The following is a 57671-nucleotide window of genomic DNA, read 5'->3' on the forward strand; positions in this document are numbered from 1 at the left end:
CCATTGACCGCTACAAAGAGGCCCTTCTCTTGAACAACCCTTTTGACCTGGTGATTCTGGACCTTACGGTACGCCATGGTATGGGCGGGCAGTTGGCCATGGAAGAGCTGCTGAAGGAAGATCCATCCGTCAGGGTCATCATTGCCTCGGGCTACGTAGATAAACCGGTGATAGAACACTACAAAGACTACGGCTTCCGGGGGGCACTGAAGAAACCTTTTAGTTTTGATGAATTTGAGGAAATGGTAAAGAAGGTTATAGGTACAGAAGCATAATATATTCCCATTACCGGGGAGAGCGTTTCAAGTGGTAATCTTCGATAACTGATCTATTTTAAATCGTTCAGTAGCAGGTGTTGTCAATTTTCCCTATACACAAAGTCAATTTGCAATTCATAACCGTATGTTTCTGCATGCTAGCCCCCCCATATACAGCATTGCAGAAGGCAATTATCTTACATATTAGTTTTCACCAACTGCATCTCGACTGTTATGAACTTTACAACCTGATTCGGAAGAAAAGAAAGACAACTGAAAAAGGTATGCAGGATAAATAAGGCAGTTGTTGCTTAACGGCAATCCCCCTTATTTTTTGCCCATTCGTATGACTTGCAATTTCCCATGCTGCATGCTTTCTGAAGGTCATTGCATCCACTGGTGGTATTTCCCATACGCAAATATGCTAACCCCCGGTTGTTGTATACATCGGCATCATCCGGTTTGAGCCGGATGGCCTCGCTCAAATATTCAATTATCTTTATTCTATCAGGGAATTTTCGGTTCTGCCAGCCTGCTAAGGTTTTATAAAACCAATCTATGGCGGTAAGGCCTTGTGATGTGTCCTTGAACTGGCTTTCCAGCTGTTTTGAGGTTTTATTCTCAGCCATGAACCGTTTATTTTCCTCTTCAAGCTTAGCATTCTTATCGAGTAATTCTTTTTCCTTTTTGCGTGCCTGATTGAGCTGCTCAAGAAGTGTCCTGTCTGCAAGGAACTTCTTCACCCGGTCTTCAAGGACAGAGGTATCTACATTTATTCTGACAACTACCTCAACGCCGAATGCATCATCTGTATGGTAGTTTTTCTGCGAAACTACCTCTGCTGCCAGTACCGCTGCGGTAAGAGCAAGGATTTCGTCCTTATCTATACGTGAATCTTTCACTATGGTGAAACTTTCCACGTAGACCCCTGCCATTTCCAAGGCTTCCTTTCTTGCTCGTGCTACTGCAGCAATACGTGCATTATCAGGGGATTGGCTTCCCCCAAAAGGTTGTTTGACTGTATGGGTGACGGTCTTCATCTCTCCCCGGACAGGGAAAGGGATAAGGCTAAGCATTATTGCAATAAGAATTGTGCAGCAAAGTGAGCTGTATGCTTTGACATGTGGAATATGCTTTAAAACCATATCTCTCATAAGTCACCCCTGTGGTCATTTCCTTTGGTTATTTTTACCTTTCCTTACCCTGATCTGTCTTTTTGAAGGTTCTCAGTGTGGTTTTGTTGGGTATCTTTACTTCAAATGGTAAGCCCTTATATAAACATACCTGACTGAAAAATAGATTGATTGCCTGTGTGGTATTGAGCCCAAGTTTCTCAAAAATATCCTCAACCTCTGCCTTTAGTTCAGGATTTGTTCTTGCCCTTATCATTGCTGTCTTTGCCATAATAATACCTCTCTGCTTTTTCTGATATTGTATCACAAATGGGGTTAATAAGGAAAAGTTTTCCCATCTTCATCCCACGGGGTAAACCAAGCTTTATAGGCAGTGTTGACCCCCGATAGAGGCATTCGAGGGTGTGGTTTTGAGTTGAAAAAACCCGATAATATCGGCTTAAATTGTTTAAGTTATGATTGGCCATATTTGAAGCGAAATATGGTATTATAAAGACCGCTCATGCAGATCATTACGGCAAAAGGATTAAGCAAGAATTATGACTCACTCAGGGCAGTGGATACTATCGACTTTGAAATTCTTGAGGGCGAATGCTTCGGGTTTCTTGGGCCGAACGGCGCCGGAAAAACAACGGTCATGCGTATGCTTTATTGCTTTGTTGCCCCCACAGGCGGAGAAATAAAAGTTTTCGGAATGGATGTGACAAAGCAACCGTCCGTGATAAAATCCAGAATTGGCGTTATGCCACAGGACGACAACCTGGACCTTGAGCTTACTGTACTGGAAAACCTCATCACCTACGCACGGTATTTTGACATTCCCAAGACACAATCTGTGAAGATAGCCGCAGGGCTTATCGAATATGCCGGTTTAACGGAAAAATCAAATGTGAACATAAAAAATCTCTCAGGGGGTATGAAAAGAGCCCTCCTTCTTGCAAGGGCATTGATCAATAATCCCGAACTCCTCATCCTTGATGAGCCCACAACAGGGCTTGATCCCCACAGCAGGCACAATGTTTGGGAGAAGCTCCATGGCCTTAAATCGAATAACACAACGCTTATTCTCACCACCCACTATATGGAAGAGGCGGAAAAGCTTTGTGACAGGGTAGCGATTATGGATTCGGGAAGAATTATAACAATAGACTCACCGGTACATCTCATGAATGCCCACGGCGGCAACCTCGAGGATGTCTATCTGAAGCTTACAGGGAGGTGGCTGGGGGAGTGATAGTGGATAGTGGATAGTGAATGGTGAATAGTGAACTGATTGTTGGATGCTGGATGCTGGATAAATTAATAGCAGAGAGCGTAGCGCTAAGGGCAATCAGCTTAGATCTCAGAGATAAAAGGATGTTATGAACATTAAAAGGGCGTTTCGCGTCTGGCAGAGGCATTTTGCGGTATATACAAAGCTCTATAAATCGAGCATTGTTCTCAACTTCGTTGAGCCCATACTTTATCTCCTTGCCCTGGGGGTTGGCCTCGGGGCCTTTATAAAAGACATTAACGGGGTGCCCTATGTAAACTTTATCGCCCCTGGTATCATCGCCTCATCTTCCATGTTTGCCGCAACCTACGAATGTACATATGGCACATACATAAGGATGACCTTTCAGAAAACCTTCGATGCCATCCTTGCAACACCAGTCAATATCGACGACCTCATAGCAGGAGAATTAATCTGGGCGGCCACAAAAAGTGTGTTTTACGGTACGATTATTATCGCAACCCTTTCTGTGTTTCGTCTCGTGGATTCCCCTCTTGTCCTGCTTGTTATCCCTGTTCTGTTCCTCAGCGGACTGGTTTTTGCGGAATTATCCATGATATGCACTGCCATAGTGCCAGGAATCGATTCCTTCAACTACTTTTACACCCTCGTCATGACCCCCATGTTCCTTTTTTCCGGCATATTTTTTCCTGTTGATACCTTCCCGCCGGTCATTTCCCGCATCGCATCATTCACGCCGCTCTTTCACCTGACGAATATCTGCCGTGCATTCGCATGGGGTAATGTTTCGAACGTTAAATGGGATATTGTCTGGCTGATTGGAATGGTGATAATACTTGTTCCATTGTCTTTCAGGTTGATGCGCAGACGCATCATTAAGTGAGGCTAAGGACTATCACTTTTACTGCCTACTGCCTACTGCCTACTGCCTACTATTCACTATTCACTGCCCACTTATAGCTTCAGAGGCTTCCATACAAAGGGAAATGGAGCATCATTTTCTCTTCAATTTCGTCTAATATAACAGTTGCCAGGTCAAGCGGTGTTTGTGCATCTTCCCAACCTGCCGGATTGTAATCTTCATCAGAATTTATCATAAAAAAATTTACCAATCGCACCGGCCTCCATGTTATCATTGCTTCAACTGTTTCAAGCACCGGACTTTCTGCCTCTATTCTTCCACCTTCAACGCCCCATTTTGCTAATTGAACAGCATACATGCTCACCGGATCCGGTTTTTCGCCTGTCTGAATCAACATTTCCTTTGCCTTTCCGTTGACGGGAAGCGAATTTAACCAAACGACATCATACGATTTATTTTCCTTCATAATACCTGTCCTTTTTTAAGAATTTTTCTCAAACGCTTCGGAGAGGACTCCATACCTTACGCCGTTTGCGCTTACAGTCAGTTCCTGTGCACCAAAATATTCCATAATCTCTTTTAAAAGGAGAATACCCTGAAGTATAATATCTTCCCTGCCTTTCTCCATTCCCTTAATGCGGGACCGATCATGTGAGGTTAAACCTTTGAGCTTTTCTATAATGCCTTCAATTTCCTTCAATGCTATTGTATGACCATGTATCTTTTCCTTTTCAAAAACCTCCATGCCAAAAATAATGCCCGCCGCATTTGTTACAGTGCCGCCTGTTCCAATAAGAGCGCTGCACCCATCCCCGTAGAAAGGTATATTCAGCAGATTCTTCACATGATCAACCAGGGAAGAAATCTCCATTGTTGATGGAGGGTCATTTTTTATAAACATCTCCGTCAGTTTTACAGAACCAACCGGCAACGAGACGAAATCTACAAACCCTTCTTCATCTCCTTTAATAATCTCCGTGCTTCCCCCGCCAATGTCCGTTATAATGACACTTCCTCCCTTAACGAACGTATCGCCCTTCACTGAAAGATAGGTATAAAATGCCTCTTCCTTTTCACTTATTATTGTAATCGGAATCCCCAGCTTTTCCTCAACCTCATCCAGAAAAATCTTACTGTTTCCCGCCTCCCTCAGTGAGGCGGTCCCGACACAGAAAATCTTTTCCACGTTATGTTCCTTCATAATGCCATTATATCGTTGCAGGACTGCGAATGTCCGCTCCATTGCCGCCGCAGAGAGGACGCCGCTCTTTTTCAACCCTTCTCCAAGCCTTGTAATGGTTGAAATATCAAGGACATCCACGGGTTGGCCGGCTTTCTCAACAATAGCCAGCAATACCGTATTGGTGCCTATGTCAATGCACGCATATTTCATTTGACAACCTTACGGGAAAATACATATCATAGCCTTTATGTTTTTCAATGGAACAATCTTATTCATGGATCTAAGCGGATTGATTGCCTTCGGCTCCGGTATTCTATCATTTTTCAGCCCCTGTGTCCTCCCGCTTATCCCTTCGTATCTCATTTTTATCAGTGGCATATCTGTTGATAATTATAATGAAGTTCTGTCTTCAAAATACAGAAAAAACGTCCTGATCCATTCCATTGCCTTTGTCCTCGGTTTTTCTTTTGTTTTTATGACATTAGGGTTTTCGTCGTCATTTATCGGAAACATTCTGTCCTCATATCAGACCTACATCGTGAAGGCAGGTGGACTGATTCTCATCGTTATGGGGCTATTTTACCTGAATCTTATTAAGATACCCATCTTAAACCGGGAAAAGGTTATTCAACTTAAGGAAAAGCCTATCGGAATATTTGGTTCCTTTATCGTAGGGATAACTTTCTCATTAGGGTGGACACCATGCATAGGTCCTGCCCTCTCCTCCATCCTCATTATTGCCTCTACGGCAGAAAATGTCTTTAAAGGCGTTTATCTTCTGGGCTTATACTCCCTCGGTATGGCAATACCTTTCCTCATCTCTTCGTTGCTTTGCAACAGACTGCTCGACTTTTTGAAACGTTACGGACACCTTGTAAGATATTCGATGAAGATATTAGGGATACTCCTTATTATCGTTGGCTTATTACTGATCACTTCATACTTTGGAAGGCTGAGCCTGGTACTTGGACAGGCGCTAACGTTCTGACGCAAAAAAAATGAAGTAACTGAGTAACTGAGTAATTGAGTAACTGAGTAATTAAAATCACTTAATCACTTATTTACTTAATTACTCGAATTTCAATGCATGCTATCTACTATCTACTATTCACTATTCACTGCTCTAAAAGTTCAGTTCCTTCAACTCCTGTTTAAACCTTGTTTTAAACTTATTCAACACCTTATTCTCGATCTGTCTTACGCGTTCCCGTGAAATCTTGAACTTCTCTCCTATTTCCTGTAAGGTCATGGACTCATCAGTCATTATCCTGTTGTCGAATATAAATAATTCTTTTTCGTTTAAGCCCTTTTTGAACTCCGTCACCCTCTGTGCAAGCAGATCGCTCATTTCCTTATCAGCAACAATTTCTTCGACGTTCTCCCCAGTCTTGATCATATCCATTACAGTATCGTCACCCTCTTCGTGGATGGGAGTTTCCAGTGAGATGTCAGTATATGCAAGCCTCTTCTGCATACTCTCCACTTCTTCTTCCTTTACGTCGAGTGTGCTGGCGAGAAGTTGCGGGGCAGGAAAGATTCCGAGCGCTTCAAGCTTCTGCTTTTCCTTGTTGAGTCTGTAAAACAGCTTTCTCTGTCCCTGTGTTGTTCCAATCTTTACAAGACTCCAGGAATCCATGATGTATTTTAAAATGTAGGCCCTGATCCAGAAAGAAGCATATGTTGAAAACTTGGTTCCCCTGTAAGGATTATACTTTTTTACTGCGTGCAGAAGACCGACATTCCCTTCCTGAATGAGGTCAAGGATATTCAGGTATGTGTTGTAGTATTCGAGTGCTATCTTGACAACAAGCCTGAGGTTTGAAATCACCATCTTCTGTGCAGCTTCGATATTCTTGTTTTCATGTATCTTTGTGGCCACCTCCAGCTCCTCTTCCCTCGAAAGTACGGGATATTTAGACACCTCTGAAAGGTATTTTTTCAGCGGATCAAAGGGGATGGACAAGCTCTTGTCTTCAATTTCCTGCATGATGTCGTTATCATCTTCAGACAATAATTTCTCGGTCAATTAATGTTCTCCTCTAACCTGAATAAGTTCGGCAACAATACTGACCGCAATCTCCTGCGGTGTTTCGGCATGGATGGAAAGACCGATAGGGGCATGAACCCGCTCTATTGTTTTCTCATCAAAGTCGCACTCTCTCATATAGTCAAAGACTATCTTTACCTTTCTCCTGCTGCCAATCATTCCAACGTAGCGAACCTGTCTTCTGAGCGTCTCTTTCAGGACATCTGCATCGTATGCATGTCCTCTCGTAACGATTGCAACAAATTCAGCGCCGGTGAACTTCACACGATCAAATATATGACGAAAATCGTCCACAATAATCTCGTCTGCCTCAGGAAACCTTTCCCTGTTGGCAAATTCCGCTCTATCGTCAACAACTACAACGTAAAAATCAACTAATTTAGCTATTTTTGCGATATATTGTGATACATGACCTGCACCAAAAATATACAGCAACGATGATACCTGTAATGGCTCAATCACAACTCCATCAGATACAACAGGTTTCGTATCAGTGAAATGATTTCTTAAAGAGAGCATTTCTTCATCCGACACGGCATCGCCGGTAAGTTCCAGATTGTAGTCAATGAAAGATTTTGAAAAGATATTTTGCCCGAATTTTGTTACAACAAGTCCTTTCTTACCCTTTTTTTTGAAGTCACTGATATTTTTATACACTTCTCTGTAGCTTTCGCTGATGGGCTCTAAAAGGATGTCCACGTCTCCCCCGCAGAGCATCCCCTCTGCAGCTACTTCTTTGCCATCCATTCTCACGTGGAGTATCTTTGTTTCCCCTTTACCCATAATCTGCAATGCCTCTGTACGGGCATCCGATTCGAGACGCCCACCGCCCACCGTACCATAGGTTTTGCCATCCTCGCTGATAAACATCTTGGCGCCCACATCTCTGGGTGCAGACCCTGCCCGGTAGATAACGGTGGCCAGTATGCCTGACTTCCTCTCGCTCAAATATTGTTCAATAATTTCGTATAAATCCATATCAACTCCATAACTCTACGCTCTATGCTCCGCGCTATTTATTAATTTATTAAGTGCATCACCGCCTCAAGCACCCCGCCACCAATAGCCCTCGCCTTTTCCGTGATAGTATAGCAATATTCTTTTACCCTTCTTGGGTCTATATCGCCTATCTTTTCGTTTGCTTTAACATGTATTTCCCGGATAAGCCCTCTCAGGATACCATCTATAGGTGCAGGAACAGGGGTTTTGTCCACATAGAGAACGATGTCTCCCTTTATTACTTCATCCCCGAATCCCTTTACGTGTTTTACAAGGCCATCGTGTGGTGACCGTAAAACGCGTTCGCTTGTAATGCCCATCACCGGTCCGGGAATACCTGTATGGGGTTCTGCAGAGCCATTGTAAATAACCCTGCCCAGATGGTGCCCCCTGTTACTCTCAACGACTGCATGGACATCCTGAGGTGCTGCAAAACCAGGTCCCACGCCGATTACAACAGGGGCTTCGCCCTTCTTTGTCCCCACGTTTCTCTTTGCCATTATAGCATCAATCACTATATCCGGTTTTAATGATTCCACGACATTCCATTCAGGATCGACAATTACGGCGATCCTCCCATCCTTCCAGACATCGGGCACTTCGCTGACACCTTTCACCAGGACTGACCCCACGCCTTCCACTTCCCATTTGCCGGTATAGACTGATTCTGAGAATGCAACCGTCCTTCTCACGGTAAGAGGTCTTTCTATCTCTGTCATAACGATGTTTTTCAGATTGGCCATGTATAACCTGTGGGCAATCCCCGTTGCCATCTCACCTGCACCCTTGATAACAATGCTCAATTTTGAGTTTAAATGCTTTGACCCCTGGCCCCTGATCACTGATCCCTGAGCTGTTTTGTCCATCATGGTCCTTTCCCGAAAAAACATGTCGGATAATGGCAAACTTCACAGTTCAAGCAGAGTCCGCCGTATGAGAGTTTCACCATGTCGTGTTTATGCATCTTTTCACCTGCCATAATCCTCGTAAGTATTATATCAAAGACAGTATTCCTATTGTAATACACGCATGCCGGTGCACCAAGGATATATTTCCCTTTCAGGCGGGCCACGAGGAACATGGCTCCCGGAAAAACAGGCGTGCCGTAGAACAGCACTTCAGCCCCTGTTGCCTCTATCCCTTCCCTTGTTACATCATCAGGGTCAACAGAGAGTCCTCCTGTTGTTATCACAATCTCGGCGCCTGTATTGAAAAGTCCGTAAATAGCATCCCGAATCGCATTAATATCATCAGGGACTAATGTTTTTCCTATAACATCGAGCCCATAGCCTTTAATCTTTTCCTCCACCACATATGACCCGTCTTTTATCCTCCCGCTAAAAACCTCACTTCCGGTGATTACAAGACCTATTTTAAAAGATTTGAAGGGTTTTATTGAAATAATCCCTTTTTCCCCAACCCTTTCTACTTTTTTCAATTCATTCCCTTTTATGTAAAGAGGGATGATCCTTGTTGCTGCAACGATGTCCCCGACTTTCACAGGGTGTCTGTTCGGAACGGTGCTTAGGAGGACATTGGGTATCCTGTTGATTTCGTAAAGGTTTTTATCGTTAACGTAAAAGAGTCCATTCACTTTACTCTTTATACTTACCTTTCCTTCTTTTGGAGGCACAGGCTCCATATGCTCATCCATGATCGATTGGGCAATCCTCATGCCTGCCTCATCCTCATGAATGCCCTTTATGCCTTTATCAAAGGCAAAAATATGTTCTTTCCCGAGGTCGAGAAGCCTTTCAATGTCTCCCTTTTCAATAACTTTTCCCCTCTTAAAGGCCACATCCTTCTTTTTCCCGGGTATCACCTCAGTAATATCGTGGGCCAGGGTCATACCGACAGCATTTTCAACTTTAATCTTTTTCAATCACGTATCCCCTTTCTCTGAGAGTATGTATCTCTCCTTCTGTATCAATGTCGAATATATTCCCCTCATCGCCCTCTATAAATAACACACTTCCTGAATGATTATCTATGATTTCTCTTAAGCCCTTATCACCTTCAAGGTTCTGTATCTCCTTTATATACGGCTTAATATTCATAAGCACAGGGTGTCCTTTCTTGCCTCGATAGACCGGAACGATAATATCAAATAGATTTTTTTCTCTGCTTACATAGAGCTCAATCATCTGCTCCACCATCTCTTTTTTTATAAAGGGTTTATCCCCAAGCTGAAAAAAAACAGCATCTGCGTCTTGGATGAAAGGTGTGACGGCCTTAATTGATGAAGACATGCCTTCCTGGAAGTGGGGGTTTGGAATAAAGGTAAAAGGCTGAAGGCTGAAGGCTGAAGGCTGAAGGGGAAAGATGAAAGGTGTTTCAAGCGCCTTTTTAACAGGCCCGTTTTCAGGGTTTGTGACAACATGAATCTTTTCGATGCCTTTTTGGAAGAAAGGCTCTGCGGCCATTTCGATGACGGATTGGCCATTTATCTTTAGCGTTAATTTATTAAAACCGAGCCTGCTTGAAGTGCCGGCAGCCAGTATCACTGCATATATTTTTTCCATAAATCAGTCTGTGTTTATCATAGCCTTGCACTTTTAACAATATGAGATCAACTCTTGCTTACCGCCCTGTTGAGGTCTTCCACCAGTGCATTCACATCAATCCCGTGGATTTCAGCCCCCTGCTCAATATTTTCGAAAAGAGCGGCCTGGCATCCAACACAGCCCAATCCATACCTTTCAAAGATAGCGACAGTTTCAGGGTATGTTTTTACAACATCATCAATCGACATATGCTTGTAAATCATCGAGTTACTCCTTAAAAGTTCTCATCAAAATATATCTGCTGAAAAAATATAAATATCCGTGTCCGGAGATTTCCATGCATCTTTGGGCAGGCCTGCCTTCCAGCACGTATAATCGAGAAAGGTTTCTCTATCCCAGTGGTTTTCTGTAGCAACCTGCGGAAGCAAAAGCCCCGAATTATGCCCCTTTTCAATGTACAAACCGTGGATGCCCACCTCTATTTCATTGATGCCCTGTATCTTTTTCATGGGGGTCAGCACAGATATTTCTATATCGATATCCTTCCATTCTTTTTTCTCGAGAGGGGCAAACCGCGGGTCATAAAAAGCCGCCTGGATGGCCATTTCTTTTACTGTTTCGTGAAGTGGCTGAACACCCCTGATATAACCGATACACCCCTTTAATTCGCCCTTTTTTTTGAGGGTAACAAAGGCGCCTCTTTTCTCTTTTAAAATCTTAGGTACTTGGGCATGGTCTCTCTGTTTTCCGAAAAGAACGTCCTCTATGGTGTCCCTTGCCAATTCCTTTAGTTGTTTTTTATCTTTTTCGGAAAGGTTCAAAGTTCATTTTTCCTCATGTTTATTATAAAAGATAGCAGATACATAACCCACTACCGTACTCTTGTCGCCTGAGATATCGCCGGAGTTTGCATATTTTAGAACCTTGCCCTGTTTTGCCCCTAATTTCCGGGAAAGTATCATGGTGGTAATCATGGGACCGGCGCCGCAGGCTTCGCATTTATCTTTCCCCAGATCAGCTACGAGACCTTTCATATCGAAATCATCAAGGCGTTTTGTCACAATACTGTCAAGCTCAACTGCATGGGCATACGAATAATAATGAGAAAGGTCGGTGCTTCCAACGATCAAAATCTGTTTTCCGCTGTCTTTTACCGCCTCATAAATGCCCGCAGAGAGGGCCTCACATGTGGAAAAATCCTGGACGCCCATAATCAGAGGCACAAGTTTAAAACTCTTTAGTATCATTTGTAAAAAGGGAAGCTGAACCTCAAGGGAATGTTCCTCCTTGTGGACATCGATATTGCTCTGTACTACTGTGCTCTTTTTCAAAATCATACCGGCCGTTTCTTCGTCGACTTCAACGATTCCCAGAGGGGTTTTGTACCCGCCCTCCTCTATGACGGCGGCCCCTTCGAAGTATTTCCTGTGGCTTGGAGCGATAACAATGACCGTATCATATGCGTGGCCAGCTATAGCCTTATAGCCGTAGGCAGCAACAGGACCGGAATACATATATCCAGCATGGGGAGATATGATGCCAACGATATTACCGGCTATCGGATCAAAGACAGCCTCGCTGAGGTATCTTTCAATATCTCTTTTGAGCGTTTTGGGATTACCCGGGTAAAACATGCCACTTACCGCAGGCTCCCTGATAAAACTCATGAAAATCTCCTTAAAAATGCTCACGTTTTGTCAAAATCTATATCTTGCCGCCCGCTTGCGCTCGACAAATGCGGACAAGAGCAGACGAATACCGATAAACAATCTTTTTGATAGCTGGCGACATTGCCGCCTATCAAATATTCAGCCCTTACGGGCGAATATATTAAATTTTCACTCTGCCCGAAGGGCATGGAGTATATCGGGTGCCAGGTCGGCAGCCGATATAAAATACCGTCCGGCTTTTGTCCGATCTTGTCTGCGGCAAAAAAGTTTTTCATGTTTTTTTTGACATTACCAATGCTCAATCATTTGCAATCAGTTCTGCAATTCTTTCAAGGTCTTCTTTGGAATAGAATTCGATGATGATTTTGCCTTTCTTCTGTTTGAAGGTGATGTTTACTTTTGTGCCCAGAGTCTCTCTTAATATCTCTTCAACATGGATAAAAGGTGAATGTCTGCCGGCTGATTTCTTTTTAACTGCACGCTCTAACTCCCTCACGGAGATATTTTCTTTCAAAATCCTCTCAACAAATTTCCCCTGTTCGTTTTCGTTTTTGAGGGTAATGAGCACCCTGGCATGCCCCTGGGTCAATTTACCTTCCCTTATGAGATTCTTTATCCACTCGGGAAGTTTTAAAAGCCTTATAAAATTAGAAATAGTGGTCCTGTCAATGCCGATCTTCTTTGCAAGTTCCTCCTGGGTATACCCGAAATCATCAATAAACCTCTCATATACCGAGGCTATCTCAACGGGGTTTAAATCCTCCCTCTGAAGGTTCTCAATGAGGGCAATCTCAATAGCCTCTTTTTCATCAACATCCTTGATGATTGCGGGAACTTCTTTGAGCCCTGCCATAATCGACGCACGGAATCTCCGCTCTCCGGCAATAATCTCATACCCTTTCCCCTCCCTCCTTAAGAGAAGAGGCTGAAGGACCCCCTTCTCCCTGATGGACGCAGCAAGTTCCACAAGTGCATCCTCTTTTATTGCAAACCTCGGCTGGGTCGGGTTAGGGGCAATGTCCGCCACAGGGATGAGTTTACTCGTTCCCTTTTCCACAGCATCATTCAGTATTGCAGACAGACCTTTACCTAACGGGTCTTTTTTTAACATCAAACCCCCTTATCGAGTATCTCTGATGCGAGTTCGAGATAGCTTTCCGCCCCCTTGGAACATATATCATAAAGCAGGGCAGGCTTTCCATAGCTCGGCGCCTCACTCAGCTTTACATTCCTCGGAATCACTGTTTTAAAAACACTGTCGTTAAAGTAGCCCTTCGCTTCGTCCATGACCCTGAATGAAAGGTTATTCCGTTTGTCAAACATGGTAAGGAGCACACCGAGCGTGTCGAGTTTCGGGTTTAACCTTTTTTTGATAATCGTGATTGATCTCAGCAGCAATGCAAGCCCCTCGAGGGCAAAATATTCACACTGCAGCGGTATCATAACAAAGTCAGATGCCACAAGCGAATTGATCGTCAAGAGCCCAAGGGAAGGAGGACAATCAATCAAAATGTATGAATATGTATCCTGCAGCCTCTCAAAGGCCTTTTTCAATACAAACTCCCTCTCTTCCATATCAAGAAGCTCAACCTCTGCTCCGATAAGATCAGGGTGGGAAGGGACTATATCTAAAAAAGGGATGTCAGTCCTTCTGATGACTTCCTTGATATCCTTTCTGCCGATAAGTACATGGTACAGGTGTGCATATAGACCGCTGTACGATATGCCGAAACTGGTTGTTGTATTGCATTGAGGGTCCATATCGACGATGAGCGTCTTTTTTTCCGATACTGCGATGGAAGCAGACAGGTTTACCGCTGTCGTGGTTTTCCCGACACCCCCTTTTTGATTGGCAATAGATACGATCATGACGTTCATTACCTTATCACAAAATAGATAACATTGAAAAGACGAAAAACTACAATGTGTTAGATGTTGACTTTAGACGAATAATATTGGTAAAAAGTGTTCATGATACCAACGCTCTACAGTGAAAAATTCCTTACAGACTACATGACGGTGGATTGCGAAAACTCCGACAGGATTTCATCCATCTTTTCTGAAATTAAAAATATTGCAGAATTTATAGAGCCGGAATCCTGTGAAGTATCCGATCTTTTACTGTGCCACAGCGAAACAATCATTAAACTCGTTATGAAGGATAAAGTCGTCTACGAGACGGCAAGACTTGCTGCAGGCGGGGCGATCAGGGCCGCTGAAATTGCGCTGGAAAGGCCTTCCTTTGCGCTCATCAGGCCGCCGGGCCACCATGCCGGATATAATTTCAACGGTGGCTTCTGTTTTTTTAACAACATGACGATAGCCCTCATGAATCTTTTTTCCAGGGGGTTCATAAGTGATGCGCTGATTGTTGACATAGACCTCCACTACGGAAACGGGACATATGACATTGTGAAGGAAGATAAACGCATTACCTTTCGGAATATCGATGCCTCCACGCGGGAAGATTTTTTCAGTCAATTTGCAGAAGCGCTGCAGGATGCCTCATCGTTTGATATTGTGGGGTGCTCCGCAGGGTTTGACACATATATCAGGGATTGGGGATCGCTCCTTTTTACCAGGGATTACAAAGAGATCGCCGGCATGCTCATATCCGGCAATCCTCATACCTTTGCTATCCTTGAGGGTGGTTATTATATTCCCGACCTGGGGATAAACGCCCGCTCGTTTCTCGAAGGCATGCAGGAACATTGTTCATAACTGCTGTTTTATCTTTTATTGCCGGTATGTATCTCCAGACCATATATGCCGTTACTTTAGTCCCTCTTGTTGTTTCCCTTTTTGCAATTGCATCGGTAATACCCTTTGTCCTTTCAAAAAAACGAAGATTTGCCATGGTTCTGATCCTTATCTGTTTTGTCCTTGCAGGCATGATAAGGATAGGGATAGTGCTTTCCAGCAAACAGCCCGACATCACAAACGAAGAACCCTCAATCTTTGTGGGCACTGTCGTGGAATCATCCCGGCAAATCAAGACTATCGGGCTATTATCACCGCTGCCATTGAAGGGCGTAAAGGCGGTTTTCAGGACAGATGACAATCTTGGTATAAGCGACTCAGTGCGTATTTATGGACAGATAAAAGAGCTCTCGCCAACATTTAAAAACCCGTACATAACATCATGGAAATGGTTGAAACGTCTCGAAGGAACACATTATGAGATAAAAGGCACGGCACTTTCCGTGAAACCAGGCAGAAACATTATCCAGCAAGCGAGAAATGCAATACTGAAAAAAATAGAGAAATCGGGCGCAAAGCAACAGGGAATCATAAAGGCGCTTACCATCGGCGATACCGCATCACTCGATGATGATACAAAGACACTCTTTCTAAAGACAGGCACCACCCATATCCTTGCGATATCGGGGCTGCAGATAGCTATCATAACCGGTTTTTTCTTTATCCTTGTGAGATGGCTGCTGGGGAGATTCTATGTCCTGAGGCTTTCCGGAAAGGATAAAAAATATGCATCACTCCCAGCAATCCCCTTTGCGTTTATCTATATGCTCATTGCCGGCGGCGGTGTGTCCATCATCAGATCCACTATCATGATAACGGTCTTCATGCTATCCGTCTTTTTTGAGAGGGAAAGGGAAATTAAAAATACCATAGCGTTCAGTGCGCTTATAATCCTTCTTCTATATCCTCATTCCCTGTTTATGCCGTCCTTCCAGCTTTCATTTTTAAGCCTTTTCTTCATTATAATCATTATGGAAAAGATCTATCCACTTCTCAAATCAAGCTGGAAAGGGGTTAGATGGTTTCTGTCATCAATATTGACAACTTCTGCGGCTACGGTCGGTACACTCCCGATCGTCATATACCATTTCTATGGAGTAAACCCCGTATGCATGTTCCATAACCTTATTTCCATACCGGTTATGTGCATGGTTGCTACTCCTATGAGTATTGTCGGCATAATAATACCCCATGGAGAATATCTGCTGCGGCTTGCCGGAGAGATGATAAATATCAATGTAGCTGTTCTTGATCATATCAATGTGGGATATATCTTTCCAATCGTCCGGCCCGACCTTTTTGAAGCCCTTCTTTTTTATGCGCTCATCCTCTGCATCATATATATAAACAGGAAATTGGTAAGGAGTTTCCTGTACTTTGCAGTAATTCCGCTCGTCATTGTCAGTGTTGTTTTTGCCTGCGAAAAAAGATTTAATAACAGGCTCTGTTTTGATTTGATTGATGTCGGCCTGGGCGAAGCGATTCTTATTGAAGCGCCGAAGGGTATCAGAATTCTCATTGACGGGGGAAGTGACTACCGGGGGAATTTCGATATTGGCAAAACAATAATAACACCCATCCTTTTGTCAAAAAAGATTCTGACACTTGATTATGTCATTAATACCCATCCGCACGGAGACCATATCGGAGGACTCCCCTCCATTCTGAACACCTTTCATGTTAATACATTTGCCACAAGCGGATACTCGGTGAACGATGCACAGTTCTCCAAGGTCTTAAAAATAATTAGGGAGAAAGGGATAGCATTACAACTGTGGAAACAGGGCGATGTGTTTACCCTGAGAGACAATATGAACATACAGGTCATGCACCCTCCGTCCGGTTACCCTGCTGAAAATCCCAATACATCGTCCCTCGTATTAAAATTTATTTACAAAGATACCGCCTTTTTGACGACAGGCGACATCGAATCCGGTATAGAAGCAATGTTAATAATGTCGCATATGTCTCTCAAGGCCAACATTCTGAAAATACCCCACCACGGGAGTAAAAACTCAAGTAGTGCGGCATTCCTGCGGGCTGTCAAGCCTGACCTTGCCGTTATGAGTGTAGGCGCCGGGATTAAGGGGCTGCCGGGCAAAGAGGCGTTGGACCGCTACAAAGAACTTTCCATCCCTGTCCTCTCTACACAGGACAATGGTTTCATACAGGTATGCTCGGATGGAGGCAGGATTACTTATAAGACGTTTAAATAGTGGCAATCCCAAGGCAGTGAATAGTGAAAAGTGAATAGTGAATAGTTAAGCGGGGATGCTGGATGAGAAGTCATAGTTCCACATGTTTCACCTTGTGTTGCTGAGCCCTGGCTCGGCAATAATCTGATGTGTGTACGTGATAATTAACGGGGAGCTGAGCGGTGGCACGACCCTGCTCACACCAAAGGTGTGACTGCAGAGGGAGTGACAACGTTCCAGCGTTTTGTTACCCGCCTTTATTTTCAGGTTCTTCAGGCAATTGAGCACTATGCCATACGGCAATGATCCATACAGTCTCATCTTTGACTTTATAGAAAAACCGATATGGTCTCACAATTACCTCGCGAAAAGGGAGGTCTGAGAACAAGCGAGAGAGATTCTTCTCAGCCTTTTTGCGAAAATCTACTGCCGCCGAAGGGTTATCCCGGTAAATATAAGCAATTGCTTCAAGAAACTGGCGGCGGCCCGTAGGGGTGAAAAGAACTTTCAAGGTTTTGAACTCTCAAGAAAGCGGTCGGCCTCTTTCAGAACATCTTCAAGTTCATAGCCGGTACCCGTCTCGATCTCTTTTTCACCACGAGCGAGTAACCGCAATATGTCAAGCTCGTGTTGAGACTCCTCATAAACATGCATGCTGACCATAACTGCAGCCGCTCGCCCACGCTGAGTTATGAAGACAGGTTCCCTGGACGACGAAACGCCTCTAACCACATCGCTGGCGTTTTGCCTGAGATCTGAAATCGGTATGATTCTTGGTGCATTTGGCATTGGTTGTACCTCCTATGACATTTCTAATAGTACCACTAAATGATTATATCGTCAAGAGTTCGGTCTCAATTATTTCACGGGTAATCGGGGCAGTTAAGCCGTGCCCCGAAGGGGCATCGGTCTTCAACTCCTTGTTCTCCCGAAGCTGTAAGGAACAATCAATCCGCCCTCAAATCTAACAATCACTTAACCTTCAAGACTGGCAATATGACAAACCTTAGATATTCGAGATTACCATATTGAGCTTAGCAGGATTGTCTCGCTGTTTCTTGATCGTCTCCAGGCAATTTTTACAGGATCGGTTTAATCCAGTACTATAGAACCTCCCATTATTGCTCAGTTCAGTACAGAGGGCTGCATGACCAATAACAATACATCCTGCCAGTCATGTACCATATTTTTTATGCTATATGGAAGACGCGATATATGTCAAGGCATTTCTATTTCATGAAGGTGTGGAAATATGGAAAAACCTCCGGCTTTATCACATTTCCACACCTTCTACGGCGTATCCATGTAAAGAGTCTATTATCAAGAGTATCAAGAGGAAAAGCATAAGTCGTCAATAAAGATCATATGAGGGTGCAAGACTGTTATATATGAGGGTGTGAAGAGTAACACCTACAGAAGCGGAGCGACGGGAAGGAGTTGACGGCTTAACTGCCCCGATTCTCGCGGCGCGAAGCGCCGGGAGAACGACTGGCATCACCGGCGCGCGTCAGCGCGTCCGTGTGCATGCCATGGTTAGATGCTCTTTCCCCTACGTATTGCACGAAATGCTTCGCGGTTCTCAGTGTTTTGTTCCGCTTGTTCACGCCATTTATTCATCAGTTCCCGCCAAGAGGGAGTGGAGCATAGGTCCTTAAAACAATCTGGAGGTAGATGGCCTTTAAGATCATTGAGATCATATGAAACAATTTGATGACCCAGATCATCACAGCCTGGAGAGCAGTGGTCAACGGCAGCATAAATTGGATGTACCCCATGTCCACCAGCAAGAGCAGTTCCTGATAAGGCATCGAACAGCAGTTTAACACCTGAAAAGATGCAACGACCTTGTTGCCGTGCAATGAGCTCCAACCAGTATGATTTGCCATGCCCATACTTTCGCGCCGCAGATTTAGCCCATCGATGATGATCGGCTGTTATTTGAAAAGTAGTCTCTGTCATTACGAAATCCTTGGGCCACTAACACAAGCATGAGCGGGAGGCGAAGCACCCTTTTTCGCCGATCCGCTCCATGCAGTGGTTATCTATGGTCTTTAGCAGGTTATCCGTGAAAGATCACCCTCCAAGTCATGTTTCAGGCTTGCTACAGACTCCACCGAAATCTTCTTCTCCTTGTTCTTTCCAAACAGGGATATTCTCTCTTCGAGACCGAGGGTATCAGTTGTTCGAGAAAATTCGTCGCTACCTACCAACTGTGTCATGTAGGTTTCGTCCAGCTTGTGCATGGGCAAGATCACGTCATCGTCAATAAACCTGAGCAAGCTGGCCAATCGGTAGATCCCTGCTATGTCTCTCAGTGCCCTATCGTTGCTACATATGCTGCTGATGACCGTATGTTCCGGACTACCGAAGGCCAGGAAGAAATCTGGCTGTCTGAGTAACAGCAGGTCCCAAGCGCAGGATCGCAAGATTTGTTTTGCTTTGTCATGTCTCATCGTTGTCTGAACTCTAAAGAAGTTCTGAAGTTTCCCGGCGAAGTAACAGAACGCAGCCACAATTTCGTAGCTAAACCGAGCTTGTATCACATTCTCCAGGAATTCCTGGATCATATCGAACTTCTGCCGCAAAGAAAGGCGCGGCTGAGATTTTTCGATGAGAACGGTCTTAATAATGATGCAGTAGATTATATCGATCAGCTTAATTTGTTCGCTCATGATGCCTGAGAATTCTCGTGCGGAAGTCATTTCGGAATCGACAAGATCATCGAAGGTAGTTGCGTTGAATGCTGACCTTAGCTCAGAAAATCGTCGATCATCAAAGCAGAAGGAGCCATCACGCAACATCGCCTCTGTATCCATACAATGCATTCGTGCAATGAGTTCGAATGTACGCCTAAGTTGAGATTCGTTGCTACCCTTGCTCATTGATTCGAAATAGTAGAAGAATGGGGAATAGAAATACTTGTTTGTAGCCAGGTATTGAAGCAATCTTCTTACGTACACGAGACGATCTCCGGGCAGCTTGCCCGGATCGCTAATGTACCAATCAACGTAGTTCAGAATCTGAGAATCCAGAATAATCTGTACTTGGTAGGATATGTCCCACTTATCTGCTGTTACCGTTTCGTTGTTCAACAAAAGGGGCTGGTTGCCTCTAAACGGGTCTATTATAGACAGAGAGAAATCATCATTTCCAAAAGCGGCTGGGTGAGAAAGAAAAGACTGCTTGTTTGGTAGGTAAGTCCAGAAGGAAAAACGCTTACCCGTCAGCTTCATGTACTGTCTCATATATGGAAATAGGAGGCTCTTGTCTTTAGAATCAATGATGATGGATACGATTTTGAGAACCTCTTCGATTTTGGAGAAATGCTCGCAAAGATATGCTTTCTTGAATGCACTGTCTTTGGTATTCAAAGCCTTTGTGTTCTCCAGTGTGGGCGCCTGGTCATTTGTCAGGGTATGTGATAACAGGAATGCAAAATGTAGTTCGCCATCTTCTGAACCAAGAAGCGAGGTCAACATTTTACTGAACGGGTGATTTATCATTCCTTGTCCCTATGATAGATAATCGGGGCAGTTAAGCCGTGCCCCGAAGGGGCATCGGTCTTCAACTCCTTGTTCTCCCGAAGCGGAGCTACGGGAAGGAGTTGACGGCTTAACTGCCCCGATTCTCGCGGCGCGAAGCGCCGGGAGAACAAGTTATTCTATAGTTTCTGACTAATTCCACAAATCAATTATTCTTTCGTGGCTCTATGCAATAACAATGCTCTGTTGTCCATACAAATTATGGTCTTACCGACCTCTCAGTGACAACTTAAATCGTTGATATAATAATGTATAATCTCTTGATAAACTATTTGCAACAATTTGTTTTATCTTTCCGTATATCATGTCAATTTTAAGATTATATAGAAATCGGAGGATTCCCCATGCTTGCTATCCCTTCTGCTCTACAGACCAAATTTGAAGAACATTTACGGAACAGGGCCATTCAAAACAGCTTGCACGGGATGTACAAAAAATGGCTGCAATATTATCCGGACTTTTGCCGGAAATAGAAAAATGGTGGGGACGTCCTTCATTATTTCAATAACTTTTCCCGGCCAGGAAGAGACAATAGGCACGTTGTTGTAATCGTTGCATTGACTCCAAAAGGAGTTTTTCTTGCCGGATTACTGCCTGAATCTCAGAAGGTAGTTTTAAAATTGAAATCGTGCGGAACAAAGATGCATAAGCCTTTCCAGAGATTTCTATAGCGGTGTCCAATGTGGACACCGCTGCTTCCGATAGAGTGTCTGGTTTCCGGTTATACTCTAATGAGTGACCCGGTAAGCTGTACCCGGAGACCTGCCAGAGGAAGTTGCTAACACTGTGTTAGCAACTTCTGAAATCTCTGGAAAATCAATACAGTCCTTACATAGAGTGCTATTACTTTTGAAACTTTCTGATGAGAATCTGTTGGCAGATTTTGGGGAAATACAAGACTTGTATCAAACATTGATAAGGAGTAAGATATTGGATATGTGTTGGAGGTGATATAATGAAATACAAGGTGAATCTACAAAAGACAGACGAGGGTTATTCCATATGGGTTCCTGGACTTCCAGGTTGTTGGTCTCAGGGAAAAACAGAGGTAGAAGCCATGGAAAATATTAAGGACGCTATACAGGCTTATTTAGAAACAGTGGAAGAATTAACCAAAGACAAAGAATCACGATATGTAGAAATTGCAAATGCCTAAATTATCAGGAATAAATCATCAACGGGCTGTTAAAGCTTTTAAAAAAGCAGGCTTCTGGGCTGCACGGGAAGGCAAACATATTACAATGACTAATGGTGAACGCATCATCACAATTCCGAGAGCAAACCCTATCAATGCCCTTACAATGGCTGGTATCGTGAAAGATGCCGGATTTACGATTGATGAATTCAAAAAACTTTTGTAGTTATCTAAAAAAATACCTTTTACACGTATCACTCTGTCAATAGAGCTGGAACATACACAAAACCTGACCTTGATACTCCTTGATGATCTGCGGACTTTCTGTGCCTTGGTAGAGCAGAGGGTTTAACCAATAAGACCAATCAAACCAATCAAACAGATTCTCAATTCTAACAAATCCCTTGATAATCTCCCTGTTATGAAGTAATTTCTCACTGATTCAGCTATCAGCTCTTAGCTGTCAGCCATGAACCATCAGCTATATTTGCAGGAGGAATAAATGCTATTTTCAAAAATGTTCATTCCCACAATGAAAGAGGTTCCGAAAGAAGCGGAGGTTGCAAGCCATAAACTGATGCTCAGGGCCGGGTATATCAGGAGGCTTGCATCAGGGATCTATACGTGGTTGCCCATGGGACTTAAATCATTAAGGAAAGTGGAACAGATTATAAGGGAAGAGATGAACAAAAAATGTGCACAGGAAATCCTCATGCCTGTTGTTCAGCCTAAAGAATTGTGGGTGGAGAGCAAAAGGTGGGAAAAATACGGTAAGGAGCTCCTGAGATTTATTGACAGGAACGACAGGGAATTGTGCCTTGCCCCTACCCATGAAGAGGTTGTTACCGACCTGGTGAGGAGGGAGGTAAGGTCATATAAGGAATTGCCACTTAACCTCTATCAGATCCAGACGAAGTTCAGGGACGAGATCAGACCGAGGTTCGGGGTCATGAGGGGCAGGGAATTTTCCATGAAAGACGCTTACAGCTTCGATATGGACGAGACAGGCGCTGAGAGGAGTTACATGGATATGTATGATGCCTATGTAAACATATTTACGCGCTGCGGGTTGCGATTCAAACCAGTAGAGGCAGATACAGGGCAGATTGGCGGAAGTTTTTCCCATGAATTCATGGTCCTTGCCGATACCGGAGAAGATACTATTATTTCGTGCGATACATGCGGCTATGCGGCAAATCTGGAAAAGGCCGAAGCAGGTTTTGTCGGCAGGGAAAAGCGGGTCAGGAATGGCAATTACAGGCGCGTAGAAACACCCGGGCAGAGAAAGGTGGAAGAGGTCGCTTCTTTTTTACAGGTAATGCCCGACAAGCTCCTCAAGACAATGATCTACAGGACGGATAAAGGCACTATCGGTGTACTCGTAAAGGGAGACAGGGAGATAAACGAAACAAAACTGGTAAACCTCTTATCCCTCGATTATCTCGAACTCGCAGATCCCTGTATCATAGAAGAGGTTACGGGTGGCCCGCTTGGTTTTTCCGGGCCTATCGGTCTCAAAATTCCTCTTTATGCAGACAGTGATGTACAATCCATGGAAGACTTTGTTATAGGCGGGAACGAAGAGGATGTTCATGTCGTTGATGTTAATGTCGATGATTTTAAGGTTGAGGGTTTTTATGCCCTGAAGGTGGTGAAGGATGGGGATCTCTGTCCGAAATGCAAAGGAACACTATTATCCACAAGAGGGATAGAGGTGGGCCATATTTTTAAGCTTGGCCTGAAGTACAGCGAGGCCATGAACGCCACATTTCTTGATAAAGACGGCAAGGAAAGGCATATGGTCATGGGCTGTTACGGCATAGGTGTAGGCAGGACTGTCGCTGCCGCAATAGAACAGGGTTATGACGAAAACGGGATTGTGCTCCCTATCGCTATAGCGCCTTTTGAGGTAAATGTGCTGCCTGTGAACAATACTCACGCTGAAAGCATGGAACTGGCTGATAACGTATATAAGGCTTTAATGGGTAAAAACATTGATGTTGTGATGGACGACAGGGATGAGCGTCCGGGGGTCAAATTTAAAGACTGTGACCTTATTGGTATACCCTTAAGGGTAACCATAGGCGAAAGAAATTTAAAAGAAGGGTATGTTGAATTAAAGGTAAGGAATGAGAAAGAATCTCAAAAGATAAAGAAGGAAGACATCATCGGGAGGGTCGTAAGCTATGTTGAAGAGTCTAAATCTATGTGAGTTCACACCCAAAGAAGAGATAGAGAACAGGATCATAGAGTTTAAAAAAAGGATGGCAGAGCACGGGTTCTCCTTTGCGGTCATCATTCAGAATGTGGATTTATTCTATTTTACCGGTTCTTTACAGAATGCTATCCTTGTTGTTCCTCTTGACGGGGAACCGGTTTTTTTTGTGCTGAAAAACTTAAACAGGGCAGTTGTTGAGACATCTCTCAAGATAACACCTATAAAAAGGGACAAAGACGTTAAGGATATCCTTGCGGATATGAAGGTTTTAAAGGGCAGGGGAGGTATGGAACTTGATGTTGTTCCTGTAACGGTTTTTGAGCGGTGGAAGAATATTCTCGGCTACGACAATATAACTGATATTTCCCGGTTAATTAAAGATGTAAGGCTGATAAAAAGCCCCTTTGAATTAGAACAGATAAAAAGATCAGGCGAGATTATCGGCCATGTTTTTAAAAAGGCAAAGGAAGTCATCAGGGAAGGTGTAAGGGAGATCGATATTGATGCAGCCCTTCTCGCAGAAGGGAGAAGGATGGGGCATCAGGGTCTTTTGCGGATGAGGGGCATGAATCAGGAAATGATGAGCTGCTATGTAACCCATGGATACTCTGCCACAATATCTTCAGGGGCTGATGTGCCCATATCAGGCGTAGGCATTACACCTGCTATTGGTCAGGGCGCTTCAATCAACAGAATCGGGAGAGGAGTTCCTGTTCTCGTTGATTACGGCGGCGGGTATAACGGTTATATTACGGATGAAACAAGGGCATTTGCTGTGGGAGACATGAAAGAGATTTTCAGAAAGGGACATGCTGTGGCGGCAGACATCATCGAGGACGCCATGACATTTGGAAAAGAGGGTGTCGCTGGAACGGAGATATTTATGAGGGCATTGCAGAGAGCGAAAAAGGAAGGATTTGAAGATTATTTCATGGGTCATGGCGAGGGAAAGGTTGGCTTCATAGGACATGGGCTGGGACTTGAGATAAACGAACTTCCCGTCATAACCCCGAGACACAACATAATGTTAAAAGAGGGTATGGTCTTTGCCTTTGAACCAAAGTTTATAATACCAGGAGAGGGTGCAATAGGCATTGAAGTGGATTTCATTGTGCGGAAGGGCCGGCTGGAGAGGGTAACGGATACTTCCATGGACATCGTATATGTGTAAAGGAAAGGGTTCAAGGGGTCAAGGGTTCAAGGGGTCGAGGGGTGGGGAACATACTTTTTTAATTCAAATCCGGAGGCGCTGCTATATTCAACATATGAACAATACCGGATGATGTCACCGGTGTTAAAATATTGTTGTGTTATATCACCTGATTGGCGTTCAAATGCATCAAGCATATGTGAATGTCCCAATATGAGCACATCGTACCCTTCATCAAATTTTTTTAATGCATATTTTCTGAAAAGGTCAATTGCTTTATTATTATAAGACTTCTTTCTGCTGGATAGAAAGACCCTTGCCATAGTGGCGATTGACCATGTAATGTCCGGGCCAAGGGTATCCATTACTTTACTTACAAAGGGTGTTTTAAGGAATTTCGTGAGGTAAAACTTGCTGATTTCGTAACCATGTGCTATGTAGGTTTTTTTCCCTTCGATATCCATAACAACACTATGAGTACATCGTATGCCTGTATAATTTTTAAAGAAATTCCCCATGTGGAACTCATGATTGCCTTCAATGAAATACACCGTTTTTCCCTTTTTAACCAGGTTTTTAAGAGAGTCTACGATACTTTTGTACCAGGGAAATATGTATCCGTCATAGCCATGATAAAATTCGAATAGATCTCCCAGTACGAAGACCATGTCTGCATCGTGGCACACATCATCTATGAATTTCTCGACAAATCCTATTTTTTGAATGTCATTTTTATCGAGATGGGCATCGGAGAAGAAGACAGCTTTCATTTTTGCAAATGCAGATATTCACGCAGGGCTTCCTGCCATGACCTCATGGTAATGCCCGTATCTCTCTGAAGTTTGGAAATGTCATAGACAGAATTTACCGGACGTTTTGCCTTGGTTTTGTATGTACCCGATGTTGTTGGATTGAGCGGAATATCTATGCTCAACAGGGTAAAAATCTCTTTTGTAAACCCGTACCATGTGGTAGAACCGCTGTTTGATATGTGATAAATACCGGACCTGTTGTTTTCTATAAGCGCCCTCAGGGGTTCACCGACATCCTTCGCATAGGTGGGGGTACCTTTCTGATCGTTGACGACTTCAACGCGTCCTTTTTCCCTGGCAACTCTTGTAATCTTGGTGATAAAATCGCCGCCACCCAGGGCGCCTCCATAAAGCCATTCTGCACGCATAATGAGGGCCGAAGGATTATTTCTCCTGATCTGCATCTCGGCTGAAAGCTTTGATCCCCCGTATACCGACTGTGGGTTCGGGATATCCTCCTCATTGTAAGGGGAGTCCCTGGTGCCGTCAAAAACATAATCTGTGCTGAAATGGACAAGCTTAACCCGGTATTTTTCGCAGAGTTCAGCAATAATTCCCGCGGCATCGCCGTTTACTTTCTGTGCAATCTCGGGGATATCCTCACAGCCATCTACGTTGGTGATGGCGGCGAGATTAATAATGACATCCGGTTTATGCTCCTCGATGAAGGTCTCGCCCTTTTCCTTGTTTGTGATGTCCCATTCGTCAATATCCACGGTAATCATTTCATGGTAACGACTGAAAGTCGGTAAAAGATTGCTTGCCAACATGCCTTTGCCGCCGGTTATTATAATCTTCATCTGTTTTTATACATCCTCTCGTAATATGTTATGTACTCACCACTCCTGATTCTCTGCCACCATTCTTTGTTATCGATATACCACTTTACCGTATCTTCCATTCCTTTTCCAAAGTCAAATCTTGTCTTGTAACCCAATTCGTTTTTCACTTTTGTGGAGTCTATGGCATACCTTCTGTCATGGCCGAGCCTGTCTGTTACGTATTGTATAAGCGAATGAGGCTTGCCGAGGATATCAAGGATAAGTTTTACAATCTCGATATTGGCCCTTTCGTTTTCTCCGCCGATATTGTAAACCTCGCCTTCCACTCCTTTGTGGAGTACGGTATCAATTGCCTCGCAGTGGTCTAATACGTGAATCCAGTCACGGATATTCATGCCGTCACCGTACACAGGCAATGCAATGTCCGCAAGGGCATTTGTGATTATGAGAGGTATCAGCTTTTCAGGGAACTGGTATGGCCCGTAGTTGTTGGAGCACCTTGTGATAACGACAGGCGTCCCGAACGTTTTAAAATATGCCATTGCGAGCATATCTGCTGAAGCCTTGGATGCCGAGTAGGGGCTGTTTGGAGAAATGGGCGTATACTCGGTGAATTTACCTTCTTTTCCCAGGGAACCGTAAACTTCGTCCGTTGATATCTGAACAAACCGTTTAATGCCCTTTTTCTTTGCAATTTCCAGGAGATTGAATGTGCCGTTAATGTTTGTCTGTATGAATTCATCGGGGTTCATGATACTTCTGTCAACATGCGACTCCGCCGCAAAATTGATAATAGTATCAATCTTTGAGGTATCAAAAATATTTTCCAGAAGATGCCTGTCAATAATATCTCCCTTTATAAAGGAATACCTCCTGTCGTTTTCAATATCTTTTAAGTTTTCAAGGTTGCCCGCATAGGTAAGCTTGTCGAGATTTATTATGCTGTAAGGATATTTTGACAGCATATACCTTACAAAATTACTCCCGATGAAACCACAGCCCCCTGTAACCAGGATATGCGTATTATCCATCCTTCCTCTCCCATTTGTAGGGTATGTCCTTTGTATGGGCCTCCTTCCTGTATTCGTCAGGCTGCTGCCGCTTGTAGGTCTCAGTGGGGGCATTGAGGATCAGGGCTTCTTCATCACTGATGCATTTCCATCCGTGGTAGATCATCTTTGGAACCCTCACAACGGCCGGATTGTATTCTCCGATAAAGAATTCATTCACATCGCCTTTTGTGGGTGAATCTTCCCTGTCGTCATAAAGGACGAGTTTCAACATTCCTTTGACGCAGCAGATGAGATCATCCTGTATCCTATGGTAATGCCAAGCCTTGACTACACCAGGGTAGGTTGTTGTTAAATAGACCTGACCAAATTTGGTAAAGATTTCGTCATCATCCCGTAAAATCTCCATTAATCTTCCCCTTTCGTCGGGGACAAACTTTAACTGTTTGTATATGACATCCTTAATCATGAAAACCTCCTTCTTATAGTATGGAGCATAGAGCAGGGGCGGTTCGCGAACCGCCCTTACATCTATCCGCTGAACGCTGCCCGCTCTACGTTATCGATGTTATTCGCTCCCGTTTGCGATACCAGTATGTTGGCACGTAATAATGATTCAAATGTACCGGCATCGGTCCACCAGCCGCGGAGCATCTCCCACGTCATTGTCCCGTTTTCCAGATACGCATTATTCACATCAGTAATTTCAAGTTCACCGCGATCAGATGGTTTAATGGTTTTGATAAAATCGAATACCCTGCCGTCATATAAATATATGCCGATAACAGCAAGGTTGCTTTTTGGCGCCCTCGGTTTTTCCACGATGCTTATAAGTTCCCCGTCGCTGATTTCAGCTACACCAAATCTTTCAGGATCAGGCACCTCCTTGAGGAGGATTTTTGCGCCTTTATCCTGTTTTTCGAAGTCCCTTACCGCTTTCACAATATTATTTTCAATAATATTGTCACCCAGAACAACACATATTTTTTCACCTTCAGCGAACCACCCTGCCATGGACAGGGCGTCTGCTATTCCCCCTTCTCCCTCCTGATATGCGTAATGAATGTGTGTGAGCCCGAACTCCTTCCCGTTCCCCAGCAGCCTCAGGAAATCGCCTGCATAATTGCCCCCGGTCACTATCATGATATCTGTTATCCCGGCGTTTACCAGTGTCTGGATGGGATAATACACCATGGGTTTATCGTATATCGGCAACAGGTGTTTGTTTGTTATCTTTGTAAGAGGATGCAATCTTGTCCCCAGTCCTCCAGCCAATATTATTCCTTTCATAGAAACCTCCTTAATTAAATCACTGCATGTTTGTGATACCTGCAAGATCCAAGGAAAGCCGGAAGGTTGTATCATTCGGCCTCGTTGACTGAATCAGGGCAAACGTGACGGCCCAGCATTTAGGGCGATAAGTGAGTTGATAGAGCGTATCAAGCACTGTAGTGTCTTTAAAGGAATACCGTATCTGATATTTCCCTTCAAAAGATTTATAAAATCCTCCCACATCAGAAAAAAGTTCATTGCTTAAATCGCTGGTATAATAATGAGAGAGGTTTAACCAGTAAATACCAGGATATTTATGACTCAAAGTATTTCTCATAATGGCAAGGCCATCACCGCTTGTGTTGATAGTAGTTTGGTTGCTATACATGAAATTATCTACAGGATACAACGTAAATCTGGCCCTGATATCGGAAACCCTGTTCCCGTATCCATCGTACAGCGTTGAAGGTTCTAAGTTGCCCGAGAGTCCGTATGTCTGTTCTATCTCAAGGAGGGACAATTCTCTGGATTTTTGATCAGACATTGAATTGAGATAATGGTTCAGAGAATAGGTAATGGTATTTGTATTGTACATCCTGTCATAAGGGTCGATGTTAGGGATACCGCTGAATGATGTGTTCGGGATGAATGTATATGACAACCTGGGTTTTATAACGCTCTGCATTTCGCCAATCTTGAGGATATCGGTATAATAGTTTTTCAGGAACTGTACATTTGCATCTCCTTCTACCTTGGCTGTTTGGCGAATGTTTGTCTGGTTGCTCATGGTATCGGATTTTGAAATCCCATAGCCTGTTTCATAGAGGGTGCCATTAATGAGGAAATTGATTCCATTCCAGGAAAGAGGCATCCTCAACCTTGGTTCGAAACTTAATCGTGTATAGTTTGCACCTTCAGCCCTGTTGAAATTTGTAAGGCCTGCAAAGATGTCTGTATAAAACCTCTCTTTCAAAATAGGCATATACTCTGTAAAGAAGGAAATGGAGGGGAGATATTGAAATACATAGTCGTTATTCTTTTGGACTAAATTTTTGAAGTATGACGCTTCAAAGGTGAGGAGTGATTTCGGAAGGGGTTTTTCAAGGTATGCTGTCGATTTTATGAGATTTTCGCTCCTCTCGGCCGCTGTTTTTCCAAAGTCTACAAGATAATTAATATCTGAGATATAATTGGCATTTATTTTGAAAGTTAAATCCTTCATCATGACCTGTTCATGCTTGGACTTTATCTGGTAACGGGTGTTGTCATATGCCCTGTCGCTGATAATTGATGAATAGAAAGTTCCTTTAAAATCTTCCGAAAGGGCATACCGGAACTCAGCCCCCGGCTTAATGCCCCTGTCTCCGAAATAATCAAGATAGAAAGTAACGTCTTTATCTTTAGAGATTGCCCAGAAATAGGAGGTATTAATCATCATGCCATTCCTGCTTGAAAGTGCAAACCCCGGCATAAGGAATCCTGACTCCCTTTCTGTTTTAACAGGGAACATCCCCCAGGGGAGGTAAAAAACAGTGGTGTTCAGTATCTGGAACTTTACCCCTTTTGTTTGTGCATATCCCGCAAGGGTTACATCTACGTCGCTTGCCAGAAACTTCCAAGCCGGTCTTTCACCTTCACATGTGGTTATCTCGCCGTTTTTGATTTTGTATTGTGATTCCCCGACCTTGTTGATATGCTCACCCGCAATCTGGAATCCGCCCTTTTTAATGAATATTTTCCCTTTTTCAATGGATCCCATTTTAGTAATGAGATTCAGCTGGAGTTTTTCGCATTCTATAATGTCTTCTCCGTCCTGAAGGACGACATTTCCTTCCGCAAAGATTTCTTTGGCATTGTCGTCGAATATGACAGAATCGGCATTTAAAATCCTTGTTCCTTCCTTGACGTCCACGTCCCCTTTGGCGATGTATATATTTTGTTCTTTTTTATGTTCTAAAAAACGTGCTGATATGTCTATCTGGTTTGAGAGGGAGGATTTATAGTCCAACATTTTAGCATGAGTGGTAAATGGCGACAGAAGAATAGTGATTAAAAAAAAGGCTATGCTAAAATATTTCATGGATTATCTGCCTTGCCTCACCTATTGTGTATAACGAACCGGTGATTAAAATCAAGTCATTGTCGCCTGCAACATTTTTTGCTCTTTCTAACGCGCTTTTTACATCTTGCGTATAGAATACAGTTGAGTGGTTGACCTGACTTAACTTACTCAACGGTATTAATGGTTTCAATGCGTCGGGGGAAAGCGCCCTTTCCATATCCGGTTTTGTAATTATAATCAAGTCCATGAGTGGGACAATCTCTTCGAGCATCTTTTTGTATTCTTTATCCTTCATAACACCAAAAACCAATATTTTCTTTTTTTCTGTGTGGTGAGTCCTGAAAAATTCAGACAATACGTGCATTCCGCCCAGATTATGTGCCCCATCCAAAATAATCATCGGTTTTTCTCTAACGACTTCAAGCCTTCCATGCCATTGAACACGTGACATACCCCGGTAAATGGATTCATCGTTCACATGAAAACCAAGCGGCGAGATGACCTCAGTTGTACATAATGCCATAGCTGCATTTATACATTGATGGTCTCCCTGAAGATTAATAAAAATATCCTCGAAATGCTTGCTTAAGCCCTGATAGGCCATTACCTGGTCTCTCTTCTTCTCGTAGCGGAAGTCTCTGCCGAGTTCATAGACGGAACCGTTATGATGTTCTGCTACTTCCTCAACAACCATTCTGGCAATGTCTTTTGCACCGGTGATGACCGGCACCCTGTCTTTTATTATACCAGCCTTTTCCCGCGCTATGTCCGTAATATTATTACCAAGGTATTCTGTATGGTCAAGCCCCACATTTGTTATAATGCTTGCGAGAGGTTCTACGACATTTGTTGAGTCGAGCCTCCCCCCGAGGCCGACTTCAATCAGGGCTATATCAATATTCTTTCGATAAAAATATTCAAAGGCAAGGGCGGTGGTAAAGTCAAAAAAGGTAAAGAACCGGTTGCTGTCTTTTCTTTCGATCTTCTCTCGGATAAATGCAGTTAATTCTACAATTTCTTCTTCCGTAATCTCCTCTTCATTAATGGTGATTCTCTCGGTGAAGGACATAAGGTGCGGAGATGTATATTTACCAACACAATATCCGCCTTCTTTTAAAATATACGAAAGCATGGATGCAACGGAACCCTTGCCGTTTGTCCCTCCGATATGAACAGCCTTAAGTGTCTTGTGGGGATTATCTATGAGATTGAGAATCCACGTTATATTTTCGAGGCCGAAGACGATACCGAATTTTTCGAGGTTATAAAGATACCTCAGGGTATCGTTGTATTCCTTCATGTTATCAGGGATAATATCTGGTGCAGGCGCTGTTTCAGCTCTTTCCTCGGTGAAATCATGTCGATCATTCCATGATCCAGTAAAAATTCAGCCCTCTGGAATCCTGGAGGAAGCTCTTCTTTTATAGTTTCTTTTATAACCCTCGGGCCTGCAAAACCAATCATTGCTTTGGGCTCAGCGATGATAATATCCCCCAGCATGGCCATGCTCGCCGTTACGCCACCCAGTGTGGGGTCTGTGAGCACTGTCAGGTAGGGAATGCCAAGCGATTTTAACCGGTAGATTGCGCCTGATACCTTGGACATTTGCATGAGGGATATAATACCTTCCTGCATACGCGCGCCGCCTGATGAGCAGAAAACAATGACAGGCGTTTTTGTGCTTGCGCCTTCTTCAAGTGTTCTTGTGATTTTTTCTCCCACTACTGAACCAAGACTGCCGCCCATAAAGGAGAAATCAAATATTGCAGCCACCACCTCAATCCCGTTTATCTTGCCTCTTCCGCATATCATGGCATCTTTCTTTTTCAATAATTCCTGTGTTTCTTCGAGCCGGGTTTTATAGGATTTCGTATCCTTGAATTTCAGAAAATCAACGGGTTCAATATTATTGAAGAGCTCGGAAAAGGTGCCCTTGTCAAAGGTCAGGGTGATCCTGTTTTCAACAGTGATAGGGAAATGGTATAAGCATTTCAGGCAAACGTGCTGGTTCCTTTCCACCTCTTTTTTGTATAGAAGCTCCTGGCAGGAACTGCATTTTATCCAGAGGGATTCTTCTTTGCCAGCATTCTTTATCTCTTTCTGGATATCTATCTCTTTGTGCGGTTTTATCTCTTTTTCTTTTTTTCTGAACAGTGACATGCTATTTCTCTCTTGAAATTTGGATAGAAAACTACCAAAATAAGTATATCATGTCAATAGAAAGGGTTTCCATACAATCCGCCTATGTAATTGAAGGCGTTTTGAAAAAAAACCGGAAAGAGGCCGGTGTTGTTATTTGCCACCCTCATCCGCTTTACGGCGGAAGTATGCACAATAATGTTGTAGACGCAATCGAAGAGGGGTTTTCATCAAAGGGGTTTACCACGCTGAGATTTAACTTCAGGGGTGTCGGGATGAGCGGGGGTTTTTATGATGAGGGGGAGGGAGAGGTGAGTGATCTCATTGCCTCATGGGATTTCTTAAAAGCCCGGCTTGATGACAATGCCTGTATCGTGCTTGCCGGCTATTCCTTCGGCGCGTGGATATGCAGCAAGGCAGCCGTAAAGGTTAACAATATTGCTGCTATGTTCCTTGTAGCGTATCCTTTTGCATTCTACGAAACGACCGAATTGAAGCAATTCAATAAAAAGATATATTTTGTCGGTGGCGAGCATGATGACATCTCTCCTGTGGATGCCCTGTTAAAGTTTTATAAGGAGTTCCCTGTAGTCGAGAAATACCTGAAAATCATTTCCACCGACCACTTTTATGGGAGAAAAGAACAGGAAATAATAGAATTCATCAAAGAAAACGTCCAGTTATGATTCACAACGCAAGTTCTCTAAAATGCAAAGGCCAGCCCCATTATAGGACCATGGATAGTCATATTGTATCTGATACTGCTTGTCCCCGCCTTGTAGTCCACATAGAGAGCCCGGTATCCAAGTAAGCCAGTAATGTCTTTTGTAAAACGATAGCCGAATACACCCAGTGCATTCCAACTGAAATCAGAGCCGACGCTAAAGCCTCCAACATCACCCCGTATGTTAAATAACAGTTTTTCTGTGATATCTGCAGTGAGACAGCCACCGATGAATGGGTCAAGCCACTGGGTTGTCTTAGAAGGATTTATGGTGCTGCTCGTATCCAGGTTGGCGCTTAAATACCAGAAACGACCGCCTCCCAGGGCGTCAACGGTTATTGACCGTTTCCCTTTTTCCTCAAGAGACCACTTTCCGAGTTGGTATGTTCCACCGAACTCGACCAGCCACTGTTCAACCTGCATTCTCACATCTCTGCCATCTTTGAGTGTCCCGCTTTGAGACAGCTTCAGGTAGGTTGGGTCAATAAAGAATCCCCATTTCCCTTTTTGAGCCTCAAAGTGTACCTGGCCTGCTAAATCCATATCTCGAAGAATATCCGAAAAGTTTATTTTTGAGTCTGCAGTATAGTTACGGACTGTCGCCTTCGTATCCATGGCGGTCAGCCAGGCATAGGGGATAAGACGGAATTCCCACGTGTTTCCATCGGTAGATGAAGACCTACTCTCAGTTGTTGAAACGTTTGGGCTGGAACCCGGTGGTGGAGCGTTTTGGCTGTAAGCCGGTAGTGCAGCAAACACAAATGCCAGAACGCATAATATCGACGCTGCCTTGTTTCTCATATCAATTCCTCCAATTTCTGGGTTATAGTGCTCCCCATGGAAAACCCCAAGTACATTTGCCTTTTTTACTCCAAAAAAATAATTACTTGCCTATCGGTGTTCCTAAGTTCTTAATCTTATCCTGCATTTCAGGGCTCAATTGTTTCACAAGCTCCGCATTGTACGAACCGGTGGGCATTGGCTTTATACTTGGATCTCCGGTTGGATTATTAGTATATATATTAGTATTGATTATCTGCTGCGTTGCGACAGCATAAGAACGCGATTTCGCAGCGGGTGTTCCGTCTTTGACTGCCGGATCAACGTCGGTCGTGACGATTGAAATTGTATTGTCGCTGTTGAGGAAGATCTCAAAAGTGCGGAACTGCTGAGGGAAATCCCTTAATGATGAGGTTTCAACCTGCCAGAAACTATTTTCAGGGGTGGTACCGGAAAATGCTTTAACGTTATTTAAATGACGATGTCCAGCAATCCACATGATGAAATTCGGATGTTTTTGAAGTTCATTAATCAGATCCGTCTGGGATACAGCATTTCTATTATCGTTCCACCAACCAAGCTCGGAACCGGACTTTTCGACGCCTATCGGTACGTGCGCAGCGATGATCATGAGCTGACCGGCAGCCTGACCATCCGCAAGTTCTTTTTTAAGCCAGGCATAACGTGTCTGGTCAAGAAAGCCGTGCCCATGGATGTCGACAGAGCCATCGTCTTCCCTTTGGGTATCGTCGAGCACGATAACCCTGATCGGTATATTCGACTTCGGCGCGAAGCTATAACAGGCAAAGCCTTTTTCTTTGTTGGGGTCGACCAAGTTGAAACCGTGACCGACCGGATTTGAAGATGTTGTAAAAAATTCTTTCATCCACTCCGTTCTCAAAAGTGAACGGCGGTCCGGATCGGCTACAACCTTCGGAGCGCTGCTGAACTTTCCGACAGGTCCTGCGCCTACAATGTCACCGTAAGGAGTCGAACCATCGAGTACGCCCATATAGTAATCAGGTTTGCTTATGTTTCTCGGGTCGGCGAGGACATCTCCCGTAGCGATGACCGTGTCGCTGATGTATGATTGTCGAAGGAATGCGTTCACAGGGATTGAACCAATCCAGAAATGATCGTGGTTGCCGAGGGCCTGATACCAGGGGATCGTCTTATCAAGCCCTGCCGCCTTGTAAGGCTTCTGATAATCGATGGTGTCGGCTCCGACATGAGCACCGGAACTTGGGGTGATGACCTTGCCGTCAAGGACATCGATATACCACCTTAGTTCGTTGTACTGAGTGCTGTTGCAGGTGTCGCCCAGGGAGATGCCGAAATCAATCGGCGATTTTTTATGCAGGGCGTTTACCGTCTGAACGGCTGCGTCGAGAACATGAGTTGTATACGGCATAATCGGTGAATATATCGAAGTAACAAATGACCATGGCGCTTTGCCCATCGACGGGTAAATCAATTGTTGAAGATAGATCAACTGAGAAGGAGATTCTTTGTCGGTGATATGGATGTCGGTTATGGTAAAGAAATTCAAAAGTTTTGCTTTTTTAGTTACGGCTGAACCGTCATAAAGAGCCGGCATGATATCGGTTCGCTTTCCGTCATCGATACCTTTGCCATCCTTCCAGGCGCCATAGCCGTATTGATTGTATTTTGAAACCTCATCAAGAAGAATCGTCACCGAAGGTGTTGGGGCAGGCATGACCGTCCTCTGGCGCGTCGTAGAAATATCGGAAACAATCGGGTATCCTTCGAGCTGACTTTGATTTCTGACGACGCTTTTTGAACATCCCGATGAAGAGAAAATCAGCGTGCCCATTAAAAAGGCTAAACAGAACTTTTTGTATTCATAAGATGATTTCATAAAACTCCTCCTCCGTTACTGGGGCTTGCGTCGCCCCCTCTTCGAGCAAAGCCCGAAGAGACTTCCCTTCTCGCTCGCTGTGCGAGCTATTTCATAAATTGCCGCTAATGCACTTGCCTTCATACGTTATTAACCACTTTTCATTCAACTTTTGACAATATCTAATCATCCACAGGGCATTTTCGTTTTTTTCAATAGTAACCCTTTGATATTGATTTGATCTTCCCCTGAAATTTGATAAGAACTTGCTTTCCGTTAAAGGAAGTATAGGGTCGCCACGCTTGTATGTCAATGAAAAACTGGCCACAAAATGCGGGGTTGCGAGTTGATTTATACGTGACGGATATACCGAAGTTTTCATCCTCTTTAGAAATTGCTGCCTCTTTTTCACGATGCGTTATGATTGGATGTATTCATCCCGGGAGTAATCGGGGCCCCGATAAAGGTGATCGTCATTCGTTTCCGATTGAAAGTATGTAGTTTCGTCAACTTTACCAAATGCTTGGCTACAGCACGCGAGCGGTTGTGGATGTGCCTTCATCTGTGCTGACATTGGGGTTGTCTGTACCCGCTCCTCTACCAAAGCACAGAAAGTCCGCAGATCATCAAGAAGTATCTCAAAGTCCGGTTTCATATACTGGACGGTGTCCATCTCCATATATGATCTGAAGGATCGTAAGACGGCAATCTGTTTTGTCAGGGGTATGGGCTTTGGACGGACGGGCCATCCTAATATCTGACCCCCTATGGTTTCCCTTTGCTCTTCGTATCGCTGAATCTTTCCTTGAAGACAGGTGCAATGAGATTGTCCACCGGTGCGTAGTCATCGGTAATCACAACGGAGCGCCGGTTCCGGACCATATCATTCACAAGGGTTTCGGGAACGACTACCGATGTGACATCATCCTTCCACTTTGCCTTTGCGTAGACTTCAAAACTTTTCATATCCACATTGCCGGTGCTTGCTAATACGATAAACGTGGATCTCTTTTTGCGTTTAAAGTTAGGCTCTGTCGAAATAAGATGGACATTTTTCCCCCCAAAGACTTCCCGTAATGTCCTGATATAGGAAGGGAGGAAAGAGCCTTCGAGAAGCTTATCAATGATGTTTGTCATGACAATGCCGCCGGGATTCAGGATATTTTTAATCTGCTGAGCAAATTCCTTTGTGGTCAGGTGGTAAGGTATAGAAAGGTCATTGAAGGCGTCTGTCAGGATCAGATCGTATTTTTCGCTGCAATTCATGACAAACCATCGACCGTCGGTATTATATGATCTGATGCGTGTCCCTTTGTCCATCTCTTGTAGTTTATAGGCTATTTTTGTGACCTCAGGGTCTATCTCCACCACATCGATCTGCGCCTCCGGGTATCGCAGTTCCATGTATCTTGGGAAGACATAGCCGCCACCCCCGATGGAGAGGCTCTTGAAAGGTGTGGTCTTTTTGAATCTCCACCTCAGTACTTCATCATAGACCTGTTCGTATTCATACTCCATGTGGAAGGGATCAGAAGGCACAATATAGGCATGAACAAGATAGTCGAGCGCCATTGACAGGACCGGGGTCTCCCCGTCTTCGCTGGTCTCTTTGTTGACAAGTATGGTATAGTAGGCGCTTTCTTTGTAAAGATGGGCGCCTGGAAAAGGAGAAACGCTATAGACGAGCATATAGAGGACAAAAAGTGAAGGGATTGCGGCTATAAGAAAGACTATGAGCACCTTCATGGGTCTCAGGAGCCCCCCCGTCAGAGCTGCCATGAGGATTAAAAGAACACCTGTGAAAAAGATGATTGCTCTCATGTCTACCGTTCCCACAAGAAAGAAGCCGGCAGCAAAAGTACCTGCGATGGCCCCCAGCGTTGAAAAGGCATACATCTTCCCGATTGTATCGCCTGTTCTGGAAAGGTTTTTCAAGGTCAGCCTCACTGCCACCGGGGAAATTGTGCCCAATACGCACGCAGGGATAAAAAAGATGATTGCGGTAACGAGAAGAATCATTGCCATAAACGGCAGAGGAATGTCATATGTCATAGCATGGTCTGTTATAGGCACTATCAAAAGGACCATAATGCCGGACACAAGGAGGATGATGTCCAGGGTCTTCCTCAGGGGAAACCGGTCGGCAATTTTACCGCCGATATATGCACCAAGGCTGATGCCCGCAAGAATTACCCCTATGATGCTTGTCCATGTGTAGATTGACACCCCGAGATAAGGGGCCAGCATGCGACCTGCTATAATTTCTATTACCATGGTGCAGAGGCTGGCAATAAATACGATAATGTAGGATTCAAGAGTCTTCATGGTTTGCCCTGATCCCGGAGATTCTCACAGTTGCACCGGGGGTACAGCCGGATTACCTTGATCGGGAAGCATTATATCCACATATCATATCAAACTGTAGCCATGCAATGGGAAAATTGTCCTGCCTGCGTGCTTCTTGCACAGATAATTTTAAGATGATTTTAAATTATATTGACATGAAAAACACAGCTCGGTACAATTGAGAAATTTAATATAAGGAGGCATGCAGCAATGAAAAAACTGATCCTATTGGCAGTATTATTTACCTTTGCAATGGTGTGTTCTACGGAAAGTTTTGCCCGTACAATACCCCAAACCTCACAAACTGAATCTCAGCAGGCAGGAGCACAAAAACAGATGTTTGCTCAGGATGAAGGAGATGCGCCGAAAAAGGCAAAGAAGGCTAAGAAGGATAAGAAGGAAGATAAAAAACCAGCTAAGAAGTCGGCCAAGAAGGCCAAGAAAGACGAAGATTAGGCCGAGGTTGTTTCCGGCGTGACTCCGCGCGAGATGTGAAACCTTCATATAACAAGGTCTGGTTTGGCTTTTTAGCATATTTCAGCAGTTGTAGACACTGTGTCTACAACTGCTTTTTTTTTGCACAATAGGCGCCCGAAGTTAATAACAGATAAAATCGCTGCGTTGATTTGAGATGGTTTGCATTATTATATGGAGGTTTAACTATCCACCATTCACTGCCTTTATAAGATCGGGGCAGCATTCATAGCTGACAGCAAAGACCATAGGCATTTAAAGCCAGTTAATTACCTTCTAAATTTCTCATTCTTCTTGAATAGATAGCCCCTTTGTGCTAATTTTAACGACAGCTAACAGCTTAATTTAAAAGAGGTCAAACAACACTATGGACTACAAAGACACATTGAATCTGCCAAAAACACCTTTTCCCATGAGGGGAAACCTGCCTGTTAAGGAAAAGGAGATGCTGAAATTCTGGGAAGAAAATAAGGTTTATCAGAAGCTTGTCTGGAAGAGCAAGGACAGCCCTTCTTTTATTCTCCATGACGGTCCTCCCTATGCGAACGGGAACATCCATCTCGGCACAGCGCTGAACAAGATTCTCAAAGACATTATTATCAAGTCAAAATTCATGTCCGGCTACAGGTCAGACTATGTGCCCGGCTGGGACTGTCATGGATTGCCCATAGAACATCAGATAGAAAAGCAGACCAAAGAAAAGAAGCTTTCTTTGTCAAAACTGGAGATACGGCATAAATGCAGGGCTTACGCAGAAGGTTTCATCGATATACAGAGAAATGAGTTTAAAAGGCTCGGGGTTTTAGGAGATTGGGAACATCCTTATATAACAATGGATTACGATTACCAGTCGACCATTATCGAGGAGTTGCAAAAGTTCTTCGAGAGGGGCGAGGTGTATAGAAAGAAAAAACCCGTTCACTGGTGTATGAGCTGCATGACGGCCCTTGCAGAGGCTGAAATAGAATATGAAACAAAGAAGTCCAACTCTATTTATGTAAAATTCCCTTATATTGGCGAGAGAAAAGAGACGTTTCCAAATTATCCGGAAAAACCGGTTTTTATGCTTATATGGACGACAACGCCCTGGACGCTGCCTGCAAACCTGGCCATAGCAATAAATCCTGATTTTACATACATCTCCGTTGAAACAGAAGATGCCGTGTTGATCGTGCTGAAAGACCTGCTCGAAGACATCACCGCACGGGCAGGCATAAAAGATTGTAAGGTAATAGAAGAGATTGAGCCTGAAAGGCTGAAGGGGCTCAAGTTCAGACATCCCTTTGTGGAGAGGGATTCTGTAATCGTATTTGCTGATTATGTGGCGAATGATACAGGAACAGGGTCTGTCCACATTGCGCCGGGGCATGGCGAGGAAGACTACGAGACTGGGCTTGAATATGGGCTTGATGTCTATTCGCCGGTGAATGGCAAGGGCGAATTCATTGATGAAGTTGAATTTTTTAGGGGGATGAATGTATTCGACAGCAATCCTCATGTCATAAAGAAGCTGGAAGAACTTGGCCGGCTCCTGCACAAGGAGGAGATCGAGCATTCCTACCCTCATTGCTGGCGGTGCAAAAAGCCGGTAATTTTCAGGGCAACGGAGCAGTGGTTTATATCCCTTGACAGGAACGGATTAAGGCAGAACGGACTTGCTGAGATAGACAGGGTGGAATGGGTACCCTCATGGGGAAGGGACCGCATATACAACATGCTTCTTATGAGGCCGGACTGGTGCATTTCACGCCAGAGAACGTGGGGCATTCCTATTACAATTTTTTACTGCGAACAGTGCGGGGAGCCATTCTGGAGCAAAGAAACATTCCAGAACGTAATCAAGGCAGTCAGGGAATACGGCGCCGACGTGTGGTTCGAGAAGGAATCGTCCTTTTTTCTGCCCGGAGATGCCAAATGTGGCCATTGTGGCAATGGGACGTTTATCAAAGAAGAAGACATTACTGATGTTTGGTTTGATTCCGGTGTGAGCTGGGCTGCTGTGTGCAAGAAGAGGGGAGAGCTGAAATATCCGGCAGATATGTACCTTGAAGGGAGCGACCAGCACCGCGGATGGTTTCACAGCTCACTTTTGACATCTGTGGGCAATGAGCGCCATGCCCCCTATAAAACCGTGCTGACACACGGTTTCGTTGTGGATGGCACAGGGCGGAAGATGTCCAAATCTCTTGGGAACGTTATCGCCCCTGAGGAGATTATCGAGAAATACGGAGCAGAGATCTTGCGGCTCTGGGTTACCTATGAAGATTACAGAGATGATATAAAGATTTCCAAGGATATTATAAACCGGCTCATCGAAACATACAGGAGGATACGGAATACGTTGAGATTCCTCCATGCGAATATAAACGATGACTTTAACCCTGAAACCGATGCTGTGCCATATGAAAAGCTGTCATCCCTTGACAAATGGATGCTGTCGAGGCTGAACAGGCTTATTGACAGGGTTTCCAATGCCTACAATGATTATTCCTTCCATACAATCTATCATAGTCTGCACAATTTCTGTGCTGTAGACCTGAGTGCGCTCTATCTCGACATTGTAAAGGACAGGATATATGTGGAAAACAAAAATGCTGTAAAAAGAAGGGCATCCCAGACGGTGATTCTTGAAACGCTCATTTCATTTGTGAAACTTCTGGCGCCTGTATTGTCATCCACCGCTGAAGAAATGTGGTCATATCTAAGAGGTTATGTAAAGGAAGAGAGCGTGTTCCTCGCAACATTCCCATCAGTGCGGAAGGAATACATCAATACGGAAATCGAGGAAGAATGGGCAAAGATATGGGACATGAGGGAGCTGATCAATAAAAAGATTGAAGAGAAAAGAGTGGAAAAGGTGATAGGCCATTCCCTTGATGCCAAAGTTGTTATCACTCTGCCGGAAAATGAGTACCTTTTATTAAAAAAAGTGGGCGAAGAACTGAAAGATATTATTATTGTGTCTCAGGTCGAACTTCAACAAGGGGATGAGGTAGACATTGCCGTCCGGAAGGCAGAGGGTGAAAAATGCGAACGATGCTGGCAGTATACGACGGAAATGACTATTTCTGAAAAATTCCCCCGCGTGTGTAAGAGATGCGAAAGTATCTTGTCTTCCTTGTAGTCCCGGCAATCTTTCTCATTGACAGGCTCACGAAGATACTCATTGTTCAAGATGTCGATTATCTCGGGAGTATCACCATTACCCCATTTTTTTCAATAGTCCATGCAAGAAATTATGGCGGGGCTTTCAGCCTGTTATCACAGCACCCCTTTGCAAAATATATCTTTACGCTCCTCCCTCTCGCTATTATCGGGGTTCTGATTTACGTTGTCCTTGCCTATCATTTTGAATTCTCGAAAAAGTTCTCATTAGTCTGCATACTCTCGGGCGCTATTGGCAATATATATGACAGATTAGCGCAAGGGTATGTGGTAGATTTTTTAGATTTCTATTATAACAGGTACCACTGGCCGGCATTCAATGTGGCGGATATTTCCATCTCATTCGGGATATGCCTGTGGTTGTACGTGGAGCTGACAGATTCGTTGAGAAAGGCCCGAAGGACGAGGAAGGCATGAAAATAAATCCTAAATCCCAATATCTAAATTCTAAACTTTGTTAATTTGAATTTTGTATATTTGTGCTTATTTGGAATTTGGTGCTTGGTGCTTGGTGTTTGAAATTTGAGGTTATCAGATGGATGACGAATTACTTGAAGAGGAAAAGAAATTGAGGCGGCTGCGCTTTATTGTGGATTTTGCCATTGAGTATATCCGGTCGCAGGATGTCTCCCATGATGAGGCCATTGCAATTGTGGAAGGCGTTAGGAAACATGCGTTGAAATTATTCCCAGGCAAAGACGAAGCCTTTGATATCATGTACATGCAGCGTTTTAAAAGATTATTGAATGAGAAGTATAAAAGAGCATGAAAGATACCATCATAAAAGAAATCAGAGAATTTACCGTTTTATCAGGGCATAATCGCTTAAAAACCGGTGATGCCGGATATTTTGATGAGCCGCTCGTGGGTTTTGCCAGTGGGTTTGACCCTCTTTTTCAGGAATACAAGAACATTATCGGGGAATTTCATTTTACTCCGAAAGAAGTTTTTGAAGATGAATTCGGGGACGGAAGCTTAACGAGAAGCACACTAACGGTGATCAGTTGGATTCTGCCGATAAGTGACACCGTTATTAAAAGCAACAGAAGGCAAAAACTTTTTCCTTCCAGGGAATGGGCACATACACGGTACTATGGAGAGTTTTTCAACAACGAATTAAAAAGACATGTGACGGATTTTTTGAAGGAGATGGGATACAGGAGTGTTGCGCCGTCATTAAGCAGAAAGTGGGAGCGTCTTTATGACCACAGGGTTGGACATGCATCAAGATGGTCCGAGAGGCATGCTGCATATGCCGCTGGATTGGGTACTTTCAGCCTCAGTGATGGCCTTATAACCGTTAGAGGGATTGCCGCCCACCGTGTCGGAAGTATTATTACAGAACTCGAGCTTGAGCCTGTTGTAAGACCTTACAAGGGTGTTTACGACTATTGTTTGAAAAAGAATGCAGGTACATGCGGTGTATGTATAAAACGTTGTCCGGCAGGTGCAATTACCGAAAACGGCCATAATAAAGATTTATGTTTTCAATACAGCCGTGAAAAAATCAGTCCGGCAGTCAATGAGAAATATGAAGTCTCCATAGCAGGGTGCGGCCTCTGCCAGACGAAGGTCCCATGCGAACGGACTATACCGTAAAAACCGTAAACCGTAAATTGTGAATAGTGAAAGGGGTAAGGGGTCAAGGGTTCAAGGGGAATAGCCTTCATTATCACGAAGAGAACTCATCTGAACCCAAATCTGTCATTGGGAAGGTGTCGGGGTATCCCGGAGCAAACCGTCGTGGAGGCGAGGAAGCTTGGCCTTTTGCATAAGCAAAAGTTCCGAAGCGGAACGCGAGCGAATGGAGCCGCCGGAGCGGAATGAGCGTGTTTGCGAGGGATTATCCGACACCGATAGTGATTCTAATGATAAATCCGGGTTGAACTATTTTATTGAAAAGTATGCACTTGTGTAATAATCTTCATGTATTAATGTAGGAAGCAATATTCTTCATTCTACATTCTTAATTCTACATTATCTTAGTGGAGGACATGATGAGATCGGATAGAATGAAAAAGGGGATTGAGAAAGCGCCCCACAGGAGTCTTCTGAACGCTTTGGGTTACCTCAGGGAGGAGCTTGAACAGCACATAGTCGGTGTTGTCAATTCTGCAAATGATTTAATCCCCGGACATATGCACCTTGATAAGATTTGTCAGGCCGTTAAAGACGGCGTAAGGATGGCTGGCGGAACGCCTATGGAATTTTCGACCATAGGGATCTGTGATGGTATCGCTATGGGCCATGAGGGCATGAAATACTCCCTGGGTTCAAGAGAATTGATATGCGACTCAGTGGAGGTTATGGCAAAGGCATACCCATTTGATGGTCTTGTTTTGATTCCCAATTGCGACAAGATAATTCCGGGGATGATGATGGCCGCAATGAGACTGAATATCCCCTGCATCATGATAAGCGGAGGGCCTATGCTTGCCGGACGGCATAAAGGGAAAATCGTGGATCTCATAACCGTATTTGAAGGGGTCGGAAAAGTGGCAGGAGGCCACATGACTGAGGAGGAACTCTATGAGCTGGAAGAGTGCGCATGCCCCGGAGCGGGATCATGCAGTGGCATGTTTACCGCAAACTCCATGAACTGTCTCTCAGAGGCACTGGGTATTGCACTTCCCGGCAACGGCACCATACCTGCGGTCCATTCAAACAGGATAAGGCTTGCCAAAAGAGCGGGCATTAAAATTCTTGAGCTTATAAAGAAAGACATTAAACCACGGGATGTGATGACAAGGGATGCCTTTAAGAATGCCATAACAGTGGATATGGCATTCGGCGGTTCTTCAAATACTGCACTCCATCTTCCTGCTATAGCACACGAGGGAGACATTACATTAGAACTTTCCCTTTTTGACGAAATTTCTGAAAAGGTGCCTCACTTATGTAACATGAGCCCTGCAGGCTCTCACCACCTTGAAGATTTGGATGATGCAGGCGGGGTATTTGCTATCATGAAAGAACTTTCCAAAAAGAACCTTATTCATAAAGAATGTCTAACGGTTGAGGGAAGAAAGGTAGGAGACATTCTGAAACTTGCGACAGTGAATGATACAACCGTAATAAGACCACTCGATAGTCCCTACCATGATAAGGGCGGTCTCGCTGTGCTGAGCGGCAGCCTTGCACCGGATGGCTCTATAGTAAAGAGGATCGGAGTATCAGAAAGTATATGGCATTTCGAAGGCAAGGCACGTGTGTTTGACAGTGAGGAAGAGGCAGGGGCGGCAATCATGGAAGGAAAAATATGGGCCGGAGATGCGGTGATCATACGGTACGAGGGACCAAAGGGTGGACCGGGCATGAGGGAAATGCTTACGCCTACAAGCATTCTTGCAGGAAGAGGGCTTGATACCGTCTGTGCTCTAATCACGGATGGGAGGTTTTCGGGTGGTACAAGAGGTCTCTGTGTAGGCCATGTATCCCCTGAGGCGGCTGAAGGCGGACCCATTGCATTTGTAAAAGATGGAGACAAAATAGAAATCGATCTTAATAAAAAGACAATCGATATCAATGTTCCAGAGAAAGAGATGGAAAAACGCAAGGCAGCATGGAAGAAACCTGAGCCCAAAATTAAGGAAGGATACATGGCACGGTACGCAAGGCTGGTAACAAGCGCAGCCACAGGGGCAGTTTTTAAAACGGATGAAGATTGATAACGGTATGCTTCTGTAATGAAACTTCAAGCTAAACTCTTAATCCTTTTTACCCTTGTCATTGCTATCTTTATTACGGGACTCCTCTATCTGAACAGTATCCAGATGAAGCAGGCGTATAAGCTCCATCTGGAAAAAGAGCAGGAGAAATTATTACTTTACAATGAAATCGTGAAGCTAAAAGGCATGTCCACGGAATACAAATCTTTTGATACTGCCTTCTGGAAGAAGATACTCGAAATAACAAACTGGAATATGCTGATGAGCATTATTTTTGTAGCGCTCCTGATGATCTTTCTCTTCATCACTTTAGCGAGGTGGGTAAACGTTCCCCTCAGTTTAATCGAAAAAAGCCTGAACAATGAAGACCCATTGCCCATAAAGCCTCTCCAGAATGACCGTTCAGAATTCGGCAGGCTTGCCACAATGATTCTCGGGTTTTTTCAGCAGAAAGAGGAATTGCAGGTTGCATATAAAGAGCTGCAAAAGATGGACAAAATGAAGACAGATTTTTTGTCCACGGTATCTCATGAACTGAGGACACCGCTTACTTCGGTTCTCGGATTTGCCGAGATCACGAAGAAGAAATTGAAGGAGACTATTTTCCCTCAGATTACATCTGACGACAAAAAGGTGCAAAAGGTGATTTCACAGGTCAGCAATAACCTTGAAATCATAGCAGCAGAAGGTAACAGATTGGCGACATTGATAAATGATCTCCTCGATATTGCAAAGATGGAGGCGGGGAAGGTTGAGTGGAAACGCAGTCCTTTTTCCGTGGAAGATGTTGTAGACCATGCAACGGCCGCAACGATGGCGCTTTTCAAAGAGAGAAAAATCCATCTTATCAAAGAGGTTGAGCCTGGTCTGCCGGAAGTGACAGGAGATAGAGACAGGGTCATTCAGGTAGTGATAAACCTCATTTCAAATGCCTCGAAATTTACAGAAGAAGGTTTCGTAAAGTGCAAGGCAGCCAGGAGAGAAGACGAAATTGTTATCAGCATAATCGACTCCGGAATGGGTATCCCGAAAGAAGACCATGCAAAAATATTCGAAAAGTTCAGACAGGCAGGTGATGTACTCACGGGTAAGCCTATGGGAACAGGTCTTGGCCTTACCATATGTAAACAGATTGTGGAACATCATGGGGGAAAAATTTGGGTTGAGAGTGAGCCGGGCGAAGGAAGCTCCTTTTCATTCACCTTGCCTCTCAGTACTCAAATATAAACCGGAGGCGGAAGTATAAATGGCCCAAGTGAAAATCAGCAGGATTCTTTCCAAGGGTGATGTGGTTTCGTGCATTTATGCTGTTATAAATTCGCTGAGACTTTCCTTGAGGATAGAGGATGCCGCCAATAATGTGCTCATAGGTAGTAACGATATTCACCCTTCTTCAAGTTTTCCTATAACATGCGGGGATGAGGTAATAGGATGGGTAAAAGGTGATGAGATGGCATCGATTGTAGCATCGTTCCTCAATATCCTTGCAAATGCAGAATTTGAAAAGAAGGTTTTAGCTCAGGAGGCTTTGAGCAAATACAAGGAATTAGCGATGCTCTACGATTTTACAGAGAGGATAGCTACCTGCCGGAGCAAAAAAGAGGTCGGACAATTAGTAGTTGAAGAGGCCCGTAAATTTATTAATGGAGATAACATATCGATTATGTTGATTGACGATGAATCGCAGACGATGGAGATAATCGCTGCATCAGGGAGTGAGGTATATCCCAAAATCAAACTGAAAGCAGGAGAGGGCATAGCTGGTAGCGTGATACTGAGCGGAAAGGCCCAGATAATAAATGATGTGAGTTCCGATCCGAGATATAAAGCGGGGAAAAACAAGGTTTCTTCTTTGGTGTGTGCCCCTTTGAAGATAAACGACAGGGTTCTGGGAGTCATCAATATAAGCAGCGAAGTGCCGTATCAATATTCATCGATGGATTTAAAACTATTTTCTGCTCTTGCCCTGCAAGCGGCAGTATCCATAGAAAACGCAATCTTTTATGAAAACTTAAGAGAAACTTTTATTACCACGATACAAACACTTGCTGAGACAGTTGAAAAGAGGGATCGTTATACGGGTGGCCATATAACGAGGGTTATGAACTATAGCACCCTTATCGGACATGAGCTTGGCCTTTCTGATGAAGAGATGCAGCGCCTTGTTTTTGCTGCAATACTCCATGATATCGGAAAGATAGGCATAAGAGATATGATTTTACTCAAGACCGGAAAGCTTACCGATGAAGAATATGCGGAGATTAAAAAACATCCAATTTATGGGGAAGAGATATTAAAGCCTATAAAACAGCTTAAAAACATCATCCCTGGCATAAAACAGCACCATGAGCGGTTTGACGGGAGTGGTTATCCGGAAGGGCTGAGAAAGGATGACATAGATATGATTGCACGTATCATCTCTGTTGCTGATACATTCGATGCTATGACAACAAACAGACCATATGGATATTGTAAAACCTTTGATGAAACCTTTGAAGAGCTCGAGAAGAATGTCGGGACACAGCTTGATCCCGACGTGGTTGCAGCCTTTTTGCGGGTATACGAAAAGAATAAAACGCTAAGTCTGGAGGCGTAATATGCCAAGAATATTGATAGTTGACGATGAGCCCCACATAAGGCTCCTCCTCGAACAAACCATGGAAGAGCTTGAAGACGAGGGCGTGGAGTTACTGACCGCCAGCAATGGAATTGATGCCCTTAGCATCATTAAGGAAAAAAAACCTGAACTGATTTTCATCGATGTGATGATGCCGGGTATGAGCGGTTTCGAGGTGTGTAACAAGGTTAAAAATGAATTGGGTATGAAGGAATTGTACATGATCATGCTCACGGCAAAAGGACAGGAAGTAGACAGGGAGCAGGGGATTAAGTCAGGTGCAGACATCTATATGACGAAGCCATTCAATCCCGACGATGTATTAAAAAAAGCACGAGAAGTGTTGGGATTAGTATAAAGTGAAAAGTGAAAAATAGAAGACAGGGGTCGGGAAGCAGGGGTCAGGTAGCCGCAGGCTTCAGCCTGCGTACTGACAGCCGACAACTGACAGCTAAAAGCTGAAGACAGGAAACAGGGGTTAGGAAGTTCTTGACAACTGACAGCCGACCCCTGATCCCTGACAACTGAAGGCAGGTGGATACATGGATGCTAAGATTATTGATGAAATAGTACAGATTGTAGGAAAGAAAAATGCCCTTACAGCGCTGGAGGACAGAAAGTGCTATTCATACGATGCAAGGACAGATGGCGTAGCGCCGGACATGGTTGTATTCCCTTCCTCTGCAGAAGAGGTTTCGCAGATACTCATCCTGGCAAACAGGCATGTATTCCCGGTGATCCCGAGAGGGCAGGGGACAGGTCTTACCGGCGGTTCTGTTCCTGTGAACGGAGGTGTTGTACTTGTATTTACAAGGATGAACAAAATCCTCGAGATTGACACGGAAAACCTTATTGCTATAGTTGAGCCCGGTGCAATCACCTTCGAGATTCAGGAGGAAGTGGCAAGGTATGGACTTTTCTACCCCCCTGATCCGGCCTCTTACAAGTATTCAAGTATAGGGGGAAATGCTGCTGAGTGTGCGGGTGGGCCAAATTCATTGAAGTATGGTGTTACGAGGGATTATGTCCTTGGACTGGAGGTTGTCCAACCTACCGGTGAGATTATAAATACCGGTGTAAAAACCATGAAGGGTGTGGTCGGTTACGACTTAACGAGGCTTTTTGTGGGGAGTGAGGGTACTTTGGGTGTTATCACAAAGATTATTTTAAAGCTCGTCCCCCTGCCTGAAGCAAAGGCAACGATACTGGCCCTTTTCAGAGAGGTAGAAGAGGCAGCAGAGTCAGTTTCTGCTATAATTGCCGCCCGGATTGTACCATCAGCCATTGAATTCATGGATAAGGCATCTATTAAATGCAGTGAGCAGGCAAATCCCATGGGTTTTCCTGAAGGATTAGGGGGATTGTTGCTGATTGAGGTTGATGGTGACAATGAATCCATTCAATCACAGGCCAAAAAGGTACAGAAGATTATTCTTGAGAAGAATGCTGTTCAGTGTACCATGACTCAGGACCCGAAGGAAGCGGATACGCTATGGAAGGCGAGACGGACCCTTTCCCAGGCAACATATAATTTGAATCCTGTGAAGATAGCTGAGGATGTGGTGGTGCCGCGCTCCAAAATTCCGACCCTCATCCGGGCGCTTGAAGAGATGGAGAAGAGGTTTGGCATCCCGATTTTGAGCTTTGGACATGCAGGCGACGGGAATTTTCATGTGAGCATCATGATCAAAGATACCCCTGAAGACAGAGAAAAGGCGGAAGAGGCGGTAAAAGAGATTTTTACTGAAACAATAAGGCTCGGCGGTACCCTCTCAGGCGAACACGGGATAGGTCTTTCCAAGGCAGCCTATCTGGGGATGGAACTTTCGCCTGAGGTGATGAACACCATGAAAAAGATTAAAAGGCTTTTTGATCCGAATAATATCCTCAATCCTGGCAAAATATTTGCGGTGTGAATGTATCAACCTTGTATCTCTGCTTAAAGCGAGACATTGAAAAATATTATTCATAAAAAAAATTGCAAAAACGTTTGGTTTATGATAATAAAGTATGTGAAATAATTCTTTTGGCTAGACCAAAAAGGGGTTAGAAGATGGTTGATTTTAATTATACCATACTTATTCAGTTTGCAAATTTTCTTGTCCTTCTTTTCCTTTTGAACATCTTATTGTTCAAACCGGTTTTGAAGGCTATAGGCAAACGTGACGTCACAATCAGCTCTCTTTTTGGAAAGTCGCAGGACATCAGGGAAGACCTTGGCAATCTCGAAAGATCCTACGATGAAAAAATAAAGGAAAGAAAAAGGCCAATCCTTGAATCAAAGGATGCCCTGCTGAACGAGGCCCGCACCAATTCAATGCACATTATTGAAAAGACAAGGGTTGAATTGTCTGATGAACTCACACGCTCAAAAGCCGAAATAGAACAGGAAAGCAAGAAGATTTACGATTCGTTGAACATGGAAGTAGAAAGGCTTTCCACAGAAGTCGCGCAGAAGATATTGAAAAGGAGTTTTTAATGACTGGTGGCCCTGAATCCATATGGTCCTGGGTTTTTAAATTTGTCAATTTTTTTGTTCTCGTAGCAGTTCTTATAAAGTTTGCCGGGAAGCCTTTGAAGGATTATCTTGTAAACCGTCACCAGACAATCAAAGATAAGCTTGAAGAGGCTGAGAAGCTGCTGAGAGAGGCGGAAGCCTTAAGGGTTGAGTATGAGAAAAAAATCGCAAAGCTTGATGAAGAAGTCGATGCATTCAAAAAGGCTGTGATTGCAGAGGCCGAAAAGGAAAAGAAAAAGATACTGGATGATGCGGCGAAGTACGCATCAAAAATAAAGGAACAGGCAAGACTTACTTACGAACAGGAAGCAAAAGAAGTGGTGGATAAAATAAGAGAAGAAATTGCAAGGCAGACAATAGAAAAGGCACAAAATATTGTGATGGGAAAACTCACAAAAGATGACCACAACAGGATGGTGGATGAGTTTATAGAAAAATTGAGGAGCATGAATTGATAAGCCAATCCATTGCAAAAAGATATGCAAGAGGTCTCTTTGCCGTCGGTGAAAAGGATGGAAAATACCGTGAATACTACAAAGAACTTGATGCCATTCTGGGGTATTTTAAGGAAGAGCCGAAGCTTGGAAATGCCCTTATGCTTCCGATCACGGAGATGAGAAAACGTAAAGAACTTCTTGGAGATGTGATGAGGGCATTTGGTGCATCTCTCCCGCTGGCCAATATATTCAGCATGCTGCTTGAAAATAACAGAATGTTGTACCTCCCTCTCATTAAAGATGTTTACGGGGAGCTTATAGACGACAAAGAAGGCAGGGTCAGGGGAACGTTATCGTCGGCATACCCCCTTGATGACAGTACAAAGTTGCGCATAGAAGAGGTTTTGAAAGAGAAATTACATAAGGAAGTAGTTCTATCTGCGGTTGAAGATAAATCGCTGATGGGTGGGGTGAAGGTTGTCATTAAAGGAACAATAATAGACGGCAGCGCAAAAAGACAGCTTGAGTTACTGAAGGAAAATATCTTGAAGGAGTAGAGCGTATGGAGATTAGGGCAGATGAGATAAGCAGGATCATAGAGCAGAAGATTTCAGGGTTTGAAAGAGAGATCGATCTGCAGGAGACCGGTGTAATAATCTCTATTGGTGACGGTATTGCAAGGATTTACGGGCTTGAAAATGCAATGGCAGGTGAACTCCTTGAATTCCCGCATAACATCACAGGAATGGTTCTCAATCTCGAAGAGGATAATATCGGCGCCGTTGTTTTTGGTGAAGATTATAAGATAAAAGAGGGTGATCTGGCGAAGAGGACCGGAAAGATCGCCCGAGTTCCTGTTGGTGAGGCATTGGTCGGAAGGGTTGTTGACGGCCTTGGAGAGCCTATAGATGGAAAAGGTCCTATTGAGACAACAGAATACAGAAATGTTGAACAGAATGCCCCGGGCGTTGTGGTAAGGCAGCCCGTGAAAGAACCGATTCAAACGGGAATAAAGGCTATCGATGCCATGATACCTATCGGCAAAGGCCAGAGGGAATTAATCATCGGTGACAGGGGGACAGGCAAAACCGTTGTTGCTATCGACACAATAATAAATCAGAAAGGTAACGATGTTTTTTGTATCTATGTTGCTATCGGGCAGAAAAGATCGTCTGTTGCGAGAACCGTAGATTTACTTAGCAGCTATGGCGCTATGGAATATACAACGGTTGTGGCTGCAACTGCAAGCGATCCGGCGCCTCTCCAGTATCTTGCCCCTTTTTCGGGTACTGCAATGGGTGAGTATTTCAGGGATACAGGAAGACATGCACTGATTGTGTATGATGATCTTTCAAAACATGCCGTTGCTTACAGACAATTATCGCTTTTATTAAGAAGACCGCCCGCAAGGGAGGCATACCCAGGTGATATTTTTTATCTCCACTCACGGTTGCTTGAACGGTCGGCCAAGTGGGACGATGAGCACGGCGGTGGATCACTCACGGCACTTCCTGTTATTGAAACACAGGCAGGAGACGTTTCTGCATACATACCGACAAACGTTATTTCCATAACAGACGGGCAGATTTATCTTGAACCGGAACTCTTTTATGCCGGTGTAAGACCTGCAATCAATGTCGGTATCTCTGTATCGCGGGTTGGAGGCAATGCACAGATAAAAGCCATGAAGCAGGTGGCCGGACGCTTGAGAATCGAACTTGCACAGTACAGGGAAATGGCAGCTTTTGCCAAGTTCGGAAGTGATCTCGACAAGACTACCCAGGCGCTCCTTGCCAGGGGTTCGCGTCTCACAGAACTCCTTAAACAGGGGCAGTACGTTCCAGTCCCCGTAGAAAAACAGGTTGTGCTCATGTACGCAGGTGCAAACGGATATATTGATACATACCCTGAAAGCGCACTCAGGAAGTATGAGCAGGAGATGCTTCAGTTTGTTGAAGAAAAGCACCCCGATCTTTATACAGACATTAGAATAAAGAAACAGATCGATTCATCGATCGATGAAAAACTTGTCAGAGTTCTTGAAGAATTCAAGAAACAGTTTACATACTAAGGGCATTCAATGGCGACATTAAGGGATATAAAGAGGAAGATAAGCAGTATAGAAAGTACCAGGACCATTACCAGGACAATGAAAATGGTCTCTGCTTCCAAATTGAGAAGGGCGCAGGATGAACTGGATAAGATACGGGCTTATGCTTTAAAAATAGAGGAATTAACGGGCCGTGTCATTGCAAACGTGCCTCCGGAGAGCCACCCGCTTCTGGCGGAGAGGGAGCAGATAAAAAAGGTGCTTATTGTTTCGATAGCATCTGACAGAGGCCTATGCGGTGGATTCAATGTCAACATAGGTATAAAGGCGGAAAACTTTGTTGCACAAAACAGGGATAAGTACGAAAGGATCGCGGTTTATGCTGTTGGAAAGAAGGTTAAAGATTACCTCCAGCGACGGAAAGTTGAGGTTATTAAAGATTTGACTGACATGAAAAAGGTTGATAAGGGAATAGTTGATTCAATAGCATCTGATCTTATAAGGTATTACACAGAGGGAGAATTTGATAAAATCTATCTGGAATATACCCACTTCCTGTCGCCTGTTAAACAATTAGTGATGTTTGATGAATTTCTCCCCATAAAAGCATCTCATATATACGAAGACACAGAATATCTCTATGAGCCGGATAAAAATAAAATCATTGAGAAGCTAATCCCGAGATACATAAGCACAAAGATATATTTTGCAATACTTAATTCTCAGACATCAGAGCACGGGGCAAGGATGAGTGCAATGGAAAATGCAACGAACAACAGTGGTGAGATGATAGATAATCTTACCCTTATCTATAATAAACGAAGACAGGAAAGCATAACCAATGATATGATGGACATCGTTGGTGGTGCTGAGGCTTTGAGAGGAACATAGAGGAACTTTAAAAATTTCATTGAAGTTCTGCTATGAATAGCTGAACTGCTTAAAAGGAGGAGCATAGATGAGCGTGGAGGTAAAAGGAAAAATCGTTCAGGTCATAGGAACAGTTGTGGATATAAGGTTTCCCTCTGACAACCTTCCGCCTATATTCGGAGCGGTATATATTACGAACCCTACAATAAGCGATAAGCCTGAGAATCTTGTGCTTGAGGTTGCTCAGCACATCGGAGACAGCACATTGCGCTGCATAGGAATGGAAACAACCGATGGGCTTTCGCGTGGCCAGGAAGCAGTATATAGAGGCGCCCAGATAAGCATCCCCGTCGGTAAGGAGATTCTCGGAAGGGTGCTGAACGTCATAGGGGAACCTGTGGATGGTCGAGGTCCTGTTGTAACAGAGATGAAATATCCCATACACAGACCTGCGCCTTTGCTTACCCAGCAGAATACGAAGATTGAGCTTCTTGAAACGGGCGTTAAGGTTATTGACCTCCTTGAGCCATATTCAAAAGGTGGAAAAGTCGGACTCTTTGGTGGCGCCGGTGTTGGCAAAACAGTTCTTATAATGGAAATGATCCATAATATTGCCATACACCATGGCGGTATATCCGTATTTGGCGGTGTTGGAGAGAGAACGAGGGAAGGCAACGACCTCTGGTTGGAAATGAAGCAATCAGGCGTTATTGAAAAATGTGCACTTATCTATGGTCAGATGACAGAAGTGCCGGGTGCACGTGCCAGAATAGGGCTCACAGCACTGACAGCAGCAGAATACTTCAGGGATGAGGCAGGCCAGGATGTGCTCCTCTTTATTGATAACATATTCCGTTTCACGCAGGCCAACTCAGAAGTTTCTGCTTTGCTCGGCAGGATGCCTTCGGCAGTTGGTTACCAGCCGACCCTTGCAACAGACCTTGGGGAGCTGGAAGAAAGGATTACTTCAACACTAAAAGGATCTATTACCTCTGTTCAGGCTGTTTATGTGCCTGCAGACGACTTGACTGACCCGGCCCCGGCAACGACCTTTGCCCACCTCGATGCCACTACAGTTCTGTCAAGACAGATTTCAGAGCTCGGTATATATCCTGCCGTAGACCCCCTTGATTCCACAAGCCGGATTCTTGATCCCAAAGTAGTAGGTGAAGAACATTATGCAGTGGCGCGTGAGGTCCAGAGGATTCTTCAGAAATACAAGGATTTGCAGGATATTATTTCAATCCTCGGTATGGATGAGCTTTCAGAAGATGACCGGCTTGTTGTTGCCAGGGCAAGAAGGATACAGAGATTTCTATCCCAGCCTTTCTTTGTGGCAGAGGCCTTCACCGGGCAGCAGGGCAGATACGTTTCAATAAAAGATTCGATTAAAGGTTTTAGTGAAATCATCGCAGGCAAACACGATGAATTGCCTGAACAGGCATTCTATATGGTAGGAACCATTGAAGAGGCCGTTGAGCAGGCGAAAAAGCTTATGGGAGATTAACGTTGCCAATGCTGAATCTTGAAATTATTACACCCAGAAGGTTGCTTGTCCATGAAGAGGTTGAGATGGTGGAAGCCAGGGGCGAACTTGGCGAATTCGGAATTCTCCCCGGTCATATAAAATTTCTTACAACACTTGATGTTGGAGAAATCCGGTATATAAAAGGGGGCAGGACGAGGCATCTTTTTGCAGCCGGCGGTTTCGGAGAGGTAATTGATGATAAGGTAACCTTTCTTGTAGACACAGCAGAATTTGCTGAAGAGATAGATGTTGACAGGGCGCAGCGAACTGTGAAATGGGCAGAGTCGGCCCTTAGAGAGGTAGCAGTAGATTCTTTAGAATACAGAATGCAAGAGCTTGCGCTCCTGCGTTCTATTGCAAGGATCTCGGTGGCGTCGAAGAAACTTTAATGTTTTTCTCTGTAGACGAAAAACTTTTCAATTTGTTCCCCGGATTAAAGATTGGTATCCTTGTATGCGAAATCGAGAATACACGGTACGGTGTAGATGAGCTTGAAGCCGTTCTTGAAGACTTGAGGTCTCATTTTCAGTATGAAAAACCCCAGGATCATCCCCACATAAAGGTTTGGAGAGAGGCCTTCAATAAGCTCGGTATTTCAGCTTCTAAGTATTATAGCTCTATCGAATCGCTCCTGCGCAGGTCATTAAAGGGTGGCCCTTTCCCCAGGATCAATCCTGTAGTTGATCTGTACAATACAGTCTCCTTAAAACATCTTGTACCCATGGGAGGACATGCTGTCCTGCCATTAGAGGGTAATATCGCCCTTTGTTTTGCAAAAGGTGATGAACCGTTTATACCGATGGACAGCGCTGATTCAGAAACTGTTGATGCCAATGAGGTGGTCTACAAAGATGCCAGAGAGGTGCTTACAAGAAGATGGGTCTGGAGACAGTGCAATAAGGACAAGGTAACAGCACAAACGGGTTCTGTTTTTGTTCCCATTGATATTATGGAAGGTTTGTCTGAAGGACTTTGTGAGACAGTCATGGCGGAGATGGAAGAAGGACTGTTAAAGAACTGGTATGGCAGGGTAATCTTTAAAGACATCCTTACAAGAATAAATACTTCTGTAGAATTCTAATCATATTGACAGACTACTCTCCACAGCCTTTATAGCATCAGCGGCAGAGCTCGTTATACCGCCTGTATAGCCCGAGCCTTCGCCTATCGGGTACAGGTTTTTTGTATTTACTGATTCATGTTTTTCGCTGCGCTTAATTCTTACAGGGGAGGAAGTTCTTGTTTCTGCACCCAACAATATCGCATGATTTGAAACAAATAGCGGATAATCCTCTTTCCATTTATTAAACGCGCTTAAAAGCGCCTCATATACAAATTTTGGGAAGATTTCATTCATATTAACAGCTATGGCCCCCATCTTATACGAAGTTTTATTTAAGTCGTTAGAGATTCTCCCACATAAAAAATCCACCAGGTTCTGTGCAGGGACTTCCCATCTCCCCCCTCCTGCATTAAAAGCCTTCCGCTCTATATCCCTTTGGAACTCAATACCGGCCAGTGGATTGGTTGATTTATAATCATCCGTATGACAGGTTACAACAATTGCTGCATTTGAGAATGCCGATGACCTGTTCGAGTAGCTCATGCCGTTTAAAACCATCATGCCGTTTTCAGATGAAGCGTTTATTACCTCGCCTCCAGGGCACATG

Annotated in this window: 58 protein-coding genes and 1 pseudogene (1 of these 59 running past the window's edge); 29 read left to right on the plus strand and 30 right to left on the minus strand. The window is 44.1% G+C overall.

Annotated elements, in window-relative coordinates; translation table 11 throughout:
* Positions 1 to 275 (plus strand): response regulator (locus tag NTX75_18290; protein MCX5818165.1); only part of this gene is annotated, 275 nt, incomplete at its 5' end.
* 293 nt (positions 276 to 568) lie between these two features.
* Here NTX75_18290 and NTX75_18295 read toward each other — a convergent pair.
* Both NTX75_18295 and NTX75_18300 read right to left on the minus strand, forming a co-directional pair.
* Positions 569 to 1411, minus strand: a complete 843-nt coding sequence (locus NTX75_18295) for a tetratricopeptide repeat protein (protein ID MCX5818166.1) — start codon at positions 1409 to 1411, stop codon at positions 569 to 571.
* A 34-nt stretch (positions 1412 to 1445) separates the two neighbouring features.
* Positions 1446 to 1661 (minus strand): type II toxin-antitoxin system RelB/DinJ family antitoxin, encoded by a 216-nt coding sequence (locus NTX75_18300; protein MCX5818167.1) that lies wholly within the window; start codon positions 1659 to 1661, stop codon positions 1446 to 1448.
* 231 nt (positions 1662 to 1892) lie between these two features.
* On the opposite strand from NTX75_18300, the gene NTX75_18305 reads away from it, so the two are divergent.
* Together NTX75_18305 and NTX75_18310 are read left to right on the plus strand one after the other, a co-directional pair.
* Positions 1893 to 2624, plus strand: a complete 732-nt coding sequence (locus NTX75_18305) for an ABC transporter ATP-binding protein (GenBank protein ID MCX5818168.1) — start codon at positions 1893 to 1895, stop codon at positions 2622 to 2624.
* A 127-nt stretch (positions 2625 to 2751) separates the two neighbouring features.
* On the plus strand, positions 2752 to 3507 hold the full coding sequence (locus NTX75_18310) for an ABC transporter permease (GenBank protein MCX5818169.1): 756 nt from the start codon (positions 2752 to 2754) through the stop codon (positions 3505 to 3507).
* A 79-nt stretch (positions 3508 to 3586) separates the two neighbouring features.
* On the opposite strand, the gene NTX75_18315 is transcribed toward NTX75_18310, so the two are convergent.
* Both NTX75_18315 and NTX75_18320 read right to left on the minus strand, forming a co-directional pair.
* Entirely contained in the window at positions 3587 to 3952 is a 366-nt protein-coding gene (locus NTX75_18315) for a hypothetical protein (GenBank protein MCX5818170.1), read from the minus strand.
* A gap of 15 nt (positions 3953 to 3967) precedes the next feature.
* Complete coding sequence (locus tag NTX75_18320) at positions 3968 to 4879, minus strand: Ppx/GppA phosphatase family protein (GenBank protein ID MCX5818171.1); 912 nt, start codon at positions 4877 to 4879, stop codon at positions 3968 to 3970.
* A 64-nt stretch (positions 4880 to 4943) separates the two neighbouring features.
* On the opposite strand from NTX75_18320, the gene NTX75_18325 reads away from it, so the two are divergent.
* Positions 4944 to 5657, plus strand: coding sequence for a cytochrome c biogenesis protein CcdA (locus NTX75_18325; GenBank protein ID MCX5818172.1), 714 nt, complete (start codon positions 4944 to 4946; stop codon positions 5655 to 5657).
* A gap of 135 nt (positions 5658 to 5792) precedes the next feature.
* Here NTX75_18325 and NTX75_18330 read toward each other — a convergent pair whose 3' ends face one another.
* The 10 genes from NTX75_18330 to NTX75_18375 all read right to left on the minus strand — a co-directional run bounded on the left by NTX75_18330 (position 5793) and on the right by NTX75_18375 (position 13767).
* Positions 5793 to 6695 carry an RNA polymerase factor sigma-32 gene (locus NTX75_18330; protein MCX5818173.1) on the minus strand — a complete coding sequence of 301 codons (903 nt, stop codon included), beginning with the start codon at positions 6693 to 6695 and terminating at the stop codon, positions 5793 to 5795.
* Positions 6696 to 7694: an XdhC family protein gene (locus NTX75_18335; GenBank protein MCX5818174.1), complete on the minus strand. Its 999-nt coding sequence runs from the start codon at positions 7692 to 7694 to the stop codon at positions 6696 to 6698.
* A gap of 41 nt (positions 7695 to 7735) precedes the next feature.
* Positions 7736 to 8584, minus strand: coding sequence for a selenium-dependent molybdenum cofactor biosynthesis protein YqeB (gene yqeB / locus NTX75_18340; protein ID MCX5818175.1), 849 nt, complete (start codon positions 8582 to 8584; stop codon positions 7736 to 7738).
* The gene (locus NTX75_18345; protein MCX5818176.1) at positions 8581 to 9597 is read right to left on the minus strand and encodes a molybdopterin-binding protein; all 1017 of its coding nucleotides are present in this window, start codon (positions 9595 to 9597) and stop codon (positions 8581 to 8583) included. Before NTX75_18345 ends, yqeB begins: the two co-directional genes overlap by 4 nt.
* Complete coding sequence (locus NTX75_18350; protein ID MCX5818177.1) at positions 9584 to 10237, minus strand: nucleotidyltransferase family protein; 654 nt, start codon at positions 10235 to 10237, stop codon at positions 9584 to 9586. The genes NTX75_18345 and NTX75_18350 overlap by 14 nt, the downstream gene beginning before the upstream one ends.
* A 47-nt stretch (positions 10238 to 10284) precedes the next feature.
* A complete protein-coding gene (locus NTX75_18355) occupies positions 10285 to 10482 on the minus strand; it encodes a DUF1858 domain-containing protein (protein MCX5818178.1) in 198 nt (65 codons plus the stop codon).
* Positions 10483 to 10506: 24 nt separating this feature from the next.
* Positions 10507 to 11040: an AmmeMemoRadiSam system protein A gene (amrA, locus tag NTX75_18360; GenBank protein ID MCX5818179.1), complete on the minus strand. Its 534-nt coding sequence runs from the start codon at positions 11038 to 11040 to the stop codon at positions 10507 to 10509.
* Between the two features lie 3 nt (positions 11041 to 11043).
* Positions 11044 to 11886, minus strand: coding sequence for an AmmeMemoRadiSam system protein B (amrB, locus tag NTX75_18365; GenBank protein MCX5818180.1), 843 nt, complete (start codon positions 11884 to 11886; stop codon positions 11044 to 11046).
* 301 nt (positions 11887 to 12187) lie between these two features.
* Positions 12188 to 13000, minus strand: a complete 813-nt coding sequence (locus NTX75_18370; protein ID MCX5818181.1) for a ParB/RepB/Spo0J family partition protein — start codon at positions 12998 to 13000, stop codon at positions 12188 to 12190.
* A complete protein-coding gene (locus tag NTX75_18375) occupies positions 13000 to 13767 on the minus strand; it encodes an AAA family ATPase (protein MCX5818182.1) in 768 nt (255 codons plus the stop codon). The genes NTX75_18370 and NTX75_18375 overlap by 1 nt, the downstream gene beginning before the upstream one ends.
* 93 nt (positions 13768 to 13860) lie before the next feature.
* On the opposite strand from NTX75_18375, the gene NTX75_18380 reads away from it, so the two are divergent.
* Positions 13861 to 14610 carry a histone deacetylase family protein gene (locus tag NTX75_18380; GenBank protein MCX5818183.1) on the plus strand — a complete coding sequence of 250 codons (750 nt, stop codon included), beginning with the start codon at positions 13861 to 13863 and terminating at the stop codon, positions 14608 to 14610.
* A complete protein-coding gene (locus tag NTX75_18385; protein MCX5818184.1) occupies positions 14601 to 16865 on the plus strand; it encodes a DNA internalization-related competence protein ComEC/Rec2 in 2265 nt (754 codons plus the stop codon). The genes NTX75_18380 and NTX75_18385 overlap by 10 nt, the downstream gene beginning before the upstream one ends.
* Before the next feature lie 226 nt (positions 16866 to 17091).
* On the opposite strand, the gene NTX75_18390 is transcribed toward NTX75_18385, so the two are convergent.
* The 4 genes from NTX75_18390 to NTX75_18405 form a co-directional block, all read right to left on the minus strand.
* Positions 17092 to 17355, minus strand: a complete 264-nt coding sequence (locus NTX75_18390; protein MCX5818185.1) for a type II toxin-antitoxin system RelE/ParE family toxin — start codon at positions 17353 to 17355, stop codon at positions 17092 to 17094.
* Positions 17352 to 17633: a type II toxin-antitoxin system Phd/YefM family antitoxin gene (locus NTX75_18395; protein ID MCX5818186.1), complete on the minus strand. Its 282-nt coding sequence runs from the start codon at positions 17631 to 17633 to the stop codon at positions 17352 to 17354. The genes NTX75_18390 and NTX75_18395 overlap by 4 nt, the downstream gene beginning before the upstream one ends.
* 744 nt (positions 17634 to 18377) lie before the next feature.
* Positions 18378 to 18803: a hypothetical protein gene (locus NTX75_18400; protein ID MCX5818187.1), complete on the minus strand. Its 426-nt coding sequence runs from the start codon at positions 18801 to 18803 to the stop codon at positions 18378 to 18380.
* A 92-nt stretch (positions 18804 to 18895) separates the two neighbouring features.
* Complete coding sequence (locus NTX75_18405; protein ID MCX5818188.1) at positions 18896 to 20347, minus strand: hypothetical protein; 1452 nt, start codon at positions 20345 to 20347, stop codon at positions 18896 to 18898.
* Between the two features lie 994 nt (positions 20348 to 21341).
* Between NTX75_18405 and NTX75_18410 the strand changes: the two genes are divergently transcribed.
* From NTX75_18410 to NTX75_18425, 4 genes are all read left to right on the plus strand, one after another.
* Entirely contained in the window at positions 21342 to 21542 is a 201-nt protein-coding gene (locus NTX75_18410) for a type II toxin-antitoxin system HicB family antitoxin (GenBank protein MCX5818189.1), read from the plus strand.
* Positions 21535 to 21747 carry a hypothetical protein gene (locus NTX75_18415; protein ID MCX5818190.1) on the plus strand — a complete coding sequence of 71 codons (213 nt, stop codon included), beginning with the start codon at positions 21535 to 21537 and terminating at the stop codon, positions 21745 to 21747. The genes NTX75_18410 and NTX75_18415 overlap by 8 nt, the downstream gene beginning before the upstream one ends.
* 276 nt (positions 21748 to 22023) lie before the next feature.
* Positions 22024 to 23733, plus strand: coding sequence for a proline--tRNA ligase (locus NTX75_18420; protein MCX5818191.1), 1710 nt, complete (start codon positions 22024 to 22026; stop codon positions 23731 to 23733).
* Positions 23708 to 24910 carry a Xaa-Pro peptidase family protein gene (locus tag NTX75_18425; protein MCX5818192.1) on the plus strand — a complete coding sequence of 401 codons (1203 nt, stop codon included), beginning with the start codon at positions 23708 to 23710 and terminating at the stop codon, positions 24908 to 24910. The genes NTX75_18420 and NTX75_18425 overlap by 26 nt, the downstream gene beginning before the upstream one ends.
* 26 nt (positions 24911 to 24936) lie before the next feature.
* On the opposite strand, the gene NTX75_18430 is transcribed toward NTX75_18425, so the two are convergent.
* From NTX75_18430 to accD, 8 genes are all read right to left on the minus strand, one after another.
* Positions 24937 to 25659, minus strand: a complete 723-nt coding sequence (locus NTX75_18430; protein MCX5818193.1) for a UDP-2,3-diacylglucosamine diphosphatase — start codon at positions 25657 to 25659, stop codon at positions 24937 to 24939.
* The gene (rfbD, locus tag NTX75_18435; GenBank protein ID MCX5818194.1) at positions 25656 to 26501 is read right to left on the minus strand and encodes a dTDP-4-dehydrorhamnose reductase; all 846 of its coding nucleotides are present in this window, start codon (positions 26499 to 26501) and stop codon (positions 25656 to 25658) included. Before rfbD ends, NTX75_18430 begins: the two co-directional genes overlap by 4 nt.
* Positions 26498 to 27514: a dTDP-glucose 4,6-dehydratase gene (gene rfbB / locus NTX75_18440; protein MCX5818195.1), complete on the minus strand. Its 1017-nt coding sequence runs from the start codon at positions 27512 to 27514 to the stop codon at positions 26498 to 26500. Before rfbB ends, rfbD begins: the two co-directional genes overlap by 4 nt.
* Positions 27507 to 27962, minus strand: a complete 456-nt coding sequence (locus tag NTX75_18445) for a dTDP-4-dehydrorhamnose 3,5-epimerase family protein (GenBank protein ID MCX5818196.1) — start codon at positions 27960 to 27962, stop codon at positions 27507 to 27509. Before NTX75_18445 ends, rfbB begins: the two co-directional genes overlap by 8 nt.
* Positions 27963 to 28024: 62 nt before the next feature.
* On the minus strand, positions 28025 to 28783 hold the full coding sequence (locus tag NTX75_18450; protein ID MCX5818197.1) for a sugar phosphate nucleotidyltransferase: 759 nt from the start codon (positions 28781 to 28783) through the stop codon (positions 28025 to 28027).
* 19 nt (positions 28784 to 28802) lie between these two features.
* Positions 28803 to 30845 carry an LPS assembly protein LptD gene (gene lptD, locus NTX75_18455; protein MCX5818198.1) on the minus strand — a complete coding sequence of 681 codons (2043 nt, stop codon included), beginning with the start codon at positions 30843 to 30845 and terminating at the stop codon, positions 28803 to 28805.
* A complete protein-coding gene (locus NTX75_18460) occupies positions 30832 to 32127 on the minus strand; it encodes a bifunctional folylpolyglutamate synthase/dihydrofolate synthase (GenBank protein MCX5818199.1) in 1296 nt (431 codons plus the stop codon). Before NTX75_18460 ends, lptD begins: the two co-directional genes overlap by 14 nt.
* Positions 32124 to 32987 carry an acetyl-CoA carboxylase, carboxyltransferase subunit beta gene (gene accD, locus NTX75_18465; protein MCX5818200.1) on the minus strand — a complete coding sequence of 288 codons (864 nt, stop codon included), beginning with the start codon at positions 32985 to 32987 and terminating at the stop codon, positions 32124 to 32126. The genes NTX75_18460 and accD overlap by 4 nt, the downstream gene beginning before the upstream one ends.
* 50 nt (positions 32988 to 33037) lie before the next feature.
* On the opposite strand from accD, the gene NTX75_18470 reads away from it, so the two are divergent.
* The gene (locus NTX75_18470) at positions 33038 to 33652 is read left to right on the plus strand and encodes a dienelactone hydrolase family protein (protein ID MCX5818201.1); all 615 of its coding nucleotides are present in this window, start codon (positions 33038 to 33040) and stop codon (positions 33650 to 33652) included.
* A 17-nt stretch (positions 33653 to 33669) separates the two neighbouring features.
* Here the strand turns inward: NTX75_18470 and NTX75_18475 are convergent, their stop codons facing one another.
* From NTX75_18475 to NTX75_18485, 3 genes are all read right to left on the minus strand, one after another.
* A complete protein-coding gene (locus NTX75_18475) occupies positions 33670 to 34491 on the minus strand; it encodes a hypothetical protein (GenBank protein MCX5818202.1) in 822 nt (273 codons plus the stop codon).
* Between the two features lie 82 nt (positions 34492 to 34573).
* Positions 34574 to 36349 (minus strand): TIGR03768 family metallophosphoesterase, encoded by a 1776-nt coding sequence (locus tag NTX75_18480; protein ID MCX5818203.1) that lies wholly within the window; start codon positions 36347 to 36349, stop codon positions 34574 to 34576.
* A 744-nt stretch (positions 36350 to 37093) separates the two neighbouring features.
* Positions 37094 to 38653, minus strand: coding sequence for a fused MFS/spermidine synthase (locus tag NTX75_18485; protein ID MCX5818204.1), 1560 nt, complete (start codon positions 38651 to 38653; stop codon positions 37094 to 37096).
* Between the two features lie 231 nt (positions 38654 to 38884).
* On the opposite strand from NTX75_18485, the gene NTX75_18490 reads away from it, so the two are divergent.
* From NTX75_18490 to NTX75_18575, 18 genes and pseudogenes are all read left to right on the plus strand, one after another.
* Complete coding sequence (locus tag NTX75_18490) at positions 38885 to 39130, plus strand: hypothetical protein (GenBank protein MCX5818205.1); 246 nt, start codon at positions 38885 to 38887, stop codon at positions 39128 to 39130.
* Between the two features lie 385 nt (positions 39131 to 39515).
* The gene (gene ileS / locus NTX75_18495) at positions 39516 to 42272 is read left to right on the plus strand and encodes an isoleucine--tRNA ligase (protein MCX5818206.1); all 2757 of its coding nucleotides are present in this window, start codon (positions 39516 to 39518) and stop codon (positions 42270 to 42272) included.
* Positions 42245 to 42730 carry a signal peptidase II gene (lspA, locus tag NTX75_18500; GenBank protein MCX5818207.1) on the plus strand — a complete coding sequence of 162 codons (486 nt, stop codon included), beginning with the start codon at positions 42245 to 42247 and terminating at the stop codon, positions 42728 to 42730. Before ileS ends, lspA begins: the two co-directional genes overlap by 28 nt.
* 118 nt (positions 42731 to 42848) lie before the next feature.
* Complete coding sequence (locus NTX75_18505; GenBank protein ID MCX5818208.1) at positions 42849 to 43082, plus strand: hypothetical protein; 234 nt, start codon at positions 42849 to 42851, stop codon at positions 43080 to 43082.
* A complete protein-coding gene (locus NTX75_18510; protein ID MCX5818209.1) occupies positions 43079 to 43912 on the plus strand; it encodes an epoxyqueuosine reductase in 834 nt (277 codons plus the stop codon). The genes NTX75_18505 and NTX75_18510 overlap by 4 nt, the downstream gene beginning before the upstream one ends.
* A 398-nt stretch (positions 43913 to 44310) precedes the next feature.
* The gene (gene ilvD, locus NTX75_18515; GenBank protein ID MCX5818210.1) at positions 44311 to 45981 is read left to right on the plus strand and encodes a dihydroxy-acid dehydratase; all 1671 of its coding nucleotides are present in this window, start codon (positions 44311 to 44313) and stop codon (positions 45979 to 45981) included.
* Positions 45982 to 46470: 489 nt separating this feature from the next.
* Positions 46471 to 47193 (plus strand): annotated as a pseudogene (locus tag NTX75_18520) (HAMP domain-containing sensor histidine kinase).
* Positions 47194 to 47227: 34 nt separating this feature from the next.
* Positions 47228 to 48577 (plus strand): HD domain-containing protein, encoded by a 1350-nt coding sequence (locus NTX75_18525; protein MCX5818211.1) that lies wholly within the window; start codon positions 47228 to 47230, stop codon positions 48575 to 48577.
* A gap of 1 nt (position 48578) precedes the next feature.
* On the plus strand, positions 48579 to 48956 hold the full coding sequence (locus tag NTX75_18530; protein ID MCX5818212.1) for a response regulator: 378 nt from the start codon (positions 48579 to 48581) through the stop codon (positions 48954 to 48956).
* Positions 48957 to 49140: 184 nt separating this feature from the next.
* Positions 49141 to 50514: an FAD-binding protein gene (locus NTX75_18535; GenBank protein MCX5818213.1), complete on the plus strand. Its 1374-nt coding sequence runs from the start codon at positions 49141 to 49143 to the stop codon at positions 50512 to 50514.
* A gap of 137 nt (positions 50515 to 50651) precedes the next feature.
* Entirely contained in the window at positions 50652 to 51077 is a 426-nt protein-coding gene (locus NTX75_18540) for a hypothetical protein (GenBank protein MCX5818214.1), read from the plus strand.
* Positions 51077 to 51571 (plus strand): ATP synthase F0 subunit B, encoded by a 495-nt coding sequence (locus NTX75_18545; protein MCX5818215.1) that lies wholly within the window; start codon positions 51077 to 51079, stop codon positions 51569 to 51571. The genes NTX75_18540 and NTX75_18545 overlap by 1 nt, the downstream gene beginning before the upstream one ends.
* Entirely contained in the window at positions 51568 to 52110 is a 543-nt protein-coding gene (gene atpH / locus NTX75_18550) for an ATP synthase F1 subunit delta (GenBank protein ID MCX5818216.1), read from the plus strand. Before NTX75_18545 ends, atpH begins: the two co-directional genes overlap by 4 nt.
* 5 nt (positions 52111 to 52115) lie before the next feature.
* The gene (gene atpA / locus NTX75_18555; protein ID MCX5818217.1) at positions 52116 to 53624 is read left to right on the plus strand and encodes a F0F1 ATP synthase subunit alpha; all 1509 of its coding nucleotides are present in this window, start codon (positions 52116 to 52118) and stop codon (positions 53622 to 53624) included.
* A 9-nt stretch (positions 53625 to 53633) separates the two neighbouring features.
* Positions 53634 to 54494 (plus strand): ATP synthase F1 subunit gamma, encoded by an 861-nt coding sequence (atpG, locus tag NTX75_18560; protein ID MCX5818218.1) that lies wholly within the window; start codon positions 53634 to 53636, stop codon positions 54492 to 54494.
* A gap of 67 nt (positions 54495 to 54561) precedes the next feature.
* Positions 54562 to 55980 carry a F0F1 ATP synthase subunit beta gene (gene atpD / locus NTX75_18565; GenBank protein ID MCX5818219.1) on the plus strand — a complete coding sequence of 473 codons (1419 nt, stop codon included), beginning with the start codon at positions 54562 to 54564 and terminating at the stop codon, positions 55978 to 55980.
* An 8-nt stretch (positions 55981 to 55988) separates the two neighbouring features.
* Positions 55989 to 56390 carry a F0F1 ATP synthase subunit epsilon gene (locus NTX75_18570; protein ID MCX5818220.1) on the plus strand — a complete coding sequence of 134 codons (402 nt, stop codon included), beginning with the start codon at positions 55989 to 55991 and terminating at the stop codon, positions 56388 to 56390.
* Complete coding sequence (locus tag NTX75_18575; protein MCX5818221.1) at positions 56390 to 57082, plus strand: phenylalanine--tRNA ligase beta subunit-related protein; 693 nt, start codon at positions 56390 to 56392, stop codon at positions 57080 to 57082. Before NTX75_18570 ends, NTX75_18575 begins: the two co-directional genes overlap by 1 nt.
* On the opposite strand, the gene NTX75_18580 is transcribed toward NTX75_18575, so the two are convergent.
* On the minus strand, positions 57083 to 57671 hold the end of the coding sequence (locus NTX75_18580) for a dehydrogenase (GenBank protein MCX5818222.1). Its footprint extends 983 nt past the window's final position; the window shows 589 of its 1572 coding nt (coding positions 984-1572); the start codon falls outside the window, past its right edge; the stop codon is at positions 57083 to 57085. It abuts the gene before it with no gap.

The sequence above is a fragment of the Pseudomonadota bacterium genome (genome assembly GCA_026388315.1).
In the GTDB taxonomy this organism is placed as follows: Bacteria; Desulfobacterota; Syntrophorhabdia; order Syntrophorhabdales; family Syntrophorhabdaceae; genus MWEV01.

What these genes read in the sequence shown, in the direction of transcription:
- NTX75_18295 (MCX5818166.1), bottom strand. Translation starts at nt 1,411, where the DNA reads ATGAGAGATATGGTTTTAAAGCATATTCCACATGTCAAAGCATACAGC.
- NTX75_18300 (MCX5818167.1), bottom strand. Translation starts at nt 1,661, where the DNA reads ATGGCAAAGACAGCAATGATAAGGGCAAGAACAAATCCTGAACTAAAG.
- NTX75_18305 (MCX5818168.1), top strand. Translation starts at nt 1,893, where the DNA reads ATGCAGATCATTACGGCAAAAGGATTAAGCAAGAATTATGACTCACTC.
- NTX75_18310 (MCX5818169.1), top strand. Translation starts at nt 2,752, where the DNA reads ATGAACATTAAAAGGGCGTTTCGCGTCTGGCAGAGGCATTTTGCGGTA.
- NTX75_18315 (MCX5818170.1), bottom strand. Translation starts at nt 3,952, where the DNA reads ATGAAGGAAAATAAATCGTATGATGTCGTTTGGTTAAATTCGCTTCCC.
- NTX75_18320 (MCX5818171.1), bottom strand. Translation starts at nt 4,879, where the DNA reads ATGAAATATGCGTGCATTGACATAGGCACCAATACGGTATTGCTGGCT.
- NTX75_18325 (MCX5818172.1), top strand. Translation starts at nt 4,944, where the DNA reads ATGGATCTAAGCGGATTGATTGCCTTCGGCTCCGGTATTCTATCATTT.
- NTX75_18335 (MCX5818174.1), bottom strand. Translation starts at nt 7,694, where the DNA reads ATGGATTTATACGAAATTATTGAACAATATTTGAGCGAGAGGAAGTCA.
- yqeB (MCX5818175.1), bottom strand. Translation starts at nt 8,584, where the DNA reads ATGATGGACAAAACAGCTCAGGGATCAGTGATCAGGGGCCAGGGGTCA.
- NTX75_18350 (MCX5818177.1), bottom strand. Translation starts at nt 10,237, where the DNA reads ATGGAAAAAATATATGCAGTGATACTGGCTGCCGGCACTTCAAGCAGG.
- NTX75_18355 (MCX5818178.1), bottom strand. Translation starts at nt 10,482, where the DNA reads ATGATTTACAAGCATATGTCGATTGATGATGTTGTAAAAACATACCCT.
- amrB (MCX5818180.1), bottom strand. Translation starts at nt 11,886, where the DNA reads ATGAGTTTTATCAGGGAGCCTGCGGTAAGTGGCATGTTTTACCCGGGT.
- NTX75_18370 (MCX5818181.1), bottom strand. Translation starts at nt 13,000, where the DNA reads ATGTTAAAAAAAGACCCGTTAGGTAAAGGTCTGTCTGCAATACTGAAT.
- NTX75_18375 (MCX5818182.1), bottom strand. Translation starts at nt 13,767, where the DNA reads ATGAACGTCATGATCGTATCTATTGCCAATCAAAAAGGGGGTGTCGGG.
- NTX75_18380 (MCX5818183.1), top strand. Translation starts at nt 13,861, where the DNA reads ATGATACCAACGCTCTACAGTGAAAAATTCCTTACAGACTACATGACG.
- NTX75_18395 (MCX5818186.1), bottom strand. Translation starts at nt 17,633, where the DNA reads ATGCCAAATGCACCAAGAATCATACCGATTTCAGATCTCAGGCAAAAC.
- NTX75_18400 (MCX5818187.1), bottom strand. Translation starts at nt 18,803, where the DNA reads ATGACAGAGACTACTTTTCAAATAACAGCCGATCATCATCGATGGGCT.
- NTX75_18405 (MCX5818188.1), bottom strand. Translation starts at nt 20,347, where the DNA reads ATGATAAATCACCCGTTCAGTAAAATGTTGACCTCGCTTCTTGGTTCA.
- NTX75_18410 (MCX5818189.1), top strand. Translation starts at nt 21,342, where the DNA reads ATGAAATACAAGGTGAATCTACAAAAGACAGACGAGGGTTATTCCATA.
- NTX75_18415 (MCX5818190.1), top strand. Translation starts at nt 21,535, where the DNA reads ATGCCTAAATTATCAGGAATAAATCATCAACGGGCTGTTAAAGCTTTT.
- NTX75_18420 (MCX5818191.1), top strand. Translation starts at nt 22,024, where the DNA reads ATGCTATTTTCAAAAATGTTCATTCCCACAATGAAAGAGGTTCCGAAA.
- NTX75_18425 (MCX5818192.1), top strand. Translation starts at nt 23,708, where the DNA reads ATGTTGAAGAGTCTAAATCTATGTGAGTTCACACCCAAAGAAGAGATA.
- NTX75_18430 (MCX5818193.1), bottom strand. Translation starts at nt 25,659, where the DNA reads ATGAAAGCTGTCTTCTTCTCCGATGCCCATCTCGATAAAAATGACATT.
- rfbD (MCX5818194.1), bottom strand. Translation starts at nt 26,501, where the DNA reads ATGAAGATTATAATAACCGGCGGCAAAGGCATGTTGGCAAGCAATCTT.
- rfbB (MCX5818195.1), bottom strand. Translation starts at nt 27,514, where the DNA reads ATGGATAATACGCATATCCTGGTTACAGGGGGCTGTGGTTTCATCGGG.
- NTX75_18445 (MCX5818196.1), bottom strand. Translation starts at nt 27,962, where the DNA reads ATGATTAAGGATGTCATATACAAACAGTTAAAGTTTGTCCCCGACGAA.
- NTX75_18450 (MCX5818197.1), bottom strand. Translation starts at nt 28,783, where the DNA reads ATGAAAGGAATAATATTGGCTGGAGGACTGGGGACAAGATTGCATCCT.
- lptD (MCX5818198.1), bottom strand. Translation starts at nt 30,845, where the DNA reads ATGAAATATTTTAGCATAGCCTTTTTTTTAATCACTATTCTTCTGTCG.
- NTX75_18460 (MCX5818199.1), bottom strand. Translation starts at nt 32,127, where the DNA reads ATGAAGGAATACAACGATACCCTGAGGTATCTTTATAACCTCGAAAAA.
- accD (MCX5818200.1), bottom strand. Translation starts at nt 32,987, where the DNA reads ATGTCACTGTTCAGAAAAAAAGAAAAAGAGATAAAACCGCACAAAGAG.
- NTX75_18470 (MCX5818201.1), top strand. Translation starts at nt 33,038, where the DNA reads ATGTCAATAGAAAGGGTTTCCATACAATCCGCCTATGTAATTGAAGGC.
- NTX75_18475 (MCX5818202.1), bottom strand. Translation starts at nt 34,491, where the DNA reads ATGAGAAACAAGGCAGCGTCGATATTATGCGTTCTGGCATTTGTGTTT.
- NTX75_18480 (MCX5818203.1), bottom strand. Translation starts at nt 36,349, where the DNA reads ATGAAATCATCTTATGAATACAAAAAGTTCTGTTTAGCCTTTTTAATG.
- NTX75_18485 (MCX5818204.1), bottom strand. Translation starts at nt 38,653, where the DNA reads ATGAAGACTCTTGAATCCTACATTATCGTATTTATTGCCAGCCTCTGC.
- NTX75_18490 (MCX5818205.1), top strand. Translation starts at nt 38,885, where the DNA reads ATGAAAAAACTGATCCTATTGGCAGTATTATTTACCTTTGCAATGGTG.
- ileS (MCX5818206.1), top strand. Translation starts at nt 39,516, where the DNA reads ATGGACTACAAAGACACATTGAATCTGCCAAAAACACCTTTTCCCATG.
- lspA (MCX5818207.1), top strand. Translation starts at nt 42,245, where the DNA reads ATGCGAAAGTATCTTGTCTTCCTTGTAGTCCCGGCAATCTTTCTCATT.
- NTX75_18505 (MCX5818208.1), top strand. Translation starts at nt 42,849, where the DNA reads ATGGATGACGAATTACTTGAAGAGGAAAAGAAATTGAGGCGGCTGCGC.
- NTX75_18510 (MCX5818209.1), top strand. Translation starts at nt 43,079, where the DNA reads ATGAAAGATACCATCATAAAAGAAATCAGAGAATTTACCGTTTTATCA.
- ilvD (MCX5818210.1), top strand. Translation starts at nt 44,311, where the DNA reads ATGAGATCGGATAGAATGAAAAAGGGGATTGAGAAAGCGCCCCACAGG.
- NTX75_18525 (MCX5818211.1), top strand. Translation starts at nt 47,228, where the DNA reads ATGGCCCAAGTGAAAATCAGCAGGATTCTTTCCAAGGGTGATGTGGTT.
- NTX75_18530 (MCX5818212.1), top strand. Translation starts at nt 48,579, where the DNA reads ATGCCAAGAATATTGATAGTTGACGATGAGCCCCACATAAGGCTCCTC.
- NTX75_18535 (MCX5818213.1), top strand. Translation starts at nt 49,141, where the DNA reads ATGGATGCTAAGATTATTGATGAAATAGTACAGATTGTAGGAAAGAAA.
- NTX75_18540 (MCX5818214.1), top strand. Translation starts at nt 50,652, where the DNA reads ATGGTTGATTTTAATTATACCATACTTATTCAGTTTGCAAATTTTCTT.
- NTX75_18545 (MCX5818215.1), top strand. Translation starts at nt 51,077, where the DNA reads ATGACTGGTGGCCCTGAATCCATATGGTCCTGGGTTTTTAAATTTGTC.
- atpA (MCX5818217.1), top strand. Translation starts at nt 52,116, where the DNA reads ATGGAGATTAGGGCAGATGAGATAAGCAGGATCATAGAGCAGAAGATT.
- atpG (MCX5818218.1), top strand. Translation starts at nt 53,634, where the DNA reads ATGGCGACATTAAGGGATATAAAGAGGAAGATAAGCAGTATAGAAAGT.
- atpD (MCX5818219.1), top strand. Translation starts at nt 54,562, where the DNA reads ATGAGCGTGGAGGTAAAAGGAAAAATCGTTCAGGTCATAGGAACAGTT.
- NTX75_18570 (MCX5818220.1), top strand. Translation starts at nt 55,989, where the DNA reads ATGCTGAATCTTGAAATTATTACACCCAGAAGGTTGCTTGTCCATGAA.
- NTX75_18575 (MCX5818221.1), top strand. Translation starts at nt 56,390, where the DNA reads ATGTTTTTCTCTGTAGACGAAAAACTTTTCAATTTGTTCCCCGGATTA.